45 protein-coding genes, 1 pseudogene and 1 riboswitch (1 of these 47 only partly in view) are annotated in these 57671 nt (G+C 64.7%); of the genes and pseudogenes, 27 read left to right on the top strand and 19 right to left on the bottom strand.

Annotated elements, in window-relative coordinates; all coding sequences use genetic code 11:
- Window positions 1-58: 58 nt before the first annotated feature.
- A pseudogene (locus Q7J58_RS16600) lies at window positions 59-589 on the bottom strand (transposase); the annotation flags it as partial.
- Window positions 590-664: 75 nt separating this feature from the next.
- On the opposite strand from Q7J58_RS16600, the gene Q7J58_RS16595 reads away from it, so the two are divergent.
- Together Q7J58_RS16595 and Q7J58_RS16590 are read left to right on the top strand one after the other, a co-directional pair.
- Window positions 665-1114 carry a hypothetical protein gene (locus tag Q7J58_RS16595; RefSeq protein WP_304830430.1) on the top strand — a complete coding sequence of 150 codons (450 nt, stop codon included), beginning with the start codon at window positions 665-667 and terminating at the stop codon, window positions 1112-1114.
- Window positions 1115-1334: 220 nt separating this feature from the next.
- Window positions 1335-1817 carry a GreA/GreB family elongation factor gene (locus Q7J58_RS16590; protein WP_304830428.1) on the top strand — a complete coding sequence of 161 codons (483 nt, stop codon included), beginning with the start codon at window positions 1335-1337 and terminating at the stop codon, window positions 1815-1817.
- Window positions 1818-1901: 84 nt separating this feature from the next.
- Here Q7J58_RS16590 and Q7J58_RS16585 read toward each other — a convergent pair whose 3' ends face one another.
- The 3 genes from Q7J58_RS16585 to Q7J58_RS16575 all read right to left on the bottom strand — a co-directional run bounded on the left by Q7J58_RS16585 (window position 1902) and on the right by Q7J58_RS16575 (window position 3203).
- Entirely contained in the window at window positions 1902-2381 is a 480-nt protein-coding gene (locus tag Q7J58_RS16585; RefSeq protein WP_304830426.1) for a hypothetical protein, read from the bottom strand.
- A gap of 35 nt (window positions 2382-2416) precedes the next feature.
- The gene (locus tag Q7J58_RS16580) at window positions 2417-2821 is read right to left on the bottom strand and encodes a DUF6152 family protein (protein WP_304830424.1); all 405 of its coding nucleotides are present in this window, start codon (window positions 2819-2821) and stop codon (window positions 2417-2419) included.
- 163 nt (window positions 2822-2984) lie between these two features.
- Window positions 2985-3203, bottom strand: coding sequence for a hypothetical protein (locus Q7J58_RS16575; protein ID WP_304830422.1), 219 nt, complete (start codon window positions 3201-3203; stop codon window positions 2985-2987).
- A 192-nt stretch (window positions 3204-3395) separates the two neighbouring features.
- On the opposite strand from Q7J58_RS16575, the gene Q7J58_RS16570 reads away from it, so the two are divergent.
- The gene (locus tag Q7J58_RS16570) at window positions 3396-3623 is read left to right on the top strand and encodes an addiction module protein (protein WP_304830420.1); all 228 of its coding nucleotides are present in this window, start codon (window positions 3396-3398) and stop codon (window positions 3621-3623) included.
- Window positions 3624-3977: 354 nt separating this feature from the next.
- Here the strand turns inward: Q7J58_RS16570 and Q7J58_RS16565 are convergent, their stop codons facing one another.
- Window positions 3978-5564, bottom strand: coding sequence for a sigma 54-interacting transcriptional regulator (locus tag Q7J58_RS16565; RefSeq protein WP_304830418.1), 1587 nt, complete (start codon window positions 5562-5564; stop codon window positions 3978-3980).
- An 82-nt stretch (window positions 5565-5646) separates the two neighbouring features.
- Window positions 5647-8718: an EAL domain-containing protein gene (locus Q7J58_RS16560; protein ID WP_304830416.1), complete on the bottom strand. Its 3072-nt coding sequence runs from the start codon at window positions 8716-8718 to the stop codon at window positions 5647-5649.
- 108 nt (window positions 8719-8826) lie between these two features.
- Window positions 8827-8936, top strand: a riboswitch (S-adenosyl-L-homocysteine riboswitch).
- Between the two features lie 85 nt (window positions 8937-9021).
- Here Q7J58_RS16560 and metH point away from each other — a divergent pair.
- Window positions 9022-11772 (top strand): methionine synthase, encoded by a 2751-nt coding sequence (gene metH / locus Q7J58_RS16555; protein ID WP_304830503.1) that lies wholly within the window; start codon window positions 9022-9024, stop codon window positions 11770-11772.
- Between the two features lie 159 nt (window positions 11773-11931).
- Here the strand turns inward: metH and Q7J58_RS16550 are convergent, their stop codons facing one another.
- Window positions 11932-12924 (bottom strand): LysR family transcriptional regulator, encoded by a 993-nt coding sequence (locus tag Q7J58_RS16550; RefSeq protein ID WP_304830414.1) that lies wholly within the window; start codon window positions 12922-12924, stop codon window positions 11932-11934.
- 104 nt (window positions 12925-13028) lie between these two features.
- Here Q7J58_RS16550 and Q7J58_RS16545 point away from each other — a divergent pair, with 104 nt between their 5' ends.
- Window positions 13029-13583, top strand: a complete 555-nt coding sequence (locus Q7J58_RS16545; RefSeq protein ID WP_304830412.1) for a hypothetical protein — start codon at window positions 13029-13031, stop codon at window positions 13581-13583.
- 157 nt (window positions 13584-13740) lie between these two features.
- Here Q7J58_RS16545 and Q7J58_RS16540 read toward each other — a convergent pair whose 3' ends face one another.
- From Q7J58_RS16540 to Q7J58_RS16520, 5 genes are all read right to left on the bottom strand, one after another.
- On the bottom strand, window positions 13741-15615 hold the full coding sequence (locus Q7J58_RS16540) for a phosphoenolpyruvate carboxykinase (GTP) (RefSeq protein ID WP_304830410.1): 1875 nt from the start codon (window positions 15613-15615) through the stop codon (window positions 13741-13743).
- 393 nt (window positions 15616-16008) lie between these two features.
- A complete protein-coding gene (locus Q7J58_RS16535) occupies window positions 16009-16152 on the bottom strand; it encodes a hypothetical protein (protein WP_304830409.1) in 144 nt (47 codons plus the stop codon).
- A gap of 75 nt (window positions 16153-16227) precedes the next feature.
- Window positions 16228-16677, bottom strand: a complete 450-nt coding sequence (locus tag Q7J58_RS16530) for a PaaI family thioesterase (RefSeq protein WP_304830407.1) — start codon at window positions 16675-16677, stop codon at window positions 16228-16230.
- 4 nt (window positions 16678-16681) lie between these two features.
- The gene (locus Q7J58_RS16525) at window positions 16682-18142 is read right to left on the bottom strand and encodes a mechanosensitive ion channel (RefSeq protein WP_304830406.1); all 1461 of its coding nucleotides are present in this window, start codon (window positions 18140-18142) and stop codon (window positions 16682-16684) included.
- Window positions 18143-18339: 197 nt separating this feature from the next.
- Window positions 18340-19539, bottom strand: coding sequence for a threonine ammonia-lyase (locus Q7J58_RS16520; protein ID WP_304830404.1), 1200 nt, complete (start codon window positions 19537-19539; stop codon window positions 18340-18342).
- A 377-nt stretch (window positions 19540-19916) separates the two neighbouring features.
- Between Q7J58_RS16520 and Q7J58_RS16515 the strand changes: the two genes are divergently transcribed.
- Window positions 19917-22340: an AAA family ATPase gene (locus tag Q7J58_RS16515; RefSeq protein WP_304830402.1), complete on the top strand. Its 2424-nt coding sequence runs from the start codon at window positions 19917-19919 to the stop codon at window positions 22338-22340.
- Window positions 22341-22460: 120 nt separating this feature from the next.
- Here the strand turns inward: Q7J58_RS16515 and Q7J58_RS16510 are convergent, their stop codons facing one another.
- Together Q7J58_RS16510 and Q7J58_RS16505 are read right to left on the bottom strand one after the other, a co-directional pair.
- Entirely contained in the window at window positions 22461-23057 is a 597-nt protein-coding gene (locus Q7J58_RS16510) for a hemerythrin domain-containing protein (protein WP_304830400.1), read from the bottom strand.
- Between the two features lie 136 nt (window positions 23058-23193).
- Window positions 23194-25509: a heavy metal translocating P-type ATPase gene (locus Q7J58_RS16505; RefSeq protein ID WP_304830501.1), complete on the bottom strand. Its 2316-nt coding sequence runs from the start codon at window positions 25507-25509 to the stop codon at window positions 23194-23196.
- Window positions 25510-25741: 232 nt separating this feature from the next.
- Here Q7J58_RS16505 and Q7J58_RS16500 point away from each other — a divergent pair, with 232 nt between their 5' ends.
- From Q7J58_RS16500 to Q7J58_RS16425, 16 genes are all read left to right on the top strand, one after another.
- The gene (locus tag Q7J58_RS16500) at window positions 25742-25939 is read left to right on the top strand and encodes a heavy-metal-associated domain-containing protein (RefSeq protein ID WP_304830398.1); all 198 of its coding nucleotides are present in this window, start codon (window positions 25742-25744) and stop codon (window positions 25937-25939) included.
- Window positions 25936-26394 (top strand): MerR family DNA-binding protein, encoded by a 459-nt coding sequence (locus Q7J58_RS16495; RefSeq protein ID WP_304830396.1) that lies wholly within the window; start codon window positions 25936-25938, stop codon window positions 26392-26394. The genes Q7J58_RS16500 and Q7J58_RS16495 overlap by 4 nt, the downstream gene beginning before the upstream one ends.
- A 174-nt stretch (window positions 26395-26568) precedes the next feature.
- A complete protein-coding gene (locus Q7J58_RS16490) occupies window positions 26569-27165 on the top strand; it encodes a Spy/CpxP family protein refolding chaperone (protein WP_304830394.1) in 597 nt (198 codons plus the stop codon).
- 118 nt (window positions 27166-27283) lie between these two features.
- Window positions 27284-28501, top strand: coding sequence for a 5-demethoxyubiquinol-8 5-hydroxylase UbiM (gene ubiM / locus Q7J58_RS16485; RefSeq protein WP_304830392.1), 1218 nt, complete (start codon window positions 27284-27286; stop codon window positions 28499-28501).
- 316 nt (window positions 28502-28817) lie between these two features.
- Window positions 28818-30350, top strand: a complete 1533-nt coding sequence (locus tag Q7J58_RS16480; RefSeq protein WP_304830390.1) for a biotin/lipoyl-binding protein — start codon at window positions 28818-28820, stop codon at window positions 30348-30350.
- Window positions 30347-31918, top strand: a complete 1572-nt coding sequence (locus Q7J58_RS16475; RefSeq protein WP_304830388.1) for a glycosyltransferase — start codon at window positions 30347-30349, stop codon at window positions 31916-31918. Before Q7J58_RS16480 ends, Q7J58_RS16475 begins: the two co-directional genes overlap by 4 nt.
- 246 nt (window positions 31919-32164) lie before the next feature.
- Window positions 32165-33091, top strand: a complete 927-nt coding sequence (locus tag Q7J58_RS16470; protein WP_304830386.1) for a histone deacetylase family protein — start codon at window positions 32165-32167, stop codon at window positions 33089-33091.
- A gap of 140 nt (window positions 33092-33231) precedes the next feature.
- Window positions 33232-35910 (top strand): bifunctional acetate--CoA ligase family protein/GNAT family N-acetyltransferase, encoded by a 2679-nt coding sequence (locus tag Q7J58_RS16465; protein ID WP_304830499.1) that lies wholly within the window; start codon window positions 33232-33234, stop codon window positions 35908-35910.
- 712 nt (window positions 35911-36622) lie between these two features.
- Window positions 36623-37384 (top strand): alpha/beta fold hydrolase, encoded by a 762-nt coding sequence (locus Q7J58_RS16460; protein ID WP_304830384.1) that lies wholly within the window; start codon window positions 36623-36625, stop codon window positions 37382-37384.
- 171 nt (window positions 37385-37555) lie between these two features.
- Window positions 37556-38485 (top strand): VOC family protein, encoded by a 930-nt coding sequence (locus Q7J58_RS16455; protein ID WP_304830382.1) that lies wholly within the window; start codon window positions 37556-37558, stop codon window positions 38483-38485.
- 64 nt (window positions 38486-38549) lie between these two features.
- Window positions 38550-41525 carry a molybdopterin-dependent oxidoreductase gene (locus tag Q7J58_RS16450; protein WP_304830380.1) on the top strand — a complete coding sequence of 992 codons (2976 nt, stop codon included), beginning with the start codon at window positions 38550-38552 and terminating at the stop codon, window positions 41523-41525.
- Window position 41526: 1 nt separating this feature from the next.
- On the top strand, window positions 41527-42390 hold the full coding sequence (locus tag Q7J58_RS16445) for a 4Fe-4S dicluster domain-containing protein (RefSeq protein WP_304830378.1): 864 nt from the start codon (window positions 41527-41529) through the stop codon (window positions 42388-42390).
- Between the two features lie 92 nt (window positions 42391-42482).
- Window positions 42483-43439 (top strand): tripartite tricarboxylate transporter substrate binding protein, encoded by a 957-nt coding sequence (locus tag Q7J58_RS16440; protein WP_304830376.1) that lies wholly within the window; start codon window positions 42483-42485, stop codon window positions 43437-43439.
- 47 nt (window positions 43440-43486) lie between these two features.
- The gene (locus Q7J58_RS16435) at window positions 43487-44611 is read left to right on the top strand and encodes an ABC transporter substrate-binding protein (protein ID WP_304830374.1); all 1125 of its coding nucleotides are present in this window, start codon (window positions 43487-43489) and stop codon (window positions 44609-44611) included.
- A 60-nt stretch (window positions 44612-44671) separates the two neighbouring features.
- Window positions 44672-45877, top strand: a complete 1206-nt coding sequence (pcaF, locus tag Q7J58_RS16430) for a 3-oxoadipyl-CoA thiolase (protein WP_304830372.1) — start codon at window positions 44672-44674, stop codon at window positions 45875-45877.
- Between the two features lie 75 nt (window positions 45878-45952).
- A complete protein-coding gene (locus tag Q7J58_RS16425) occupies window positions 45953-46924 on the top strand; it encodes a LysR family transcriptional regulator (protein WP_304830370.1) in 972 nt (323 codons plus the stop codon).
- On the opposite strand, the gene Q7J58_RS16420 is transcribed toward Q7J58_RS16425, so the two are convergent.
- Genes Q7J58_RS16420 through Q7J58_RS16410 form a run of 3 tightly spaced genes read right to left on the bottom strand, consistent with a single transcriptional unit; the run spans window position 46912 to window position 49239 of the window.
- Window positions 46912-47787 (bottom strand): amidohydrolase family protein, encoded by an 876-nt coding sequence (locus Q7J58_RS16420; protein WP_304830368.1) that lies wholly within the window; start codon window positions 47785-47787, stop codon window positions 46912-46914. The genes Q7J58_RS16425 and Q7J58_RS16420 overlap by 13 nt on opposite strands.
- Before the next feature lie 4 nt (window positions 47788-47791).
- A complete protein-coding gene (locus Q7J58_RS16415; protein ID WP_304830366.1) occupies window positions 47792-48364 on the bottom strand; it encodes a carboxymuconolactone decarboxylase family protein in 573 nt (190 codons plus the stop codon).
- Window positions 48361-49239 (bottom strand): 3-keto-5-aminohexanoate cleavage protein, encoded by an 879-nt coding sequence (locus Q7J58_RS16410; RefSeq protein WP_304830365.1) that lies wholly within the window; start codon window positions 49237-49239, stop codon window positions 48361-48363. Before Q7J58_RS16410 ends, Q7J58_RS16415 begins: the two co-directional genes overlap by 4 nt.
- A 183-nt stretch (window positions 49240-49422) precedes the next feature.
- Here Q7J58_RS16410 and Q7J58_RS16405 point away from each other — a divergent pair, with 183 nt between their 5' ends.
- The 4 genes from Q7J58_RS16405 to Q7J58_RS16390 are packed head-to-tail and all read left to right on the top strand — an operon-like array spanning window position 49423 to window position 53394.
- Window positions 49423-50121 carry a glutathione S-transferase gene (locus Q7J58_RS16405; RefSeq protein ID WP_336623505.1) on the top strand — a complete coding sequence of 233 codons (699 nt, stop codon included), beginning with the start codon at window positions 49423-49425 and terminating at the stop codon, window positions 50119-50121.
- Window positions 50122-50124: 3 nt separating this feature from the next.
- Window positions 50125-51744 carry a bifunctional 3-(3-hydroxy-phenyl)propionate/3-hydroxycinnamic acid hydroxylase gene (locus Q7J58_RS16400; protein ID WP_304830363.1) on the top strand — a complete coding sequence of 540 codons (1620 nt, stop codon included), beginning with the start codon at window positions 50125-50127 and terminating at the stop codon, window positions 51742-51744.
- A complete protein-coding gene (locus Q7J58_RS16395; protein WP_304830361.1) occupies window positions 51741-52604 on the top strand; it encodes a fumarylacetoacetate hydrolase family protein in 864 nt (287 codons plus the stop codon). The genes Q7J58_RS16400 and Q7J58_RS16395 overlap by 4 nt, the downstream gene beginning before the upstream one ends.
- Window positions 52605-52617: 13 nt before the next feature.
- Window positions 52618-53394, top strand: coding sequence for an enoyl-CoA hydratase/isomerase family protein (locus Q7J58_RS16390; RefSeq protein WP_304830359.1), 777 nt, complete (start codon window positions 52618-52620; stop codon window positions 53392-53394).
- Between the two features lie 105 nt (window positions 53395-53499).
- Here Q7J58_RS16390 and Q7J58_RS16385 read toward each other — a convergent pair whose 3' ends face one another.
- Together Q7J58_RS16385 and Q7J58_RS16380 are read right to left on the bottom strand one after the other, a co-directional pair.
- Complete coding sequence (locus Q7J58_RS16385; protein WP_304830357.1) at window positions 53500-54564, bottom strand: nucleotidyl transferase AbiEii/AbiGii toxin family protein; 1065 nt, start codon at window positions 54562-54564, stop codon at window positions 53500-53502.
- The gene (locus Q7J58_RS16380; RefSeq protein WP_304830355.1) at window positions 54495-55181 is read right to left on the bottom strand and encodes a DUF6088 family protein; all 687 of its coding nucleotides are present in this window, start codon (window positions 55179-55181) and stop codon (window positions 54495-54497) included. Before Q7J58_RS16380 ends, Q7J58_RS16385 begins: the two co-directional genes overlap by 70 nt.
- A gap of 363 nt (window positions 55182-55544) precedes the next feature.
- Here Q7J58_RS16380 and Q7J58_RS16375 point away from each other — a divergent pair, with 363 nt between their 5' ends.
- On the top strand, window positions 55545-57671 hold the 5' portion of the coding sequence (locus Q7J58_RS16375) for a DUF5691 domain-containing protein (protein ID WP_304830353.1). It continues 1101 nt past the right edge of the window; the window shows 2127 of its 3228 coding nt (coding positions 1-2127); its start codon is at window positions 55545-55547; its stop codon lies off the right edge, out of view.

Here is a 57671-nt window from a genome sequence, read left to right as displayed (position 1 = left end):
GCGGCGGACGGTTTGATCTGTGGTGACATCTCTTTCGGATTCCTGAAGTGGGCGCGGTTCAAGTCGGCATCTTGAACCCCTCCCCACGCTGCAGCACCGCCCAGCACAGGCGTGCGTTCTTGGCCGCCACGGCCACCACCGAGCGCCAATAACTGCGCCGCTCGGCCAGGCCACGCGCCCAGCGGCTCACAGGGACTTGCCGGGGGTTGGTCTTGTTCATGACCAGCAGGCTGCGCAGGTACGGGTCACCCGCCTTGGTGATGCGCCCCAGGCGCTGCTTGTCGCCGAGCTGTACTGCCCGGGCACCAGCCCGAGCCAGGCGCAGAACTGGCGGGCGCGGTGTACCAGCAGCTGGCCTTGTTGCTCGACCGACTTGATGGGCACAAAGCGCATGTTGGGCCGGGTAACGGCCATCGCAGATGGCGGCGGCATCGGCTGCATCATTTTTGCCGCGCTTGCCCGAGAGGCGGTAGGGGGTGACGAACTTGGGCGCCATCAGGCGCACGGTGTGGTCGAACTTCTGGAACTCGCGTGCCCAGTGGTGGGCACCGGAGCAAGCTTCCATGCCGATCAGGCAAGGCGAGATCGATTCCGATGGTGACAATGGTGGTCATGTACTTCCCCTTCCACAAAACGAGTGAGTTGATGCAAACGAAGTTTCGGCTTGCCAAAAGTTCAAGCTGCCCATCGTGGCACTCAGTTACCGTTAACCGCAAGCCTCAGGGTGCGCGGCTCGTTCGGGACGGGGAAGCCTCTTTCATTCGTTAAACATCATTGGGTATGCGCCGACTTGCACTTGCAGTCATTCGCTTTTATCAGCGATACGTTTCGCCTTACAAGGGTTTTCGCTGCGCCTACAGCATGCACACCGGGTGCGCAAGTTGCTCTGCGCTTGGTTATCGCGCAGTGCGTCGCCACGGTGTCATTGGCGGGCTTTTGTTATTGCGGGAGAGAACTTACAGATGCGGGGTGGCACATCGTCGATATTCAGATCGACCGCGTCGACCTTTCAGATCGCAGCGTGGAGATTGCGATTTGGGATGCGATGCGCCGGAGGGCTGTGGGTTTGATCTCTCCAGTGGGCGAAGCCTTTCTCGGTTTTTCGACTTTGTGAGCTGCTGCGACTGCGGTAGTTGTGATTGGCCTGATCGGAAGCGCAAGAAGTCGAATCAAGAAAAGTATGTGTACATTCCGCCGAGAGTCAAAAGTCGTGCTGAACCGAGCCATCAAGGTCAGCGAGGCAATACCGCCTAACCTTCTGGCCCAAACAGACACACAACTGAAGGTTGCCGCTTCGCGGCACGGGCGGGCCGATTACATCGCTACCTTTCACCATGGATAAATTCTCGCTGCAGCAGCAGGTGCTGGAACGGCTCGCCGAAGACCTGCTGCAAGCCGAGCAAGCGGTGCGGGCGGCCCATGAAACGGCGACGCACGAAGAGAACATCGCCGAAAACAAATACGACACCTTGGGGCTCGAAGCCGCCTACCTGGCCACCGGGCAAGCCCGTCGCGCCGAAGCCATCCGCCAGGCGATGGCCCATTGGCGCCAATTCCACCCGCGCCCTTATGACGCCAGCAAAGGCATACCGCTCGGCGCGCTGGTATGCCTGGTTGATGCCGACGATAAGCAGCAACAGCTCTTTCTCGGTCCCGGTGGGGGCAACATGCAGTTGGTCAGCGGCGCTCAGTCCGTTCAGGTCATCAGCAGTGAAGCCCCTTTGGGCAGGGCCATGCTGGGCAAATGCGAGGGTGATGAGGTGTCGATGCAGGTCGCTTCCATCCGACAGCAGTTTGAGGTGCTGCGGGTGGATTAAGCCTTGCAGGTGAATCTGCACCCCCCGCCCAAAAATAGGGTCCATCCTTGTGCCTCTTGGTGACCCATCGCCTCGACCATGGCCCTACCGGTACCCGATCAAGCGGCCCGCAGTGATCACCCCCAGCCAGAGCACGATGGACAGCAGCCCGTGCAGCCGCCAGGCCCGCGGCGGCGGCGCACCCGTCGCACCGCCCACCCACTTCCAGCTCGGTGAATACCGCAACACCAGCGCATTGACCACGCCCGCGCCCAGCAGCGCCAGCTTGATCCCAAACAGCGGTTCCCCCACATAGTCCAGCGGGCGGGTGGCGAAAAGCAGGGAGCCGGTGAACAGCGCCAGCACGAGCCCAGTGACGGCCACCGGGATCAGGGTGTTCAAAAGGTGTTCCAGCGGTGCGCGCTGGAAGAACCCCATCAACCGCAGGTCCAGCGGCACGATGGCGCCGAACAGCAGGGCGATGCCGACCACATGGCCGGTGTTGACCAGTGGGTACAGCCAGATGGACGAGCGCAGCAGTTGCGATAGCGCGCTGTCTTGCAGGGCGGCGGCCAGCGCGTCCATGGGGGTTTCAACGATCCGGCTGGGCGGTGCGCGGATCAGTTGCGGTCGGGGTACAGGTCGAAGGTCTTGCCGTCGATGAGCAGGCGTTCGGCCTTGAACACGCGCTTGTTGGGGTCGGTGTGTTTGTGGCCCGACACGGTGAGCTTCACGCCCTTGGCCAGCATCTCGTCTTTCAGCCCGGCGCGCTGGTTGCGCCACGGCTGGCCCACTTCCACGATCCACTGGGCGCCGTCGGCCGCCAAGGTGAGTTCGCCGTGGGGGTTGCCGAGCTTGGCGGCAACGATGGTGCCGGTGAGTTCGGCGTTCACGTCTTCGGCCCACGTCCAGCCGTGGTGGGCGGCGGCGGGCGCCACCGCCGTGGTGGCCGTGGCGAACACCAGGGCGGCGCCAGCCATGGACCAAAGGGCGCGCCGTTTGAGGGGCGTTTGTCGGGTGGGCATGGGTTCCTCGCTGAAGTCAGGGGGTGGTGGCACAGGCCGTGGATGGGATCGCTGTGCGGCTTCTGAGTTCAAGCAGTTTGCGTGCATGCGTCTGCCAGCGCAACCGTTGGCCCTGCGTGGGCGGGGTGCTTTGGCGAAGGCTGCAACCTGCTCGGGGCGCCGTCTACCGGCCAACCACGTCGTCGGCATCCAGCGCAGGCGGGCGCATCAGGTCTTCGTCGATGCCCATGACCGCGCTGGCCCGCTCAATGGCCCGCCACAGCGGCGGTGGCATTTTCAAAATGTCGTCGGGCGAGTCGGCCTGGGCGATCCAGCGGCTGATTTGCTGGTGCTGGTCGGGGGTCAGCAAGGCCAGGTTCAGCATTTCGTCTATGGTTTTCATGGCGGCTTGGTGTCAGTCTTGGGGAATGGCACCGATGCTGTCACAAATCGCGTGCGCTGGCGTTCACTTCAAAGCTTCACACCAGCGTTTCACGACAATCCCGCCTTCCCCAGGCGCAACCCAAACCGCCAGCCCTGGGCGCCAAGTGTGGCCAGCTACGGCTGGTTCAGCGCCATCACGTCGGAAATCACCATGTCCACCAGCCTTGAAGTCCTGGAAGCCGAAGTCCTGAAGCTTCCCCCTGCGGACCGTTCACACCTGCCTGAGCGTCTCATCGCGAGCCTCGACACCGACCCGGACGTTGAGCAAGCCTGGGCATTGGAAGCGGATCAAAGAGAGGCATCGTTGGCGTCGGGCCTGGTGGCCGAGGTCTCCGCTCAAGATGCCATAAACCGGCTGCGGCAAAGGCTGGTCAGGTGACGTATTCGCTTCACCCTGGCGCCGTGCAAGACATGGCGGATGCCTTGGATTTTTAGGCCTGCGGGTTGCCCAACGGTTTCTTGACGAGTTTGAGCGCGTTGCAAATCTCTTGGTGAAGCATCCGGGCCTGGGCACGCTGACCACAAAGGGCCGTCGTGTCTTTCCGATGCGTGTCTTTCCGTATTCGGTTGTCTATCGCAGCCTTGAGCCGGGTATCCGAATCATCGTGGTTCGCCATCAGCACAGAAAACCAGGCTTCGGCGGCGCCAGGCTGTAGCGCTGCGGTGGGCTTTCGCTGCGGGTCGTCGCATCCAGTGATTGCGCGAGTCTGATGACGCCCGGCCTTTTAATCCCTCACCGCAAGCCCGCCTTCCTCAACCGGTAGCCAAACTGCCGCAGCGTGAGCCCCAGGCTTTGCGCGGCCTGGCTTTGGTTGCCGTGGTGGCGCAGCAGGGCGTCTTGCAGGGTTTGGGTGCTGTGCGATCGGACGCTTTGGTATTCGCGCACCAGGCCTGCGGGCAGGGGCAACGTGGGCGGTGTTTCGGGCGCGGCCAGCGGCGCCCAGGCGGCCGGCATGAAGCGCTCCAGCGCGGCGGCGCTCACCAGCGTGTGGTCGGCCAGCAGCACGATGCGCTCGATCAGGTTGCCCAGCTCGCGGATGTTGCCGGGCCAGTCGTGCGCTTCCAGCCGGGCCAGTGCGTCGGGTGCCAGGTACACGTTGCGCTGGTGCGTCTGGTTGGCGCGGCTCACGAAGTGCAGCGCCAGGGCGCGCACGTCTTCGCGGCGCTCGCGCAGGCTGGGCAGGCGGATGGGGATGACGTTGAGGCGGTAATACAGGTCTTGCCGGAAGCGGCCGGCCTGCACCTCGCGGGCCAGATCGCGGTTGGTGGCGGCCACCAGCCGCACGTCGATGCGCAGCTCGCGCTGGCCGCCCAGGCGCACCAGCGTGCCCTCTTGCAGGGTGCGCAGCAGCTTGCTCTGCATGGCCAGCGGCAGTTCGCCGATTTCATCCAGAAAAATGGTGCCGCCGTTGGCCTGCTCGAACCAGCCGGGGCGGGCCGTGTTCGCGCCGGTGAAGGCACCGCGCTCGTGGCCGAAGAGTTCGCTTTCAAACAGCGTGTCGGGGATGGCCGAGCAGTTCACCTTGATGAAGGGCTGCGCGTGCCGGCCGCTGGCCAGGTGCACGGCGCGGGCAAACAGCTCTTTGCCGGTGCCCGACTCGCCCAGCAGCAGCACCGTGGCCTGCGACTGCGACACGCGTTCCAGCTCGCCCAGCGCCTGCAGCAGCGCGGGCGAGCGGCCAATGAGGCCGTAGCGCGCGGTGTGCGTGTCGAGCGCGCGGCTCAGCTGCTGGTTGCGGGTTTGCAGCTGGCGCGTCTGCTCGGCCACCAGTTGCTCCAGCTGCAACAGCTGCCCGGCCAGCGTGGCCAGCAGGCGCAGCACGGCCAGGTCGTCGTTCAGGTGGCGCTGGCGGCTGCGGATGCGGTGGCAGGCCAGCACGCCCACGGTGGCGCCGTTGATCTGGATCGGCAGCGCAATGAAGGCCACGGTTTGCGGCGGCAGGTCGGCGCGGGCCACGGTGCGGAACAGAAAATTCGGCTCGGCGTCCACGTCTTGCACGATGGCGGGCAGGCCGCTGGCCAGCACCCGCCCGGTGATGCCCTCGCCCCACTGGAACACGCCGCGCGCCACTTCTTTGGCCGTGAGGCCGTAGGCGTGGCGCACCGACGCCGTGCGCGGCGAGGCGTCGGTGTCGTCGGCCAGCACCATGCGGCCCCGGTTCAGGCCTAGCAGCTCGCTCATGAGGTGCAGCATTTCACGCAGCACAAAAGCCGGCGCCAGGCTGCGGCCCACCAGCTTCATGACCTCGCGCATGAGCAGCAGCTCCTGGGCGGGCCAGTCGGTGGCGGGCGTGTCAGGGTCGGTGCGGTGGGGCGGCATGGGGTGTCTGGTGTTGGGGTGATACACAAGCAAACATCGCACCAGTGGCGCTCAGCGTCCGTCCGGACGGGGATTGTGGGCTTCAGACGGCGGCGGTTTCTGCAACGTTTGAAGGCCGCAGCATGTCCAGGAGGTTCGAGAGCAAGCGATCCCGCAAGCGGTACAGTTCGGGCAGCTGTGCCACGGCAGCCTCTTGGTGCCCGTCCTGCTGCAAACGGATCAACTCGCCCGCCAGTGCATGGATTTCGAGGTGCAAAGGCTTCAAGGCCTCGATCGCCACGCAATGCACCTGTCGCACGTGGGCCTCGGCCTTCATCCATTGCCCAATGCGGCACCGCTCTGGTTCCAGAGACGGCCACGTACCGTTCTCACCCCGAACAAAGCCATCCACCTGTTTGATCCACACCCGGTGCTCGACCGAGGCAAACAGAATGGGCAGGTCGTCGCGGCTGATCGGTGCTTGGTTCCGCCATGATGGGTCGGGCCGCCAGGTTGCCAGCCAAACCGGAATGGATTCAGCGGGCATGGGTGGGGCGATGGCGTAGCCTTGGGCCAATTCGCAACCCAGGCGCAACAGCAGTTGCCCGTGTTCCAGGGTTTCCACGCCTTCGGCGATGACCCCGCGCTGGAATGCTTTGGACAGGCCCAGAATCCCCTCCAGAATGGCCAGATCGTCTGGGTCGTCCAGCATGTCGCGCACGAAGCTCTGGTCAATTTTCAGCAAGTCGGCCGGCAGACGTTTCAGATAGGTCAGCGACGAATAGCCGGTACCGAAATCGTCCAGCGCGAAACCGACCCCCATCTCGCCACAGGCCAAAATCACGCTGGATGCGTGGGCAATGTCATCCAGTGCGCTGGTTTCCAGCACTTCAAGTTCCAGGTCGCCAGCCACCAGCGCCGGGTGAGCTGCCATGAGCTGGCGCAAGCGGTCAACAAAATGGGGCTGCGCCAACTGGATCGCATCGACATTGACGCTGACCGGCAACGCCAGGTGGGCAGCCTTCCACGCCTCTATTTGCGACATGGCGGTGTCCAGCACCCAATCGCCCAATGCGATTGCCAGCGGATGGTCTGCAATCACCGGCAGAAACGCCGCAGGCGGCAGCAGGCCGCGCTCGGGGTGCTGCCAGCGGATCAAGGCCTCGGTGCCCATGACCTCGCCGGTGCGCATGTTCACCTTTGGCTGGTAGTAAAGAACAAACTCCCTGGCCTCCAGTGCCTGCTGGATGCGCTTCAGATGCTCGTGGTGACTGCGCACACTGCGGTCGTTTTCGGAATCAAAGAAGTGGTACCGGTTTTTCCCCATCTGCTTGGCCTGGTACATCGCCTGATCGGCTTGGCGCAGCAGTTGGTCGGCATCAATTTCCTCCGCCTGCGGATAAAAGGTCACGCCCAGACTGGCGGAAACGCGCAGCGCATGGCCGCTGTCGTAGACCACCTCCCCGGCCGCTGCGAGCAGGCGCGTCAGCAGGGGCACAGACGACTCGACGTTCGGGAGGTCCAGAAAAATCGCAACAAATTCGTCGCCACCCAGACGCGCCAGCGTGTCGCTCTCGCGCAAAGCGCGCTTCATGCGGCCCGACAACGCGGTCAACAGATGGTCGCCGGCCTCGTGGCCGTATTGGTCGTTGACCGATTTGAACCCGTCCAGATCGAGATACGCCACCACCAGCATCCGGTGGTGGCGCTGCGCCTGGGCCAGGGCCTGCTGCAGACGGTCGGCAAGCAAGGCACGGTTGGGCAGACCGGTCAGGATGTCGAAATGGGCGATGTGTTCGAGTTGCTTCTGATGCTCTGTGCGATCCGTGATGTCGTGGCCGATCCCGAGCACGCCCACCAAGCGGCCGTCCGTGGTCCGCATCGGTACCCTGGTGGTCTCCAGCAGGACGCGGCGGCCGTCACCGGCATAGGTGACCCATTCCTCGTTGCGGGTGGGTCCGTCGGCCGCTACCGCAGCGTGGTCGTATCGGCGAAAGGAATCGGCCAAATCCGCAGGCACAAAATCGTGGTCGGGTTTGCCAACGATCTCGCTTTCAGCCGCACCAAAGAAAAATTCGACGGCGGGATTGCACGAGAGATACCGGCCCTTCGTATCTTTCAACCAGATCAGATCGGGAATGGTGCTCACCAGGGTGTGCAAGTGCGCCCGCTCGGTTTCCAACGCCTGCTGTGCCCGATACCGCTCGCTGATGTCCTCCACCATAGAGACCACGTAATCGAGCTTGCCATCCGGTTTGCGCACATGGCTGACCGCCAGGCGTGTGTAAACAGCATGACCTTCCTTGTGGATGAAGCGCTTGTCCATGGTGTAGCCGTTGATCTCGCCGGCCAGCATGCGGTTGAACTCGGCCAGGTCTGGTCCCAGGTCCTCCGGGTGGGTCACGTCGGCCCAGGTCATGCGGGTCAGTTCGTCCCGTGTGTAGCCCAGCGTTGTGCACAGGGCGTCGTTGACGTCGATCCAACCCTTGTTCAGGCTGGTGATGGCCAGTCCCACGATGGACTGGTCGAAGTAGGCATGAAACCGCTGCAAGCTCGCGTGCTCTTCTGCCGTACGCGCGGCTTGCGCCGCTTGCAGGGTCTCTTTGTCGATCAGCTGCTGTTCGTAGTTCCGGAACATCATGCACAGCAGCATGGTGGCGAGCGGGTAAGACAGCAGCAGCATCCACCAGGCTTGCCGGATGAAGGGGTAACCCGCGTTGTTGGGAATTTGGGTGAACACAAGCAGCTGCATCAGTTGCACCACCACGCCGAGCGCAAAGTAGTCGGCTGCCTGCGGAGGATGCGTGCGCCGCTGCCACCATTGCCGCGCCAACACACCCAGCAAAGCCGACAACAACACCACCGCGATGCCAACCGCCGCTCCGCTGCCGCCCAACTGGTAACGGTAGACGGCCGCCACGCCCGCCGCGATCGCTGCGGGCAGACCGCCGCCCACCACGCCCGCCACCGCCAGCACAATGGAGCGGCCGTCAAAGAACACGCCGGGTGAAAGATTCACCGGGTTCGCCATCCCCAGCAACGCAACGGCCCCAAACAGCAGCCCCAGCACAATCTGGCCTTGCAACGGCTTCTTGTGGGCACGGGAAATCGCCATCTGCCCGGCTGCGACCAAGGCAACCAGGAAAGCAATGTTGTTGATGAGGTTGGCAAGCATGCAGCACAGATGGGCAAGAACAGCGATGGAGCTTAAGCTACGTCGGCACAAATTTGTTGTGTTTTAACGGCCGGGTCTCGTTGGGTCTGCACCGGCTAAAATCACGCTCCTCTCAAGGAGCGCTGCAGCGAGCCATCCACCGGATGGGCGTCAGGCTTGAGACACCGGGCGCACACGGCCCTGCCGGCTTGCCCGGCCCCCAACGGCGCTCACCAGTTTCCGTTCGCAACCCTGGTGAGCCCCATGCCCGTTGTTTCCGACTCCACCGTTTCCGTCCCTTCCCACGCCGCCGCCGTGCCGCCCATGCTGCTCTCGGGCCTGGAGCCGTTGCGCATCGGCGAAGGCAGCCTGTTCGTCAACGTGGGCGAACGCACCAACGTGACCGGCTCCAAGGCCTTCGCCCGCATGATCCTGAACGGTGAGTACGAGCAGGCGCTGGCCGTGGCGCGCCAGCAGGTGGAGAACGGCGCTCAGGTGATCGACATCAACATGGACGAGGCCATGCTCGACAGCAAGGCCGCGATGGTGAAGTTCCTCAACCTGATCGCCGGCGAGCCCGACATCGCGCGCGTGCCGGTGATGGTGGACAGCTCCAAGTGGGAGGTGATCGAGGCCGGCCTGCGCTGCGTGCAGGGCAAGGGCGTCGTCAACTCGATCAGCATGAAAGAGGGCGTGGCCGAGTTCAAGCGCCAGGCCGGTCTGGTCAAGCGCTACGGCGCCGCCGCCGTGGTGATGGCCTTCGACGAAAAAGGCCAGGCCGACACCTACGAGCGCAAGGTCGAGATCTGCGAGCGCGCCTACCGCATCCTGGTGGACGAGGTGGGTTTCCCGCCCGAAGACATCATCTTCGACCCCAACATCTTCGCGATTGCCACCGGCATCGAAGAGCACAACAACTACGCCGTCGATTTCATCAACGCCACGCGCTGGATCAAGCAGCACCTGCCGGGCGCCAAGGTGAGCGGCGGCGTGTCCAACGTGTCGTTCAGCTTCCGCGGCAACGACCCGGTGCGCGAAGCGATCCACACCGTGTTCCTGTACCACGCCATCCAGGCGGGCATGGACATGGGCATCGTCAACGCGGGCATGGTCGGCGTGTACGACGAGCTGGAGCCGGAGCTGCGTGAGCGGGTGGAGGACGTGGTGCTGAACCGCCGGCCCGACGCCGGCGAGCGGCTCGTGGAAGTGGCCGAAAACGCCAAGGGCGCTGCCAAGGACGACAGCAAGAAGAACGAGTGGCGCGCGCTGCCGATCCGCGAGCGCCTGAGCCACGCGCTGGTGCGCGGCATGAACGAGTTCATCAGCGAAGACACCGAAGAGATGTGGCGCGAGATCGAGCGCGACGGCGGCCGCCCGCTCAATGTGATCGAAGGCCCGTTGATGGACGGCATGAACGTGGTCGGCGACCTGTTCGGCCAGGGCAAGATGTTCCTGCCGCAGGTGGTGAAGAGCGCGCGCGTGATGAAGCAGGCCGTGGCCCACCTGCTGCCCTACATCGAAGCCGAAAAACTGGCCCAGGCCGCCGCCGGTGAAGACGTGAAAACCAAGGGCAAGATCGTGATCGCCACCGTGAAGGGCGACGTGCACGACATCGGCAAGAACATCGTCACCGTCGTGCTCCAGTGCAACAACTTCGAGGTGGTGAACATGGGCGTGATGGTGCCCTGCCACGAGATTTTGGCGATGGCGAAGAAAGAGGGCGCGCACATCGTGGGCCTGAGTGGCCTGATCACGCCGAGCCTGGAAGAAATGCAGTACGTGGCCGCCGAGATGGAGAAAGACGCGCACTTCCGCGACGCGCAGATTCCGCTGCTCATTGGCGGTGCCACCTGCAGCCGCGTGCACACCGCCGTCAAGATCGCGCCGCACTACAGCGGCCCGGTGGTCTACGTGCCCGACGCTTCCCGCAGCGTGAGCGTGGCGCAGGGCCTGCTCTCCGACCAGGCGGCCCAGTACATCGCCGACTTGAACGCCGACTACGACAAAGTGCGCACGCAACACGCCAACAAGAAGCAGGTGCCGCTGTGGTCGCTGGCCCAGGCGCGCGCCAACAAGTGGCTCCCCGCATCGCCCCCTCTCCCGCTGGGAGAGGGCAGGGGTGAGGGCTCTCCCGCATCCGCCTGGGCCAGCTTCAAACCCACCAAGCCGAAGTTCATCGGCAAGCGCCAGTTCAAGAACTTCGACCTCGCCGAGATCGCGAAGTACATCGACTGGGCGCCGTTCTTCCAGACCTGGGACCTGGCCGGCCCGTACCCCGCCATCCTGCAAGACGAGGTGGTGGGCGAGCAGGCGCGCAAGGTGTTTGCCGATGCGCAGGCCATGCTGAAGAAGATCATCGAAGGCCGCTGGCTCAGCGCCAATGGCGTGATCGGCCTCTACCCGGCGAACACGGTCAACGACGACGACATTCAGCTCTACACGGACGAGACCCGCAGCCAGGTGGCGCTCACCTGGCACGGCCTGCGCCAGCAGACCGAGAAGCAGGAAGTGGACGGCGTGATGCGCCCCAGCCGCTGCCTGGCCGACTTCGTGGCGCCCAAGGGTGTGGCCGACGACTACGTGGGCCTGTTCGCCGTCACCGCCGGCCTGGGCGCCGAGAAGAAAGAGCAGCAGTTCCTCGACGCGCACGACGACTACAACGCCATCCTGTTCAAGGCGCTGGCCGACCGCCTGGCCGAGTCCTTCGCCGAGTGCCTGCACCACCGCGTGCGCACCGACCTCTGGGGCTACGCGGCCGACGAAGCCTTGAGCAGCGAAGAGCTGATCAAGGAGCAGTACCAGGGCATCCGTCCCGCGCCGGGCTACCCGGCCTGCCCGGACCACTCGGTCAAGCGTGCCATGTTCGCGCTGCTGCAGGCCGACGAGATCGGCATGGCGCTGACCGAAAGCCTGGCCATGACGCCGGCCGCCAGCGTGAGCGGCTTCTACCTGGCACACCCCGACAGCACCTATTTCAATGTGGGCAAACTCGGCGAAGACCAGGTGCAGGACCTGGCCGCGCGCAGCGGCGTGGCGGCGGCCGAACTCAAGCGCTGGCTGGGCACCAACCTGTGAGGGTTGAACAGCCGCACGGGTGGGTCGCCGCTGGGGTATTGGCGGCTCTGGCGCTGGCTGTCTTCACTGGCCAGCGCATTGATCATGAAACGCATGCCCGCAACGCCGGGGCCGGCGGTGTTGACGTGTTTCATGCGTGTGGATTGTGGTGCGGGTGCCTCAACGCGCAGGCCCACTGGAGGTGGGCGTCTCATGAGACAAGAATCCGCTGACCGACGCCCGCTCCACCGTCTGGCGCAACCAGCGGTGGGCGCTGCTGTGCGAGGCCTGGCGGTGCCACAGCGCGTCCACATGCACCGGCGGTACGGGCAACGGCAACTCGCTCAGGGCCAGTTCGTGTTCGCGGCCCGTGGCTTCCACAAAGTGGCGCGGCAGCACGGTCAGCAAGTCGGTGGTGGCCACCACACGCCCGGCGGTGAAAAACTGGTTCACGGTCAGCACCACCCGGCGCTGGCGCGACAGCCCGGCCAGCGCTTCGTCCACAAAACCAAAGGCCCGCCCTGAAAAACTCACCAACAGGTGGCGGGCCGCGCAGTAACTGTCCAGCGTCAGCGGTTGGCCGGCCAACGGGTGGCCGCGCCGCATCACCACCACGTATTCGCCGTCGTACAGACGCTGGTACAGAAAACGGGGGCTGTTTTCTTGCAGGTGCAAGGCCCCCAGCTCGGCCAGCACGCCCGGGAAGTGGCCAATGGCCAGGTCGGCCGAGCCCGATTCCAACAAATCGCGCGGATCGCGGGTGGTCAGCGGCACCACCCGCAGGTTCACGCCCGGCGCTTCGTTTTCCAGAATGTCCATCAAGCCCGGCACAATTTTGGCGGCGGTGGCATCGGCCATGGCCAGCACAAAAGCATTGTGGGCACTGCCGGGTGTGAAATTGCCCGGGGCCAGGGCGTCGCGCAGTTGCTGCAAGGCGTCGCGCACGGTGGGCCACAGCACCAGCGCCACCGGTGTGGGCTCCACGCCGTAGCCCGATCGCCGCACCAGTTCGTCGCCCAGGGTCTCGCGCAGACGCTTCAGCGCATTGCTCACCGCCGGCTGCGTCATGGCCAGGTTGTGCGCAGCCCGGGTGAGGTTGCGTTCGGTCATCACCTCGTCAAACACCCGCAGCAGGTTCAGATCGAGGGTTCGAAAATTGCGTTCATTTATCATTTTCGTGAATGTAATTCATCACAAAAATAAATTGGCGTGACATGCGGGTTTACCCTAGTATTCACCTGTCCAAAAGACATTTGCCATTTTTTAAGGAGTTCGTCATGAGCACCGTTTTCTCTCCTACCCCCGAATCCCTGGGTCTGAACCCGTCCTCCCTGGCCAACAAGGCCGGGACTTACCGTGCCCGTCGCCATTTTGACGGTGCCCGTGGCCTTGCCGCGATGCTGCTCGCCGCCGTGGTGGCCGCGTTGGTGGTGGTGGCCGACCGCCTCATCAGCACCTGGGCCGATGGCCACCTGTTCCTGGCTTGGGTGTGCCTGTGGGTCGTGATCTTTGCCGGCTCGGCGCTGTTTGCCGGTGCTGCCCGCCGCTTGGCCCACAGCGCGATGCGTTCGCTCGATGGTTGGTCGCAAACCATCGCACAAGCGCGCGCCGAAGCCCGTCTGTGGGAGCTGGCCCACCGCGATCCCCGGCTGATGGCAGATCTGACGCAGGCACGTTTGCGTGCGCTTGAAGACCGCAACGACTTCAGCGACGCACTGGCACCGTTGGGCGTGGAAGTCGGCGTGGTGCCGGTCAAGTCTGCTGGTTGGGATGCGTTCATTGAGCGCATGGCCGCCAGCCGCACCCGCAACATGCATCTGCACTACATCTGAGCATGGTGTGAACCTGCGCTGAGCCGGTGGCCCACAAGGCACCGCCCAGCAAAAAAGCCACCGGGTTCCGCCGGTGGCTTTTTTTTCACCCGGACGGATGGTCCGGGGGCTCGGGTTTCAGGGCAGGTTGTGCCCTGAACCGTTTCTTCTTGTGTTTTTACAGCGCGGCGAGGCGCTTCTCCAGGTCTGCCTTGGTCTCCACCAGCGCTTGCGGCAGGTGGTAAGCCAGCTGCTCAAAGTGCGCTTCGTGCAGTTTGAACTCTTCTTCCCAGGCGGCTTTGTCGATGCTGGTCACGGTGTTGAACTGCTCGGCGGTGAAGTCCAGGCCGGTCCAGTTCAGTTCGCCGTAGGCCGGGGCCACGCCAAACATGGTTTCGGTGCCGGTGGCCTGGCCTTCCAGGCGGTCGATCATCCACTTCAGCACACGCATGTTGTCGCCATAGCCGGGCCAGACAAACTTGCCCGCCGCGTCCTTGCGGAACCAGTTCACGCAGAAGATGCTGGGCAGCGTGTGGCCCAGACTCTCCAGCTTGTGCTCCATGTCGAGCCAGTGCTGGAAGTAGTCGCTCATGTTGTAACCGCAGAACGGCAGCATGGCAAACGGGTCGCGGCGCACAACGCCCTGCGCACCAAAGGCGGCTGCGGTGGTCTCGGAACCCATGGTGGCGGCCATGTAGACGCCCTCCATCCAGGTGCGGGCTTCGGTCACCAGCGGCACGGTGGTCGAACGGCGGCCGCCGAAGATGAACGCGTCAATGACCACGCCATCGGCATCGTCCCACTGCGGGTCCAAGGCCGGGTTGTTTTGTGCGGCCACGGTGAAACGCGAGTTGGGATGGGCGGCTTTGGCGCCGGTTTCTTTGGCGATCTGGGGCGTCCAGTCCTTGCCTTGCCAGTCGATCAGGTGCTCGGGCACGGTGCCCGTGTCCTTCTCCATGCCTTCCCACCACACGTCGCCGTCATCGGTCAGCGCCACGTTGGTGAAGATCACATTTTTGTTCAGCGACAGCATGCAGTTCGGGTTGGTGTGCATGTTGGTGCCGGGGGCCACGCCGAAGTAGCCCGCTTCGGGGTTGATGGCCACCAGCTTGCCGTCGGCGCGGGGCTTGATCCAGGCGATGTCGTCACCGATGGTGGTGACTTTCCAGCCGGCAAAACCCGCTTCGGGCGGCACCAGCATGGAGAAGTTGGTCTTGCCACAGGCGCTGGGGAAAGCCGCTGCCACGTGGTACTTCTTGCCCTCGGGGTTGGTCACGCCCAAAATCAGCATGTGCTCGGCCAGCCAGCCTTGGTCACGGCCCATGCTCGAAGCAATGCGCAGCGCCAGGCACTTTTTGCCCAGCAATGCGTTGCCACCGTAACCCGAGCCGTAGCTCCAGATTTCACGGGTCTCGGGGTAGTGAACGATGTACTTCACCTTGGGGTTGCAAGGCCAGCTGGTGGTGTCCGTTTCGCCGGCGGCCAGCGGTGCGCCCACGGTGTGCATGCAGGGCACGAACTCGCCATCGGTGCCGAGCACGTCAAAGACGGCCTTGCCCATGCGGGTCATCAGCTTCTGGTTCACCGCCACGTAGGCGCTGTCGGTCAGCTCCACGCCGATGTGGGCAATGTGCGATCCCAGTGGGCCCATGCTGAACGGCACCACGTACATCGTGCGGCCTTGCATGCAGCCGTCAAACAGGGGCTGCAGCGTTTGGCGCATCTCGGCCGGGGCCATCCAGTTGTTGGTCGGGCCGGCGTCTTCTTTTTTCTCGGAACAGATGTAGGTGCGGTCTTCCACACGGGCCACGTCCGACGGGTCGGAGCAGGCCAGGAAGCTATTGGGGCGCTTGACCGGGTCAAGCCGTTTGAAGGTCCCCGCGTCCACCAGTTGCTGGCACAGGCGGTCGTACTCGGCGTCGCTGCCATCGCACCAGTAAACGGTCTCGGGCTTGCACAGGGCCACCATGTCGGCCACCCAGGCAACCAACTTGGCGTTTTTCACATAGGCGGGGGTATTGAGGTTGAGTCCCTGCATCACGGGTGAATTCATAGGAGAAGCTCCAAAGTTTGTAAAGCGGCAAGCCCAAGAGACACCAACAGCCGCAGGCCGGGAAAGGCGGCGGGCGGCTGTGGGGCACTCTTGTGCAAAAAAGACGGTCGGCGCTCGGGGCTGCTGTACGGGTTGCGGATGCAGCACGAAGGAAAAAAAGGGATGGGTGAACCCAAATTTTGATCCGCGTGTCGGCCTACACGCTTGATTTTATGAAAGCACCGGGTCAGTTACGGGCAAGTTACATGCAAAACCAGCATAACTTAATGCTTATGACGTATGAACTTTGGGCGCAGAACCCGGTGCGACCGGGTGCTTGCGCTCTGCGTCACGCCCATGAAAAAGGCCGAAGGCCCGGATGGGCGTTCGGCCTGGCGGGCTGACGCAGGACGCTCAAGCCATGAAGACAGCGATGAAGGCCAGCAGGAAGATCAGCACAGCGCCAGCCACCGGCAGGACGATGGGCATCAGGGGAACGATGGACTCCACCACATCTTGCGGCTGGTCTTTGTGGCTGTCGTGATCGTGGTGGGACATGGGTTCTCCAGAGGAATGAACAAAACTGCGCTGGATTTTAGGGCAGACACCGCCGTTGCGCGAAAAAAACCGGGGCTACAGCAGCGCATAGGTGGTGCTGGCGCGGCACACGCTCTGACCATCGCGCGCGCCACTGATGTCAATTTCGCCAAACACCAGGCTTTTGCCGGCCCGGATGATGCGCGCCGTGACGAGCGCGTCCTGGTTGGACAGGGGCTTGAGAAAGCTCGTGTTCAGTTGCACCGTGGTCATGGGTCGCTGGTTGCCCAGGCGGGTCACGATGGCCAGCACCATGGCGGTGTCGGCCGCCGACATGAGCGCCTGGCCGCACACCATGCCGCCCACACGGCTGAGCCGATCGCTGTGCGGCAAGCTCAGGGTCACCACGCCATCGGAAAACGACTCCACCGTCAACCCCAAGGCTTGTACCCAGGGCGCAAACCAGTCGGCCAGCGCTTGCTGCAGCGTGTGGGTTGTGACAGGAACCGGCGTGAGCGGAGCGATGGTGGTGGTGGATTCGGTCATCGGATCATTCCTTGCTGCGAAGTTGGGTCAGCCAATGGTCCATCATTTTGCCGGCGGCCTCGCGCCCGCCCAGCCCAAAAGCCAGCGCCACGGCCACGGCCACGGCGCCCAGGGTGAGACCAAACGCCAGGTTCACGATGTCGTCGGCAATGCCCATGGCGCGCAGGCCCATGGCGACCACCAGCGCCAGAATGGCGTAGCGCCCGATGCGGGCCAAGCCTTTGGTGCCGGGGCCGCTGGCACGGTCGATCGCGTCGTGGGCCACATTCGCCAACCAGAAGCCCATCACCAGAATCACCGAGCCCAGCAAGATGTCGCCACCAAAGCGGATGAAGGTGGCCACGATCTCGCTCACCTGCGCAAAGCCGAGCTGGCTGGCCGCTTCCACGCTGGCAAACAGCATGGCAAAAAACAGCGCCACCCGCCCCACGGCGGTGGACGCCGGGGTGCTCTCAAAGGCATGGCCCATGCCGATGCGGGCCGGCAAAGTGTCAAAACCCAGTGTGGCCAGCAGGCTGGCGAGCAGCTTGCTGGCAAACGAGCCCACCAGCCAGGTCACCACCAGAATGAGCGCAGCGGCAATCAGGTGTGGTACAGCTTGCAGCAGCAGGGCCAGCATGTCGGTGGCGGGGCGCGAGATGGCTTCGATCTTCAGGGCGTCCAGCGCCGCAATCAGCGACGGCAGAAACACCGCCACAAACACCAGCATGCCGATGGCGCTGGACAAGCGGACCGACGCCGTCAGTCCGGCTGGCCCGCCCAGCTTGTCCACACCCGCCGTGCGGCTCAGTTGGGTGGTGAGGTTGCGCAGCACGGTGGCCACGATCCAGCCCACGCCGCCGATGATGAAGGCGCCCAGGGCGTTGGGCAGCATGCTCAGCGTTTGGGTCACCATGGCGCGCAGCGGGTCGAGCAAACCGTCCATGTCCAGCGCACCCAAAACGGCCGGCACAAACAGCAAAACAACCAGCCAGAACAGGGCGCTGGCCAAGCCTTCGCTGATGGGCGCCATGCCAGCGTGCTCAGACAATTTCTCGTCCAGCGTGGTTTTGTCCAGCACCTTTTGCGTGAGGGCCCGCACCATGCTCGCCACCAACCAGCCCACCAACGCCAGCACCAAACCGCCCAGCACACGCGGCGCGTAGGCAAACAGTTCGGTGGCCAACGCCGAGAACGGGCCCGACACAATGGCCAGGTTCAGTGAGTTGAACACCGCCACCAGGGTGAGCAAAATCACCACCCAGAACAGGCCCAGCGCCAGCGCGCCTTCGATGTCGATTCCGGTGCCGGTGAGCTTGCCAAACCGGTGGTTCAAACCGGCGAAGCCCAGGCTTTTGCGCACGGCCGCGCGCACCACCACCGCGATCAGCCAGCCCAGCACAAAAATGGCCAGCGCCCCCAGCAGCTGCGGTATATGGCTGCCCAACGTACTTTGCAACGAGTCCCACAAGGCGTTTGTGTTCATGATGATTCCTCCAGGTTGGTGTTAGACACCGCCCCATGATGCAGAGCACAGGGGTGTGCGTCAACCCAGTGAAACGGGATAGTCGCTGATCGCGTTGGAAAAAAGGCGAAAACAGCCAAAGACGTCGAATTGCTGTCACATACGCCCAAGGCGCGCAACCAGGGGAGTGGCGGCGGGCAGCTCTGGCCGCGCAAGCCTTACGGCAGTACGGTATCGAAACCCGCCTCTTGCAGGCGCTTGATCACCAGCGCAATGTGCTCGCGCCCGCGCGTTTGCAGCACCAGTTCAATGGCCACGTTTTGCGCCGCCAGCAACGTGAAGGCGCGCTGGTGGTGCACCTCGTCGATGTTGGCACCCGCTTCGGCCACGATGCCGGTGATGCGGGCCAGGTTGCCCGGCACGTCGCGCGCGTTCACCTGAATGCGCGCCAGCCGCCCGGCACGCACCATGCCGCGTTCGATGATGGAGGCCAACAGCAGCGGGTCGATGTTGCCGCCGCACAGCACCAGGCCCACACGCTTGCCTGCGAAGCGCTCGGGATACTTCAACACCGCCGCCAAACCGGCGGCACCCGCACCTTCCACCAGCGTTTTTTCAATCTCCAACAGCATCACGATGGCCTGCTCAATGTCGCCCTCGTCCACCAGCACCAGGTCGTTCACTTTGTCCTGGATGATGGCCCGGGTGATGAGACCCGGCGTGCCCACGGCAATGCCCTCGGCAATGGTGCTGCTGCCCTGCGGCAGGTGCGTGCCCTTGATGGCGTTGTACATGGCCGGAAAACGCTCGGTCTGCACGCCGATGATTTCGATGTCGGGCCGCACCGCACGCGCCACCGTGGCCATGCCGGCGATCAGGCCGCCACCGCCCACCGCCACCACCAGCGTGTCCAGGTCGGGCTGCTGGCGCAACATTTCCAGCGCCACCGTGCCCTGGCCCGCCACAATGGCCGCATCGTCGTAGGGATGCACAAACACCAGGCCCTGCTGCTGTGCCAGCGTGTAGGCGTGGGCCCGCGCTTCGTCCAGCGTGTCGCCGTGCAGCACCACCTCGGCCCCAAAGCCCTGGGTGCGGTCAATCTTCACGCCCGGCGTGAAGCGCGGCATGACGATCACCGCGCGAATGCCCAGCCGCTGCGCGTGGTACGCCACGCCTTGCGCGTGGTTGCCCGCGCTCATGGCCACCACGCCCCGGGCACGCTCGTCGGCGCTCAACTGCGAGAGCTTGTTGCACGCGCCGCGCTCTTTGAACGATGCGGTGTACTGCAGGTTCTCAAACTTCAAGAACACCTGGCAGCCGGTGAGCTGAGAAATGGTGCGCGATTCCACAAAGGGCGTGTCCAGTACCTGGCCCCTCAGGCGTTGGGCGGCGGCTTCAATGTCGTGTCGTTCCAGCATGCCGCCATTGTGGCCCACCGTTGTCGCTCACCTGCATGGGGAAAAGCCCCACAAATGGCTCAAACACGCTCCATCACGCTCTTCCATGAAACATCAAGCTGGGTTATGTTCCGCTCAGAGGCTGAGCGTTTTTCGGGCGTGTCCGAGCAACGCCTCAAAATGTGCCCGATCAAGGCGCAAAGCACAGCCATAGCAGGGCTATGGCGCGCGTTTGCAGAGACCAGCGGGTGCGTTTTGGGGTGGCGAGCGGGTATGAACGAAAGACTCTCAGTCTCTCAGAGGTTGTGGGTTGCTCAGGCGCAAAAAGGCGAGCTCCACACAACCCCACGTTGACGGCCCACCCAGGGCCGTCAACATTCTTTTCTGGAGGTGTCTGGATGAGCAAACGCACGGTGCAGCCCGCAAGCCCTTGGCCCAGGGCGGTGCTGGAACCGCGAGAGCCCCGCGAAGGGCGCAGCCCCTGTGCGGCAGAAGGCCGGGTGTTTGTGCCCCACGGCCTGCGCCAGGCACCGGTGCTTGACCTCATGTGTTCGCACTTTGTGCTCACCCTCTCCGCGCGCCAGGGTCCCCGTTTCAATGTGCGGCGCGACCTGAACACCTTGCTGTCGCTCGCGGGCCGCCACTTGGTGTGGCCGCTGACCGTGCTGGGCCGCTTGCGTGAGTTTTTGCAACGGCGCTGCCAAGACAATGAACTCTGGCACGGCCACGACCACCTCGGCACGGCCGCCTTCATAGAACGCTACGGCATGTGGCGCGGTCCCTACGAAGAAGGCACGCTGTTTTTCTACCTCGACGAATACGCCAAAGAGTCACCCAAAGACCTGCTCTCGGTGCTCGCCGTCACCGGCGACTGGCTCGGCCAGACCCTGAAAAAACAGTCCACCCTGGTCGAGAAAAACATCGATGCCCTGGCCGGCCTGCTGCAGCTCAACCGCGCCGAGCGCGCCCTGCTGCTCTACGGCACGCTGGCGCGCTACCAGCGTGACCTGCGCTCCATCCTGGTCGAATTCAAAGTGAGCAATGCGCCCGAAGCCTACGCGGCCATCGCCGATGTGGCCGGCGTGAAAGCCAGCGAAGTGGGCGAGGCCTTGCGTGCCGGCTCGCGGCTGGAGCGCATCGGCATGGTCGAAAACCTCATTTCCGAGCACAACATCACCGACCTGGCCGACCTCATGAAGGTGAGCGAAAAACTGCCGCCGGTGCTCATGCGCGAATACCGCAGCCAGAGCGAGCTGATGGCCGTGTTCACCCGCCCCGCCGCCCGCACCAACCTCAGCCCCAAAGACTTCGCCTTTGTCGGCGACGACGTGCAACTGCTCAGCGCCCTGCTGCGCGAGGCCGTGGCGCGCCAGGAGCCGGGTGTCAACATCTTGCTCTACGGCCCGCCCGGCACCGGCAAAACCGAACTGGCCCGCGTGGTGGCCCAAGCCGCCGGGCTGGCGCTGTTTGAAGTGGAATACGCCGACCGCGACGGCAACGCCCTGAGCGGGCGCGACCGCTACCGCTCGCTGCAAATCGCCCAGGTGTTTTTGAAAGGCACGGCCCATTCGGTGCTGCTTTTCGACGAGGTGGAAGACGTGTTCCCACCCATCTCCAGCGAAGCCGCGCAACTCATGGCGCGCGCCGAGCACGTGGCCGCGCCGCACACCGGCAGCGTCAGCGGCAAAGCCTGGGTCAACCAGATTCTGGAAACCAACGCCGTGCCCACGCTGTGGGTGACCAACCGCATCGAGCAAATCGACCCCGCCTTTCGCAGGCGCTTTGCCTACCACCTGGAACTGAAAAGCCCACCGCCCGGCGCACGCGAACAACTGGTGCGCAAAACGCTGGAAGACGTGCCCGTGTCCGACGCGCTGGTGGCCCGCCTCACCGAGCGCAAAGGCCTCACGCCAGCGCAGATTCGCACCGCCGTGCGCTTTGCCCAGTTGGCCACGCCACCAGCCAAACCCGCCGCTCGCCGACCGGGCAAAACCGCCGCGCGCAGCACCCCGGCCCCGGTGCTGGACGCGCTGATCGAGCGCCAACTGCAACACGCCGACCTGGCGCTGGGCCGCCAACCCGATGCAGCGCAACGCCCCAGCGTCACGCAGTACAGCCTGGACATGCTCAACGTGGAATCGCGCTACGCGTTGCCGCGCATCGTCAGTGCACTCAAGGCGCGCGGCCACGGCTGCCTGTGTTTTCACGGCGCCCCCGGCACCGGCAAAACCGCGCTGGCCGAGCACATGGCTCAGCAGCTGGAGCGCCCGCTCATGGTGCGCCGCGCCAGCGACCTGGTGAGCAAGTTTGTGGGCGAAACCGAACAACACATGGCCGCCATGTTTCGCGAAGCCGAGGCCGAGAAAGCCGTGCTGCTGCTCGACGAAGCCGACAGCTTTTTGCAAGACCGCCGCGGTGCCCAGCGCACCTACGAGGTGACCGAGGTGAACGAAATGCTGCAGGGCATGGAACGCTACGCCGGCGTCTTCATTTGCACCACCAACCTCATGGACCGCATCGACCAGGCAGCGCTGCGGCGCTTCACCTTCAAAATCCAGTTCAAACCGCTCACCCGCGAGCAGCGCGAACGCATGTTTGTGGTGGAAGCCCTGGGCGGTGATGCGCCAGCGCTGACAGAGGCACAGCGTTCCCGACTGGCCCAGTTGGTCCAGTTGTGCCCGGGCGACTTCGCCGCCGTGAAGCGGCAGGTGGAGATACTGGCTGAGGCGCTGTCGGCCGACGAATTCCTGGCCCAGCTGGAAGCCGAACACCGCATCAAACCCGAGGTGCGCGAGTCGCGCAGCATGGGGTTTTTCGGGTAATGCCAGGACGCGAACGGCAACGGATGCCGTTCGCTGAGCAAGAAGCCTTGTTCCGGCTGACCGACGACCTCGCGAAGGGTCTGCTTGATCAGGTCACCCCTGGCCCAATCAAAATCAACGTCAGTCTTGCCCCAAACCCACGGGTGCAGGCGCCCGCATGACGATGCGGGTGAACAGGCGGTCAAATTGTGGGTCGCGCGGCACCCGGCTGTTCAACGGGTCCTGGTTGGTGGCGAAGGCGGCGTTGAGCGCGTGCCAGTCGGCGTCGGTCAGGTGCTTTTCGGCTTCGGGCAACACCACGGTTTCTTCCAGCCGCATGTGCTGCAGGTAAAAGTCCACGTACGACGTCACGCTGTCTTCAAATGCCTTGCGCCGCGTTTCGCCCAAATACTCCCAGGCCATCAGCAGGTGCATGAGTTCACGCACACGCAACTCGCCCGTCTCATGGTCACGCTCCAGTTGGTCAATGGCAGCCACTGTGTGGGGCGCTGAGCGGGCCACGCGGGGAAACAACAGGTCCGACTCTTTCGGGTGGTGCAGCTTTTCGGGGAACTCGTCGATGTAGAACAGCATGGCCCGCAGCACGTCAAAAAACAGTTCATGCTGGTCTTTGCCCTCGGGGCTGGGACCGCGTTTGACCATTTGCGTCAGCGACTGCAGCATGGCCGCCAGGGTGGCGTGTTCGTCGCGTATGACGCGCAGGGCTTCGTGGTTCATGGCGTTGTCTCCTGTGGGTTGTTTTGGGCTCAACACAAACCCTGTAAGCATCCTGCAAATCGCCGTTTGCGGTGTTGATGCAGGTCAAAAGCACCCTGCAGCGTTCGGCCTGCACCGGCTCAAGGGCTCCAGCCACTCAACCGTTTGATCCACCCGGCCTGTGCGCCGCGCCGCTCGGCTCTGCCACCGGCGGTTTCCAGCGCTTGAGCAACAGGGCGTTGCTCACCACGCTCACCGAACTCAGCGCCATGGCCGCGCCCGCCAGCACCGGGCTCAGGTAGCCCAGCGCGGCCAGCGGAATGCCGGCGGCGTTGTAGGCAAAGGCCCAAAACAGGTTCTGCCGGATCTTGGACACGGTGCGGCGCGAAATATCGAGCGCGGCGGCCACCAGCATCGGGTCGCCGCGCATGAGCGTGATGCCTGCGGCGTGCATCGCCACGTCCGAACCGCCGCCCTGGCTGTGGCTCATGGCCAGGCCCACATCGGCAGCCGCCAGTGCGGGCGCATCGTTCACGCCGTCGCCCACCATGGCGACGGTGTGCAGACCCCCGCGCTCCGCCGCTGCGCGGGTCGCTGCCCCCCGGGGGGGTTCGAATTCCCCTTTTCCGCCCTGCTTGAGCCAATGCACCACAGCCGCTTTGTCGCCGGGCAGCACCTCGGCAATCACCTCGCCCGCTTCGGCCCGCAGGCCCAGCTTTTTGGCCATGGCCAGGGCCGCGCCCTGGTTGTCACCCGACACCATGAACAACCGCAGGCCCTGCGCGCGCAGGCCGGCCAGGGCGGCGGCGGCACCGGGTTTGGCCTCGTCAGCAAACGCCAGCAGCGCCAGCGGTGACCAGGCGCCCGCGCCGCTCTGCGCGGCCAGCACCGACACCGTGGCACCTTCGTTTTGCAGCGCCTGTGCGCGCTCGGCCAGCGCGCCCAGCGGTGCGGCCAGTTCGTCCATCCAGCGCAGGCTGCCCAGCGCCAGCCGAACGCCCTGCACCGTGCCCCAGCCCCCGCGCCCGTCCACGGCTTGCACATCTTGCGCGGCATCGGGAGCCACCGCCAGACCGCGCGAAGCAGCAGCGTCCATCACTGCGCGGGCCAGTGGGTGGGCGCTTTGGGCTTGCAGCGCGCTGGCGGCCTGCAGCACCGCTTGTTCGTCCACGCCGGGCGCGGCTTCAATCGCTTGCAGCCGGGGGTGGCCCACGGTGAGCGTGCCGGTCTTGTCAAACGCCACCGTGTCCACGCGGTGCGCCACCTCCAGCGCCTGTGCGTCTTTGATCAAAATACCGTGCTGCGCGGCCACACCCGTGCCGGCCATGATGGCGGTGGGCGTGGCCAGGCCCAGGGCGCAGGGGCAGGCAATCACCAGCACCGCCACGGCGTGCAGCAGCGCTTCTTCCACCGGCGCACCGCTCCAGAGCCAGGCCGCCAGCGTTGCTGCTGCAATGACCAGAACCACCGGCACAAACACCGCCGCCACCTGGTCCACCAGACGTTGCACCGGCGCCTTGGCGGCCTGTGCGTCTTGCACCAGCGCAATGATCTGGGCCAGCACGCTCTGCGCGCCAATCGCGCGCACAGCCACCTCCACCGCGCCCCCGCCGTTGAGCGCGCCACCGGTCACAAAATCACCCGGCTGTTTGGCCACCGGCATGGCCTCGCCGGTGAGCATGGACTCATCGGCCTGCGTGTGGCCCAGCAGCACCTCGCCGTCGGCGGCAAAACGCTCGCCTGGCAGCACGCGGATGATGTCGCCCGGCAACAGCTCATCCACCGGCACGTCGGTGAGTTCGATGCGGCGAATGCCATCGGGCAGCAGGTGAGCGCGTTCGGGTCGCAGTGCGTGCAGCGCACGGATGGCGCTGGTGGTCTGGCGCTTGGCGCGGGTTTCCAGCCATTTGCCCAGCAGCACCAGCGTGATCACCACCGCCGAGCCCTCGTAATACAGGTGCACCATCTCGCCCGGCTCGGCCTTCCACCACAGCCAGGTGGACAGCGCCCAGCCCGCCGTGGTGCCAATGGCCACCAGCAATTCCATGTTGCCGGTGAGTGCCTTCAGCGCGTGCCAGCCGGCTTTGTAAAAGCGCGCACCCAGCACAAACTGCACCGGTGTGGCCAGCACAAACTGAATCCATGCGGGCAGCATCCAGTGTTTGCCCAACAGGTCGCCCACCATGGGCAGCGCCAGCGGCGCCGACAGCAACACACCCACCAGCACCGGCCACACATCCACCGGCAGGCCCATCCAGTGCGCGGGTGTGGCGTCGTCCATGGCATCTGTCATGCGTGGTTCGTAGCCGGCGTCTCGCACCGCACGCTTCAACCGCGCCAGGGTTTCGGCATCGTTGGGCCCTGCCAGCAGGATGCGAGCCGACTCGGTGGCCAGGTTCACCGTGGCCTCGCTCACGCCGGCCTGCTTCTTCAGCGTTTTTTCCACCCGCGACACACACGAGGCACAGGTCATGCCACCAATGCCCAGGTCAATCTGGCTCGCAGCAGCGGGGTCGGTCTGGCCGTGGGGTTCGGCCGGTGCGGTCAAGGTCTTCATGCGCACAGCATAAGCTTTCACCCCGTGGGAAGGTCAAGCCACAAGGTGTATCGGGTGTTCGCAACCCGGCTTGACCTTGACACCGTGTCAAGCCTGAACATAGGCTCACCCCAAATCAGCACCTCAACCAACACCACAGGAACCCACCATGAACCAGATTTTTTCCGTGCAAGGCATGACCTGCGGCCATTGCGAAAAGGCCGTCAGCACCGCCATCAAACTGCTCGACCCCCAAGCCGACATCCGCATCGACCGCAGCCAGAACCGGGTGGAGGTGAACACCGAACAGCCGCGCGAAGCGGTGGCCGAAGCGATCCGCGAAGAGGGCTACACCGTGGCCCCATGAAACCCTGCCACCACACGCCCACCCAGGACACCGACCCGGCGCTGGACGCGGTCAGCGCCTGGCCGGTCGCCATTGGCGCGGCGGCACGGCTCAGCGGCATTTCACCCAAAATGCTGCGCCACTACGAATCGCTCGGCCTGCTGGGTGCGGTGAACCGCACCGAGAGCAACTACCGCCAATACAGCCTGGCCGACGTGCACACGCTGCGCTTCATCCGCCGCTCGCGCGACATGGGCTTTGGCCTGGACGCCATTACCGAACTGGTGAGCCTGTGGCACAACCGCCGGCGCAGCAACGCCAGCGTCAAACGCATTGCCCAGAAACACCGCGACGAACTGAGCCAGCGCATTGAAGCGCTGCAAGCCATGCAGCGCAGCCTGGACGGTTTGCTCAACCTGTGTCCCGGCGACGGCCGCCCCGGCTGCCCCATCCTGGACGATCTGGCCCACCCTTGATATGGGTCAAAAGCGAGCCCGCTCTGCGCGCGCAAACGGAACAAATCTTTACAGAAGCGATTCAATAGGTCACCGAGCCGATACACAGGACTCGCACACTGAAGCCACTCCAGAAACACACATCCGCTGCGGTCTCTGGAACGTCTTTCAACCACCGACCCAGGAGAGAACACCATGAAACTGATTTCCAAAAAAGGCCTTGTTGCCGCCGCACTCGCCACCGCCTTTGTGGGCATCTCAGCCACCGCCATTGCACAGGGCATGGGCGGTATGCCGCACGGCATGCACGCACAGCACATGGCCCAGGCCAGCACCGAAGCCGGCAAGCCCGAGATGGCTCAACGCCGTGTCCAGCGCATGGAGCGCATGCAGCAACACCATGCCGAACGCCAGGCGCAGCTCAAAGCCGAACTCAAGCTCACCGCAGCGCAGGAACCCGCCTGGAATGCCTTTGTGGCCCGCACCGCCCAAGCGCCGCGCGCCATGCCAGCGGCTGCGCAGGAAGACTGGTCCAAGCTGACCACGCCCGAGCGCCTGGACAAAATGCAGGCCCTGAGGGCCGAACGCGACGCGCAGATGGCCCAGCGCATCGACGCGACCAAAAGCTTTTATGCCGCGCTCACGCCCGAGCAGCAAAAGGTGTTTGACACCCAGGCCCATGGCGGCATGCAGCGCGCCGGCATGAAAGGCGAACACCGCATGGGCGGCAAAGGCGGCCCCAAAGGCATGGGTGGCATGGGCTGTGAAGCCGGAATGCAGAAACAAAGCTGAGCCAGCGGGCACGTGTTGCCCTGCCCAAAGACGCCCCAACAGCCCCGGTCACCCCGGGGCTGTTTTGCTTGATGCACGTCAAGCCCCGCGCAGCGGCCTGCCGATAAGCTGCCCCGCCATGGACTTCGACCTCATCATCATCGGCGCCGGCCCCGCCGGACTGTGTCTGGCCCGCGCGCTGCGCGGCAGCGGTCTGCACATCGGGCTGGTCGAGCAACACCGCCTGGCATCGCTGCAAACACCGGCATTTGACGGCCGGGAAATCGCCCTCACCCAACACAGTGCGGCGCTGCTGCGCCAGCTCGGCGTGTGGCCCCGGCTGGGCGAAGCCCACATTGCTCCCCTGCGCGACGCCCTGGTGCTCGACGGCGGCGCCGGGCACAGCCAGGCGCGCATGCACATCAGCCACACGCTCAGCCCCAAGCCCGAGCTGGGCTATCTGGTGGCCAACCACCACATCCGCCGCGCCGCCTTTGACGCGGCCATGGCCACAGACCGTGACAGCCCCGGCACGCCACCCACCCTGCACAGCGAGCAACAGGTCACCCACATCCACACCGACGCCCACGGCGCCCACCTCACCCTGGCCAGCGGCACCACCCTGAGCGCCCGCCTGGCCGTGGCCGCCGACAGCCGCCATTCCAGCACCCGCCGCGCCATGGGCATACCGGCCGACCTGCACGACTACGGCCGCACCATGCTGGTGTGCAACATGACGCACGAACAGCCCCACCATGAAACCGCGTGGGAATGGTTCGACCACGGCCAGACATTGGCCCTGCTGCCCATGAACCCCTGCCCGCGCAGTGGGCTGCCGCGCTCGTCGGTGGTGCTCACCCTGCCCAGCCAAACACTGCAGCCCCTGGTGGACCTGCCCGAGGACGCCTTCAACGCCGCCATGGCCCAGCGCTTTGGCCACCAGCTCGGCACCATGCGGCTGTGCAGCACGCGCCACGCCTACCCGCTGGTGGCGGTGTGGGCGCGCCGCCTGGTGGCGCAGCGCTTTGCTGCCGTGGGCGACGCCGCCGTGGGCATGCACCCCGTCACCGCGCACGGCTTCAACCTCGGTCTGCGCAGCATCGACACCTTGGCGCAAGAAATCGTCCGCGCACACCAACGGGGCCAGGACATCGCCTCGCCTGCGCTGCTGGAGCGCTACCAACGCCAGCACCAACACGCCAGCCGCGGGCTGTACCTGGCCACCCACGCATTGGCGCAGCTCTATACCCGCGAAGAAGCGCCCGCTCGCTGGGTGCGCCAGACCCTGGTGGGCCTGGGTGAACGCTTCACCCCGTTCAAACGGGCGGTAGCGGCCAGCCTGACCGGACTGCATTGAACCCGGAAACGGCCGTTGACCGCGCTCTAGCCGCTGGAGAGGCCTTGTGGATGCTGAAAATTTGGCCCACGCGCAAGCTCACTGTTTGGGTGGGTGCGCTTGCGCCCCGATTGGGCGGCCAGGCCTCTCAGACCTGCCCAACTGCCGTTCCTAGGTTTTGAAACCGTGTTTGCGACCCGGCGGTTGCAAACACCTGGCCACAGCCGTCCCGCTGTGCCTTGGCGCCGTGCCTGACACCTGGGCAAACCCGCAGCAGCACACGTAAACTAATGCTGTCAACTTGCCTACCTGCCGTCTTCGCATTCGGCGCTGTCCCATGGCCTCAACCCACGCCAGCTACAAACACGATCAGCACCGTATGCACGAACGCCTCACCCTGGCAGCCACGGCCACTGTTCGCGATCGCGACTTTGCTGTGCGCGACTGGTCATTTGCGGGTTTCTCCATCAACCACAGCCCCGACCTCAACCTCCAGGAAGGTGAAATACACGATCTCGTTTTCTCGCTGCCTTTTGCCCACTACACCGCGCGCTGCCACCTGCGTGCCGAAGTTCGCCATATCGACGCCACGCAAGCGCGCTTCGAGTTCCACGAAGTAGAACCCAACGTGCGCATGCTCATGCGCGACTACGTTCGCCAGACGCTGCACCACGGCGGCAACACGACCACCCCGAGCACCACACAGTCGGCCGCCGAGATCGCCAGTTCAGGCCCACCACGGACACCGCATGCACGCGCCGGTTCCGCGCGCCGGGGTGGCTTGCTGCTTCTGACAGGCGTGGCCGTGGTCGCCGTAGGCGCTTGGGTGCTTCAGTCCCAGCGCAACCTGGTCAGCACGCAGGCAGAGCTGGTGGGCAATACCGTCGAGATTCGCGCCCGCATCGAAGGCTATCTTGACAAAGTCCACATCCACAGCGGGGACGAGGTGCACGTCGGTCAACTGCTGATGGAACTCGACGCCACCGAGGCCCGGCGCAACCTGGCCGCCGCGGGCTACCTGCACCGCCAGCTAGAACGCTCCGTGCAAGCCGCCGAACGGGTGGTGAAGGAAGAAGAACGGCGCAACACGCTCTACTCCCGTGTGGCACTGGGCCGCGAACGCGTGGAAGACGCGCGCACCCAGGAAGCTCAGGCCGCGCTGGTTCAGGCCGAAGGCGAGTTGCAGCGTGTGGAAACACTGCTGAAAAGCGGCTACGTATCCCCCTCCTGGGCCGAAACCCAGCGTGCCACGGCCTTGCAGCGCCGCGCCCAAGCCCTGCGCTCGCAAACCGAAGCGGTGTTGGCACGCGACATAGCCCAGGAAGCGGCAAAGGGACGGTTCTTTGGCGACAACCAGGTGTCCAACAAACTCGGTGAAGTCGTGCTCCACGCAGAACAGCGACGCACAGAACTGGCCCAGGCCTTGGCAGGCATGGGTCCCCTGCTCGCAGAGCTGGAAAACACCCGCCTGCCATCTCCCGAGGCGGGCAAGGTGCGCGTGATCAACCGCAGCCGTGGCGAGTTGGTCAGAAAGGGTGAACTCGTGGCGGTGATCGAAACCCAGGCCAAACCCAACATCCTCGCCAAGTTCACCCACACCGATGCCATTCGCCTGTCGCCCGGACAAGCCGCTGAAATCGAATTTCCCGCTTTGGGCATCCGTTTGACGGGCCGTGTCGAGGCCATCGGTTGGCAGGGCCTGGTCACACAGGGCGGGACGGCCGCCGTGGCAGAAACCGGTATCGGCGAAATCCCCGCCACCATCGCACTGCACGAGCCCATTCCCCAACTGCCCAGTGGTGTGCGCGCACGGGTGGTCATAGACACCGAGCAAGACCTGCTGACCATCCTGCGCCAACGCATGCCATGACCGCGCTCCTGCGCCCCGGTGCACGCCCAAGCGCCTTGGCGGCGGCCGTGCGCAGCCTGCCGGCCACGCTGGCTTATCTGTTGGCAGCGCTGGCCCTGCTGCAAACCCTGCCGCCAGGTTTCTTTCAGAGTCTGCATTCTGGCTGGCTGGCTTTTGGAGCCATCGGCATGGCACGCTACCTCTGGTTGCTGACCAACCAGATACGCGCAGCGATTTACCTGAACGGGGTCTTCCCCCGCCTTCGACGCACCGAGCGCGCGCACCCCACACCGTACCCTCAGCGCCTGTTTGTCGTCGTTCCGTCCTACAAAGAAGACACGGCCATCACCGAGCGCTGCGTGGCCGCACTGGCGCGTGAAATCAGCCTGTTGCCCTCATGGGTCTGCGTGGTGTTCAGTGTCTCCGGGCACAACGAGATCGACCTCATTCACCGCCTGATGCGGCGCCATGGCCGCCGCGAGCGCCTGGATCTGGTGTTCATGCAACAAGCCCACGGCAAACGTGTTGCACTGGGCCAGGCCTTGCGTACCGTCTCGCGCCGCTACCACGACGTTTACCACTGGCACGAACAGGCTCACAGCGATCTGGTGGTGCTGATGGACGGTGACACAGAAGTCACACCTGGCGTGTTTCGCCGCACCTTGGGCTTTTTCAAAACGCTGCCCGACCTCGGCGCACTCACCACCGACGAAATGGGCCACATGGTGACGCCCGAGGCCGCCCGCAGCGCGATAGGTCCCTGGTTCGATCTGAAGTTCGCCAAACGCCACCGCATGATGAGCTCGCATGCGCTGGCTGGCCGCGTGCTCACACTCACCGGCCGCTTCTCCATCTTTCGGGCTGACCCGATCTTGCAACCAGCGTTCATACGGCGCATTGAACACGATGTGCTGAACCACTGGCTGTTTGGCCGCGTGCGTTTTTTGATGGGCGACGACAAAAGCACGTGGTACGACCTGCTGTGCCAAGGCTGGCGCATGCTCTACGTCCCCGATGTGTCTGTGAATTGCCTCGAAGGGCGCGGTGGCAACTTCGTGCGCACCAGCTCGCAACTCATGTTCCGCTGGTACGGCAACATGGCGCGCAACAACGGCCGCGCACTGGGTCTGGGGCTTCAGCGCATGCCCCCCTTTATCTGGCTGAGCCTTTTAGACCAACGCATCTCGATGTGGACCAGCCTGCTGGGGCCGGTCACGGCACTGGTTGGAACCTACCACTACGGCAGCCACATTCTGGTGGCCTACATGGCGTGGGTCGTCATGACACGAACACTCTTTCTCTGGGTGCTGGTTCCCGACGGTTTCGTGGTGCGGCTGCTGCACCTGCCTTTGCAGCTCTACGACCAATGGATCGGCTCACTGCTCAAAATTGGTGCCAGTTTTTTCATCGATCGCCAGCACTGGGCCAAAGCCGGCCATGCCCAACGGCAAGCCGGTGCGCAAGGCTGGAGCCTGCGCACCATATTGGCCTGGTACCGACTGGTGCTTGCCGCATTGCTGTTCTTGTTTTTTTCGCTGTTGTTGACCGGTGTGTTGCAAACGCCCCGCTCTTGGCACTTCGTCCACTGAACCGCACCGGCCCCGCCATCGGCATCCATCCCACAGGGCAACACCACCGCGCTGGTGACCTGGCACCTGCGCGTCGCAGCGTCACCGTGAAAGAGGACGCTTGTGGGAGGGGAAACCGGTTGCGCTGCATCAAGGTGACCGTCAGCATTCGGGTCTAAATTGATGTGTTCGTCCTGAACAGGCACACCCGATGCCTGCGGATTCACCACCAGACCATCCCCCGAACCACAGCCGAGGAGACCCGACTTGCTGTCCGCCTACATCACCCATGCCGACTGCGCCCGCCACGACATGGGTCCGCACCACCCCGAATGCCCCGACCGCCTTGGCGCCATCAACGACCACCTGCTGGTCAAGGGCCTGCTCGACTACATGATCCCGTACGACGCGCCCCTGGCCACCAAAGAGCAGCTCGCCCAGGCCCATGCCTCCCTCTACGTGAGCGAAATTTTTGAAGCCTCGCCCAGCGAAGGCCTGCACGCGGTGGACCCCGACACCAACATGTGCCCGCACACCCTGAATGCCGCCCTGCGCGCCGCCGGTGCCGCCGTGCAAGCCACCGACCTGGTGCTGGCCGGCGACGCACCCACCGCCTTTTGCTGCGTGCGCCCGCCCGGCCACCACGCCGAACGCGCCGCCGCCATGGGGTTTTGCTTCTTCAACAACGTGGCCGTGGGCATCCGCCACGCACTCAACGCGCACGGCGTGCAGCGCGTGGCCCTGATCGACTTCGACGTGCACCACGGCAACGGCAGCGAAGACATCTTTCGCGGCGACGAGCGCGTGCTCATGTGCTCCATCTTTGAAAAAGGTCTCTACCCCTTCAACGGCGAAACCGCCACCGGCGAGAACATGGTCAACGTCGGCCTGCCCAGCCGCTCCGGCAGCGACGCCTTTCGCGAAGCCGTCACCCAACACTGGATACCCGCGCTCGACGCCTTCGCCCCCGAACTCATCTACATCTCGGCCGGCTTCGACGCACACCGCGAAGACGACATGGGCAACCTCGGCCTGGTCGAAGCCGACTACGCCTGGGTGACGCAGGAACTCATGAAAATGGCCCAAAAACACGGCAAAGGCCGCGTCATTTCGTGCCTGGAAGGTGGCTACGTGCTCAGCCCCCTGGCGCGCAGCGTGGCCGCCCATGTGCGCGTGCTCATTGGAGCCGACTGACATCCAGCCCACACCGCCGCCCCCGCTTGGTCGGAAATCCGGGGGCCGGTCTGCTGTCCAAAGACATGGGTTTTGGGCATGATGTTTCAGGCATGCACCAACGCGCCACCGCATCTTTTTTGCAGCAACCCGAGTCCCTCATGGACAAACACTACCTCACCCCCCTCTTCGAACCCGAAACCATTGCGGTCTTTGTCGGCAACACCGACACACCGGATCTACAAATCCCGCAAGCACGGGCCCTGGTGGCCGCGCTCACCGCCCAACGCTTCAGCGGCAACCTGGTGTTTCTGGACATTCACACGACCGGCACCCTGGCCGACCTGGCGCAAACCCGGGCCGACCTCGCCATCATCGTGCTGCCCCCGGCAGAAGCCATTGAAGCCCTGGAAGTGGCCGGGCGCATCAAGTGCCGCGCCGCATTGGTGGTGGGCAGCGGCATACCGGCCGATCGCGCCCTGGACATGCACCGCGTCGCACGCCGCCACGGCATGCACCTGCTGGGCCCCAACAGCATGGGCTTTCAACGCACCCGCAGCGGCCTCAACGCCAGCGTGGCGGGTCCACTGACCCAACCCGGCCCCCTGGCCCTGGTATCGCAGTCGGGCGCTCTCACCGCCTCCATCCTCGACTGGGCCAGCCTCAACGCCGTGGGCTTCTCCACCGTGGTGTCTCTGGGCCCCAACACCTGCGTGGACATTGCCCAGGTGCTCGACTACCTGGCGTCTGATGCACAAACCCACAGCATCGTGGTCTACATGGAAGGCATTTCCAACGCCCGGCGCTTCATGAGCGCGCTGCGCGCCGCCGCCAACGCCAAACCCGTGGTCGTGCTCAAAGCCGGCCGCAAAACCGCCGGCAACCAGGCCGCGCAAACCCACAGCGGCACCATCGTCGGCAGCGACGACGTGTTCGACGCCGCCCTGCGCCGCGCCGGCGCGGTGCGCGTGCGCTCCTTTGTCGAGCTGTTTTCAGCCGCCAAATGCCTGGCCTCGCGCTACCGCCCGGTCGGCAAGCGCCTGGCCATCGTCACCAACGGCGGCGGCCCCGGCGTGCTCGCGGCCGACTGGGTGAGCGAAATTCAGCTGGAACTCGGCCGCCTGGCGCCCGACACCGCCAAAGCCCTGCAACCCCAGCTCGCCCCCCTGGCCTCGTTGTGCGACCTGATCGACCTGTCTGAAGAAGCCACCCCAGCGCACTACCAGGCCGCCATCGACGCCGCCGGGCACGACCGCACCATCGACGGCGTGCTGGTGGTGCACTCCCCCAAAGCCGGCACCAACGCCGCCGACGTGGCGCGCGCCATGGCCAGCCTCAAAGGCCAGATGAGCAAACCGCTGCTGTGCTGCTGGATGGGCGACGCCTCGGTGGTCGAAGCCCGCGAAGTGCTGGCGGCGGCGGCCATTCCCAGCTTTCGAACGCCCGAGGCTGCCGTGGGCGCCTTCGGCAACATCGCCAGCTTTTATGAAAACCAGCAGCTGCTGCAGCAAACGCCGCCGCCGCTGTCCACCCTGGCCAAACCCGACATCGAAGGCGCCCGCCTGCTGATTGAAAACGTGCTCACCGAGCGGCGCAAAGTGCTCACCGAAATGGAGTCCAAGGCCCTGCTCTCGGCCTTTCACATCCCGGTGACGCAAACCATTCTGGCCCGCAGCGCCAACGAAGCCATGATGATCGCCACCCAGCTGGGCTACCCGGTGGCGCTCAAAATCGACTCGCCCGACATCAGCCACAAGAGCGATGTCAACGGCGTGGCGCTCAACGTGCTCAACGCCGTGGGCGTGCGCGACATTTACAACACCATGATCCAGGCCGTCACCAAGCTGCAGCCTGGTGCCCGCATCAACGGCGTCACCATCCAGAAAATGGCGCGCAACAAACGCGGGCGCGAACTCTACATCGGCCTCGTCACCGACGACCCCTTTGGCCCCGTCATCGCCTTCGGCGCCGGTGGCACCATGATCGAACTCATCAACGACCGCGCCATGGAACTGCCGCCGCTCAACCAGTTCCTGGCGCGCCGGCTCATCGACCGCTCCCGCGTGGCCGAAACCCTGGGCGACTGGCGCGGCGCCAGCGCGGTGGACCGCGACGCCCTCGAACACGTGCTGCTGCGCGTGTCCGAAATGGTGTGCGAACTGCCCCAGCTGCGCGAAATGGACATCAACCCCATCATCGTGGACGCCTCCGGCGCCGTGGCGGTGGACGCCCGCATCGTCATCGACAACGCACCCGCCACAGCCCGCAACTACGCCCACCTCGCCATCCTGCCCTACCCGGCGCGTTACGAGCAGGTGTGGCCGCTGCGCGGCGGTGGCGAATACACCATCCGCCCCATCCACCCCGACGACGCCCAGATGCTGCAAGACCTGGTGCAACACCTGTCGCCCGAAAGCCGGTATTTCCGCTTTGTGTCCTCGCTCAAAGAACTGCCGCCGTCCATGCTCTCGCGGCTCACCTTGATCGACTACGACCGCGAAATGGCCCTGGTCGCCATCCACCGCACCCGCAAAACCGGTGCCGACGGCGAACCGGTCGAAACCGAACGCATCGTCGGCGTGTCGCGCTACATCACCAACCCCGACAAATCCAGCTGCGAGTTCTCGCTGGTGGTGGCCGACGACTTCAACGGCAAAGGCCTGGGCTCGCGCCTCATGCTCAGCATCATGGAAGAAGCGCGCGACAAAGGCCTGACCGAAATTGAAGGCCTGGTGCTGGCCAACAACCCCGGCATGCTCAAACTCATGAAAGGTCTGGGCTACACCATCAAAACCTTTGCCGAAGACCCCGACTTCAAGTTGGTGACCCACCCCCTGTAAAACCGGGTTTTTGTACCCCTACCCCTTCCGAAACCGCCCGCCGAGGCGGTTTTTTTGCATCTGCGGTTTCCCGTTTGTTATCTCTCTATAGCTTTAATACAAATTAGTAGCAGTAGTAGAGGGGCCGATTTTTTGTGAACAACCCGGTTTTTTTCAATGCCGACAAACACTTAGGCCCTGCAAAAGCCTGTGCAGACGCCCCTGTTGCCCGATGACAGCAGCGGGGACAACTTGAGGTTGGGTGCCCACCCTGTGGATAACGTGGAAGTTGCTAAAAAGTTATCAACAGGGTTGTGGTCAAGCTGCCTGGAAGCGGCGGGATGGTGGTGGGGTGGCGTCAATGGGTTGGTGGCGAATCCCGCATCGACGCTCGCCGTATTGGCTTGAGCCATGGCCTCAGGACGTGCTCGGACCACCGCATCCTCGGCAACGAGATCAAAAAACTCGCCGTCTCTGAACCCTTGCGTTCTCTTTGTCCCGTGTCATATCTGGTATCACGCCAGTCCACTGGCTGCTGAGCAAACGAAAAACTACAGTGCTTCACCCATTCGCTTGAAGTCACAAACAGGAGACACACATGCCAGCCCTTCCATTGCCCATCCGCCGTCTGCTACCGAATCCCGTGAGAGGGTTTTTGTGCTGTACGGTGATCACCCTTTCAGGGTGTGCTGCGGTTTTCACGGCTGCGCACAGCCCGGTGGCGCACGAACAGGTGCGCTACGACAACGTGGCGATAGAAACCCTGGTTCAAGGGCGTGGGCCAGCCGTCGTCATGCTGCCGTCTCTGGGACGCGATGGCCTCGAAGATTTCGACACCGTTGCCGAGTCGCTCGCGGCTTCGGGTTTCAAGGTGCTGCGTCCGCAGCCCAGGGGCGTCGGGAAGTCCTCTGGGCCGATGGTCGGTCAGGACCTCAATCACTTTGCGCGCGATGTTGCCGAAGTGATCGACCGGTTGGGCGACGGGAAGGCGGTGATCGTCGGTCACGCGTTTGGCCATTTCATCGCTCGAATGACGGCCATGAAGTACCCGACCAAGGTCCGGGGTGTGGTGCTGGCGGCGGCATCGGCCAAAGACACGGCCGAACGAAATCCGAAAGTCTGGGCAACGCCCGTCATCGCCGGCGATCTGTCCTTGCCCGATGCGCAGCGCCTGGCCGCGCTGGAGTTGGGCTTCTTTGCGCCCGGAAACTCTCCAAAGTCCTGGCTCGGTGGCTGGCACCCGGCGGTCAGCAAGATGCAGCGGGAGAAGCGGGTGCCACTGTCCGAGTGGTGGTCCGCCGGCAGCGCACCATTGCTGGAACTGATTCCGGAAGACGACCCGTTTAAGCCGCGAGATCGCTGGGACGAGTTGAAGGTCGAGTATGGGCCACGGGTTACCGTGGTGACCATTCCCAAGTCGTCTCACGCCCTGTTCATTGAGCAGCCGGTGGTGGTGGCCAAAGCCATTGCGGACTGGTCCAAACGCCTCCCCTAACCGCATGGCAGGCGGATCGACGCATCGGCGGGGCGCGGGATGCGGCCACCACGTGCAACGTCGTGGCACACCTGATTTCACCGGGCGCCGGGTGCCTTTGCGCAAAGGCCGTGCCCACCTGCCGTTCTCCTCACACCCACCCATTACCCCATTCATCAGGAGGGGCCATCCATGCCCATCAAAGACATTGCTTTCGTACGCTACCAGGCCACCGACCTTGACCGGATGGAATCGTTCCTGGTCGATTTTGGTCTGCATCGAGCACACCGCACCCCAGAGGCCCTGTACATGCGCGCACACGATGCTTCGCCATTTGTCCACGTGACAGAACTGGGAAGCAACAACCAGACGCTGGGCTTCGGCTTGCAGACTTCCAGCGAATCGGACCTTCATGAGATCGCCGCCCATGTGGGCTCGGTGGTTTCTGACAACCCCGAGCCGGGTGGTGGGTTGCGGGTGCGTTTCCGTGACCCGAACGGGTTTCTGGTCGATGCGCTGTGGGGCCAGGCGCAGGGCACGGCGCTGCCCGCTCGGCAGCCTATTGCCATGAACCCAGCGGTGGGACGCCAGCGCATGGGGCGCACCGTGCGCCTGTCCGCCAAACCCTGCGAGGTCGCCCGCATTGGCCACGCTGCGTTGTTTGTCAGCGACTTTCGCCGTTCCTACGACTTCTACACCCGCGTGCTGGGGTTCAAGCCTTCAGACACCTACTGGGCGCAGGAGGAGTCCAACGTGGTGGCCGCATTCATGCACTGCGGACTCGGGCAACAGTGGACCGACCACCACACGATTGCCTTGATCACCGCCCGAGACGGACGGGCGCGCTTCGCCCACACGGCGTTTGAAGTGCTGGACCTCGATGACCTCGCCCAGGGCAGCAAGTACCTGACCTCCAAAGGCCACCGCCATTCCTGGGGCATTGGCCGGCACATACAAGGTAGCCAGTTGTTCGACTACTGGATCGATCCGTTCGGCAACAAGATCGAGCACTGGACCGACGGCGATCTGGTGAACGACGACACACCGGTCGGGCATGCAAAGGTGGGCGCCGATGAGCTGAGCCAGTGGTCACCCCCGATGCCCGAAGACTTTCTGAAGTGAGCGGAGTCCATCCACGGGTGCGATCCACGCCGTGTCGGCGCGAACAGTCTTTCCAACGGTACACATGAAACACAACCTGCTTCGCGCCATCCTGCTGGCTTTGGGCCCCTTGCTCAACCGCGCGGCCCGCACCAACCCGGCATACCGGGCCTTCCTGAAGCGGCACGACATCGTCGCGCAGATTCAGCTCAAGGATGGGCGTGTGGCGCGGCACTTCAGCATCCGCTCGGGGCGTGTGCGCTCCATGGCGGGGCTGCACCCGTCCCCCGATGTGGCGTTGGTGTTCAAGGACATCGCGACAGCGCTGACCATGATGCGGCCCCATCCCGACATGGGCGAGGTGGTGCATGCGGCCAAGAACTTCAGGGTTGTTGTCAAAGGCGACGATGCCCTGTGCGTGTGGTTCATGCAGGCCCTCAACCAGATGCAGATGGCGGGCCTGCGCATGGGGGTGCCTCAGGCCGACGGTTGCACCCGGTTTACCACGCTGACCAATGGCGGCCCGCTGTTCGTGCACGTCAAGAACGGGCGCATCGTCCGGCTCACCCCCGTCGTGTATGGCCGTGGGGATGCACCCGGCTGGTCGATCCAGGCCAGGAACCGAACCTTCAAGCCCGTGCACAGCGCCTCCGTGGCGCCGCATGCGCTGGCAATGAAGTCGGCCGTGTACTCCGAAAAACGCCTGCTTCAACCCCTGCGGCGGGTGGATTTTGACCCCCATGGTGAACGCAACCCGCAGAACCGCGGGAAGAGTGAATACGTTCCGATCTCGTGGGACGAAGCGCTCGACATCGTGTCCGGTGAAATCTTGCGGCAGCGTCAAGCCTACGGGCCGGGCGCCATGACCCTTCTGCACGGATCCCACCACCAGTGGGGCAATGTGGGCTACTACCTGTCTTCGATGCTGCGCTTCGGGAACCTGGTGGGCTTCACGCGAATGGCCGCCAACCCCGACAGCTGGGAAGGCTGGTACTGGGGCGCCACCCACCACTGGGGCCACTCGCAGCGGGTGGGGATTGCGGGCAACTACGGAACGATCGCAGACTGCCTGCAACACGCCGAACAGATTGTTTTCTGGTCCTCTGATCCGGAGTCGACCAACGGAGCGTACAAGGCCTTCGAGGGAACGCAGCGTCGGTTGTGGGCGAAATCCTTGGGCATCGAGTTCGTTCACATCGACCCCGTGCTCACACCCACAGCGCAGTTGCTGGGTGGCCGGTGGATTCCCATCAAGCCCACCACCGACCCCGCGCTGGCGCAGGCCATCATGCACGTGTGGATCGTCGAACGCCTGTACGACCAGGACTATGTGGCGAACCGAACGACCGGCTTTGACGAGTGGCGCGACCACATCCTGGGCCAGGACGATGGCGTGGAAAAGACGCCCGAATGGCAGGAGCCCGAAACCGGCGTGCCTGCCTACGTGGTGAGGGCACTGGCGCGGCAATGGGCCAGCAAGAAGACGTATCTGTCGGTGGGTGCGCAGGGCAGCGGCTTCGGGGGCGCAGGGCGCGGCGCCACGGGTGCGCAGTGGGCCCGCAGCATGGTGATGCTGATGGCGATGCAGGGGCTGGGCAAGCCCGGCATCAACTTCGGCTGCCTGGAGGGCGGCGCGCCGGTCGATCACGAGTTCTACTTTCCGGGGTATGCCGATGGCGGCATTTCAGGCGACCTGCAGTTCAACGGCAACTCGGTCAACAACTACCAGCGCATGCCGCATGTGCTCACAGTGAACCCCGTGCGGCAGATGATTCCCAAACAGCAGTTCCCTGAAGCCATCATCCAGGGGCAGGCCATGGGTTACCCCTGGGACGGCATGGCGCCCGAGTTCCAATTCGTGCCGATCCGCTATCCGACGCCCGGGCACGCGCGGGTGCACATGATCTACAAGTACGGCGGATCCTTCTTCAGCACGCTGACCGAGTCGGCGCGCATGGTCGAGGCCTACCGGCACGAGAGCATCGAGTTCGTCGTCAACCAGTCGATCTGGATGGAGGGTGAAGCGCAGTTCGCCGATGTGATTCTGCCCGCCTGCACCCAGTTCGAGCGCCACGACATTGGCGAATGGGCTTCCGGTGGCGGGCTGATGCAGCACGGGACCAACGGCCTGAACCACCGGCTGATTGCCATGCAGCACAAGTGCATTGAGCCACTGGGTGAGTCCAAGAGTGACTATGAAATCTTCAGCCTGATCCTGCAGCGGCTGGGGCTGGGCGCCTTGTTCACCGAAGGTTGCACCGAGCTGGACTGGTGCAAGCGCATCTTCGATTCCTCGGACGTGGCCCGGCACATTTCGTGGGCAGACTTCTGCAAGAAAGGCTACTTTGTCGTGCCTGCGGAGCAGCCGGGTCTGGAGCCTCCCGTGAATTTCCGCTGGTTTGCCGAAGGTCGGACCAAGGACATTCCAGAGGCGCAGCCACTGCCTTCCCAGTATGCGGGCGTGTACGGCAAGGGCTTGCAGACGCCCAGCGGGAAGATCGAGTTCATTCCTGAACGGCTCAAACGGGCCGACCCCGACAACCCCGAGCGGCCTGTGGTGAACAGGTATGTGCCGGCGTGGGAAGGGCCGCAAACCAACGAGCTGATCGAGCGCTTTCCGTTGCAGCTCATTGCCACCCATTCGCGCTACAGCTTCCACACCTCGGTGGACGGCAAGGGCAGCTTCACCAACGACATTGCCGACCACCGCATGTGCATCAACGGCCATTACCACTGGATCGTGAAGATGCACCCGGACGATGCCCAGGCGCGCGGCCTCACGCACCGCTCGCTGGTCAAGGTGTTCAACGATCGCGGGGCGGTGATCTGCGCCGTGGACGTGTCGCACCTGGTCCACCAAGGCACGGTCAAGTCGTTCGAAGCCAGTGCCGAGTACCAGCCGCGCTTCCTCAACGGGGAGTGGGTCGACATCGGTGGCTCGCTGAACATCCTCACCTCGGCCCGGCCCCAGCAGGTGCGCTCCAGCAGCATGAGCCCCAACTCGTGCCTGGTGCAGGTGGCGCCCTGGCGGGTGCACGTCTCAGAAACCGAAGGAGCCTGACATGACGGCACAGAAACGTTGGAACCTGGTCGTTGATGTGGCCTTGTGCGAGAACTGCAACAACTGCGTGTTGTCGGCAAAGGATGAGCTGGTGGGGAACCGCTTTGCCGGTTACTCGGAGCCCCATGCGCCGCAAGGGCGTGGCGTGATGTGGATCGAACGACGGGTTCGAGGCTCCGGGCACATGGTCGATGCGGCCCACGTTCCCATGACCTGCAACCACTGCGACGACGCACCTTGCGTGCGCGCCGGGCAGGGCGCTGTGATCCAGCGGCCAGATGGGGTGGTGTTGATTCACCCAGAGAAGGCGAAGGGGCGACGTGATCTGTTGGACACTTGCCCGTATGGGGCCATGGTCTGGAACGAAGACTTGAACCTGCCTCAGACATGGTTCTTTGATGCACACCTTCTCGACCAGGGCTGGGCGGCGCCTCGCTGCGTGGGCAGCTGCCCCACGGGGGCCATGCAGGTGTACAAGGTGACCGATGCCGACATGGCCCTGAAGGCCACCGAGCAGGACTTGCGTGTCCTGAGGCCCGAGCTGGGAACACGGCCACGTGTCCACTATCGGAACCTGCACCGTTGGGACCGCAGCTTTGTCGGCGGCACCGTGTTGAGCGACACCGGCCGCCTGGAAGCCCTCGCAGAGGCTGAGGTGGAGCTTCTCGTTGCGGGGTCACCGCTGGCGGCGAGCCGCACGAACGCGTTCGGCGACTTCAGGTTTGACAACCTGACCCCGGGCGACCGAGAACTCACCCTGCAGATCGCGCATCCCGGGTACCTCCCGGTGACCTGTGTCACCCCGGTGCATGCGGATGGCGTGAACCTGGGCGTCATCGTGTTGCGCCCTCCCGAAACTGCATAGCTGGTTTCATCGGTCAGCGGGTCACTTTTGGGCGGCAACTTCCTACCATGCCGCTGTTGCAAACGTTAAAACAATCCATTGGAGACACACTCATGCATCGCCGCACCTTCATTCTGGCCACTTCGTTGATCGCCCTGGCCTCCACGGCTTCGGCACAAGGCTGGCCGGAAAAAACCATCCGTTTCGTTGTGCCGTTTCCTGCGGGGGGGCCACTGGATTCTGTCGCCCGAACGCTGGCTGAGGCGGTTTCCGTCAAATTGGGCCAAGCCATCGTGGTTGAAAACAAGGCCGGTGCGGTTGGAAGCATCGGCACAGAAAACGTGGTGAGGTCGCCAGCAGACGGCTACAGCGTGCTCCTGGGCTTCTCGGGCGGGCATGCACTGACGCCATCCATCATGTCGCTTCGCTTCGACCCCCTGAAAGACGTTCCGCCGTTGCTCGGATTGGCCCGCAGCGAGCTGGTCCTTGTGTCGGGGAAAAGAGCCAAAGGACAGTCGATCACCGACTTCATCAAGGTGGCCAAGGACAAGGACAACCTGGTGGGGGGCATCGGTACCGGGTCCACAAACCACCTGGTCGGTGAGCTGTTCAAGCGCGCAACGGGCATCAAAGGGACCCATGTTCCCTATCAGGGTGCGGCACCTCTGTCCATTGCGGTAATGGTCGGCGAGGTTGACTTTGCGGTGCTGGATGTTGGCGCCGTGCTCCCGTACATCCAGGCCGGCAGCATGGTTCCCTTGGCGGTGGCCAGTGCAAAGAGGTCCTCTTTTCTTCCCGATGTGCCAACGTTCGTCGAGGCCGGCGTGGCCGGTGTGATGTTCGAGAACGTGTACGGTGCATTTCTCCCGGCAGGCGTTCTCCGTGAGGTTCAAAACAAACTGGGACAAGCGATTTCATTTGCACTTGACACGCCCGCGGTCAAAACACAGTTCGGCAGACTCGGTGTTGTTCCTCTGACCATGGGTGCGGATCAGCTTGACACGGTGATCCGACACCAGGCAGCAACACTGGTGCCCGTGGCACACGAGCTCAACATTTACCTCAAATGAGGTCATGTGACGAAGGCCGCCCGAGCCGGCGGTGGTTCTCCCTGGCTGTGCTCACCGGCTTGTTGGGGGCCGGCGTGGGCCGGGCGCAAGCGCTCAAGCCGATTGTGGTCGGACAGGTCGGGTCGTTGACACACCCTCAGGTGGCGGGCCCGACCACGCAGTACCGGGCGGGCATTGCACTGGCCATGGAATTTGTCAACGCCAGAGGCGGTGTTCACGGCCGACCGCTGAAACTGGTGTTTCGCGAGGATGATTTTGACCCGGTGAAGTCGCTCGATCTCGTCAAGCGGCTCGTTGCTGAGGACGATATCGTTGCCCTCGTGGGGAATGTGGGGACGCCATCGCTGCTGCACCTGGCGCAGCAGGGGACGCTGGAGTCGCTCAAGCTGGCCAGCTTCGCCCCCATTGCCGGTCTTCAATCGGCGCTGGATAAGCCGAATGTGTTTCCGGTTCGGGCCAGCTATGAGGACGAACTGCTGGCCATGTTTCAGCACGCTGCGCAGCTGATGCGTTCCCGCGTTGCGTTCCTGGCGATCGACAGCGGCGTAGGACGGTCGTTGTCGGTTGTCGCCGCCGAGCTGTCGCAACGTGCCGGCGTCGTTCTCGATCCGCCCTCGCTGTTCACTTTTGAACCCGATCCAGGGCAACAGACCCAGGCGATCGAGCAGGCGATTGATCGGTTTGCGCCAGGACGTCCCGACGCCGTCGTCCTGATCGCCGCGGGTCCCGGGTTCGCCGCGGCGGCGCGTTCACTCAAGGCCCGGTACGGACTCTCCTTGCCCATCTACTGTCTGGGTTGGGTCACGCCCACGAGCGTTGTGAAAGCGGTGGGGCTTCAGATGGCCAGAGGCATCATGCTGACCCAGGTCATGCCCTCCCCGAACACGAACGACGTTGCCATCGTCAGAGACTTCCAGACGCAGGTGCTTGCCCAGTCTCCAGCGCAAGAGGTCAGCTACACGCTGCTGGAGGGATTCGTTGCTGGGCGGATCGCCGCCGAGATCGTTCGCCGCAGCCCCAAGCCGAGTCGCGACGCCGTTCTTCAAACCGCACTGACCACCGGCGATTTGAGCGTCGCCGGGTTCCGGGTCGCGTACGCCCCCCGCCAACGGCGCAGTCTGCAAAAAGTCGACATCACCATCATTGGGGCGTCTGGCACGCTCCTGCGCTGAGAGGCTGAGACGGCCCGGTGCTTCTTCCCGTATCGAATCCCCTTTCTACCTTCTCGAACCATGCTTCCAAACGCCTTCATCTGCGATGCGCTGAGAACACCTTTTGGCCGTTACGGCGGCGCCCTGGCGTCGGTCCGTGCCGATGACCTGGGGGCGATGCCGATCGCTGCGATCATGGCGCGGCATCCCCGGACCGATTGGGCCGAAGTTGCTGACGTCATCTACGGGTGTGCCAACCAGGCGGGTGAGGACAACCGAAACGTGGCGCGGATGAGCGCGCTTCTCGCTGGCCTTCCCGTGGGGGTTCCGGGCTCGACGGTGAATCGGTTGTGCGGGTCGGGCCTGGATGCGATCGGTTCGGCAGCCCGAGCCATCCGGTGCGGCGAGGCGGAGTTGATGATGGCCGGCGGTGTCGAGAGCATGTCGCGGGCGCCCTTTGTGGTCGGCAAGGCACACGCGGCCTTCTCCCGCAGCGCCAGCATGGAAGACACCACCATCGGCTGGCGCTTTGTCAACAGGCTGATGAAGGAGCGCTACGGGGTTGACACGATGCCGGAAACGGCTGAGCACGTGGCCACAGCGTTCGGCATTGATCGGCCGTCCCAGGACCGCCTGGCGCTGGCATCCCAGACCAAGGCGCTCGCCGCACAGAAGAACGGCCTCTTCGACGTGGAAATCACACCGGTGGTGATCGCGCAGAAGCGCGGAGATCCCATCGTCGTGTCACAGGACGAACATCCGAGGGAAACCAGCCTGGATGCGCTGGCCAGACTCCGGGGGGTTGTGCGCACCGACGGCACGGTGACCGCAGGCAATGCGTCGGGCGTCAATGACGGCGCGTGTGCCCTCCTGCTGGCGAGCGAGTCTGCGGCGGCTCGGCAGGGCCTGACGCCGTTGGCGCGGGTGGTTGGCATGGCCACGGCGGGTGTGCTGCCGAGAATCATGGGAATGGGCCCCGTGCCAGCAACCCGGAGGGTTCTGGCCCTTTGTGGCCTGACCCTTGACCAGATGGATGTCATCGAGATCAATGAAGCCTTCGCGGCCCAGGCCATCGCCGTCCAGCGCGAGCTTCTGCTTGCCGAAGACGATCCCCGCGTCAACCCCAACGGCGGCGCCATCGCGTTGGGGCATCCTTTGGGTGCCAGCGGCGCTCGGCTGGCAATGACCGCCGTCCACCAGCTGCACCGCAGCCAGGGACGCCATGCGCTGGTGACCATGTGCGTGGGCGTGGGACAAGGCATCGCCGTTGTTCTGGAGAGGGTGTAGGTCGGGCGCTGATGGTTGGGCGCACCAGGCACACCCCATACAATCGCGCCGGCACCCACTTCACATCCGATCACCATGGATCTTGCGCGACTCAAACTCTTTGTGCAGGTCGCCGATGCGGGCAGCCTGAGCAAGGTGGCCGTGCTCCACGACGCCGTTCAGTCGGCCATCAGCCGGCAGATCTCGGCGCTTGAGCGCGAGTACGGGGCCCGGCTTTTTGACCGCACCGGGCGCGGCGTCATGCTCACCGACCGCGGCCGAAGTCTCTACCCTGAAATCAAGGCCTTGCTGGCAGAAGCCGACCGGGTCGAAGGGCTGCTGCGGCGCACGGATGAGCTGCCGGTGGGCGAGGTCCGGATCGGCCTGATGCCCTCGGTGGCCGAGCTGCTGGTCGCCCCGTTGTTCGGACGGGTGAAAGAACGCTTCCCCGAAGTTCGACTGCACCTGTTTGAGGGGTCCAACGGGCAGCTCGACGCCTGGATCGCGACGGGTCACCTCGATATTGCGGTGCTGTACCGGTACGGGCGACAGACCCGTGCGCTGGAAGAGCCGCTCTTTGATGTGGACACCTATGTGGTCGGCGCACCGGGGGATCCGCTCACCTGCGCTTCCTCGGTGCCGTTCTCCGCGCTGGATGGTTTGCCGCTGGTGCTGCCGGGTGAACCCAATGGCTTGCGTGCGGCCCTGAACCAGGTGGTGCGACGCCAGGCGGAGGGCTTTCGCCTCAATACGGTGCTGGAGGCCGACTCGCTGCCGATCCAGCGCAGCATGGCCAGCCACGGCCAGGCCTACGCCATTCACGGCGGCGTGGTCGTGCGGCGCGACGTTCAGGCGGGCGTGGTCAGTGCGGCACCGCTGGTGGAGCCGAGCATTCGCCGAACGGTGGTGGCGGCCACGTCCACACAGAAACCGCTGACGCGCGCCGCGCGCGAGGTGCTGCGCCTGGTGAGAACGCTCGCTGAGGAGCATGTGCGCGCCGGCACCTTCGAAGCACCGACGCTGGAGCCCGACGGCGGCGACGCCGCGACCCCGCCTCAGAACCCGTAGAGCGAGGCCGGATTCGTCACCAGAATGCGGTGCAGCAGATCGTCGCTGTCGGTCCACCGGTCCAGCAGGTCCAGCAGGGCCGCAGGCGTGGGCCGGTAGGTGGTCATGCCCAGGTACGGCCAGTCGCTGCCCCACAGCAGGCGCTCGGGGTTGGCGCGCAGCAGTGCTTCGTGGAACGGCTGGACGTCTTGGTGGGTTCCCGGCTCTTTGGAGTTGCGAAACACCGTGAGCTTCACCCAGGCGCTGCCGTCTTCGACCAGTTGCCGGACGGTCTGAAACCCTGGCGCCGCAACGCCGGCCGCGACGTCGAAGTAGCCCATGTGGTCGATCACGAGTGGCAAACCCCATGCGCGCAAGCTGCTGGCGTGCTCGGCCAGTGTCGCCGCGTTGGCCCAGATCACCGCGTGCCAGCCCAGCTGGCGCATCAGGGGCGCCAGACGGTGCAGGGCGTCGAACCCCACGCGACCGTCGAACTGTTGCGCCGCGGTCGGCCCGGCCACATCGGTGAAGCGAAGTCCGCGCACCCCGCCGGCGTGGAGTTTCTTCAGCTCATCGAGCGTGGTGTCGCCGGGCACCGTGCCGATGCCGCGCAGGCGATCCGGCGCATGGGCGATGGCATCGAGCATGGCCCGGTGGTCCCACCCATGGGCGCTGCCGTGAACGAGCACACCCCGGTCGAAGCCCACCCGGTCCAGCATGGCCAGGTGGTGGGCCTTGGGGGCAGGGGCGGGCGTGTAGGGGCGCGGATCGGCCAGGGGAAACGTGTCGTACGGACCGAACACGTGGGCGTGGGTGTCGCAGGCACCGCGGGGCAGCGCGCGGGCCGGAGTGGCACATGTGGGAAGGGTGCTGATATCGGACATGGTGTCAGCCCTTCGGTTGGGCCGGTCGTTCGGGCAGCGGCGTCCCCGCGTCGGGCGGCAGGGGCACTTCGTGTGCGTTGAGCGTCATGGCGATGAAGCTGTAGTAACCGATCACCGCCACCAGTTCCACCACCGCGCGGGTGCCGAACCGCTGCGTCGCCTGGCTGTAGGTTGCGTCACTCACGCGGTGGGTTTCCAGCAGCTCCACGGCGAACGCGTGGATGAGTTTCTCGTCGTTGTCGGCAAACGGCGGGGGCTCGAAGTTTGCAATGGCGTGGCACACCTCGGCAGAGAGGCCCTCGCGCTGTGCAATGCGGGCGTGCTGGAACCACTCGAACGGCGAATCCCAGTGGCGCGCGGTGCAGACGATGGCCAGCTCGTTGAGCTTGGGTGGCAGCACGGTCCGGTAGCGCACGTGTTCGCCAAAGGCCTGCGCCTTGTCGGCCAGCTCGGGGGACTGAAGCAAAGGCGCGTAAGGCCCATTGAGCCAGGTGCCGCGGTTGCGAACGATGTCGTCGTAGACGCGCCGTTGCTCCGCGCTCATCTCCTCGGGTTTCAGGAAGGGTGTGCGTGTCATGCGAGCTCCAGAATCTGGCGGGCTTCGGCCGGCGTGGCCACTTGCGATCCCAGCGATTCAACAATGCGGGCCGCGCGCTCCACCAGTTGCGCATTGCCCGTGGCCAACTGGCCTTTGGCGATGTAGAGGTTGTCCTCCAGACCCACCCGAACATGACCGCCCAGGATCGCTGCCTGGGCCACCATCGGAAACTCGTTGGACGAGATGCCGAATGCGGCCCAGAGGGCGCCGGAAGGCAGGGTGTTGCGCATGGCAATCATGTTTTCGGGGGTTCCTGGGGCCGCCCACGGCACCCCCATGCACAGCTGAAACAGGGCGCGCCCCCGAATGACGCCGCGCTCCACCAGGGAGCGCCCCAGCCAGGCGCCGCCGAGATCAAACACCTCCAGCTCCGGCTTCACGCCCGCCTCCTGAATCAGGTGCGCCATCTCTTCGATCTGCCTGGGCAGGTTGACGAAGGCGTAGCTCGGAAAGTTCATGGTGGCGATGTCCAGGCTGCAGATGTCCGGCTTCAGGCGGAGGATGTGTTCCACGCGCTTTTCGCTGGTGGTCATGGTGCTGTCGTGGCTGGCCCTGCGCGGGTCCTTCTCGTCGGGCCGGTAGCGGGCTCCGGGGCCGGTGGTGAGGTTGATGATGACATCGCTGCCGGAGTCCCGGATGCGCGCCACAACCTCCTCGTAAAGACCGAATGCCATGCTGGGCAGCCCGGTGTCGACATCGCGGACGTGGATGTGCACGATGGCGGCCCCCGCTGCGCGGGCTGCGATGGCTTCGTGGGCAATCTGTTCTGGCGTGACCGGGACGGCGGGGTTGATCTTGTGGGGTGTGGAAGCCGACCCGGTGAGTGCGGCGGCAATGATGACTTTTTCCTGCATGGGTACCTCGGTGGTTTTGCAGGCCAGTCTAGTGACGGGGTGGCCCGGTGACCACCGTGATGGAGCGAAACCAGATATGCGCTGAAGGCAGAGGAAACGCCCGGCCAGGCTTCACAAAAGTTGCATAGCTGATCTGCCTTTGTCGTGGGCGTTTTCGCGAAGGGGCACTCCTAGAATCGTTTCATGGCGGCATCGGTCGCTCTTGCAGCACTTTGTGTGGATAGGCATTTCATGAAACTTCATTGGGGTCCCGTGTCGCCTTTTGTGAGAAAGGTGATGATCACCGCTCACGAGGTGGGGGTGGTCGAGAGGATCGAGCTGGTCCGGTCTTTTGTGGCCATGAACCAGGCGAATCCGGCGGTGATGGCGCACAACCCCCTGAGCAAGATTCCCACGCTGGTGACCGATGACGGCGTGGCGCTGTTCGACTCCGATGTGATCTGTGAGTACCTCGACCAGCTGGGTGATCACCCGCGGCTGTTCCCTTCGGCCGGCGAACCGCGTTGGACCGCGCTGCGATGGAATGCCCTGGGCAGCGGGTTCATGGATGCGCTGGTGCTCTGGCGCAACGAGCGCATGAGGCCCGACGGTCACCAGTCCATGCCGACACTCCAGGCGTACTCGCAGAAGGTGGACGCCACCCTGGCCTGGATCGAGCAAGGTGTTGACGCTTTCGGCGCGCGTCCCTTCTCGATCGGTCATGTGGCGCTGGGTTGTGCGTTGGGCTATCTGGATCTGAGATTCGACGATCTGAACTGGCGCGAGGGAAGGCCCAGGACGGCCGCCTGGATGCGGGCGTTCATGCAGCGACCTTCAGCGCAATCGACGCACGCCGAGGTGGCGGACAAGCTGCTGCCTCCAACCGAACAAAAGACAGGATAAAAATTGAACCCGATATTGAAAGATGGGCCGCAATGCCGCCTCGAACCCGGCTCGCAACGGGCGTACGACGTGGCCATCGTGGGCTATGGCCCGGTCGGTCAGGCGCTGGCGGCGATGCTGGGGCAGGCCGGGCACCGTGTCGGTGTGTTTGAGCGCTGGCCCTCGCTGTATCCGCTGCCCAGAGCGTGTGTGGTGGACCACGAGGCCATGCGGATATTGCAATCCGTGTCGGTGGCCGAGCCGTTTTCGCGCCTGGCGGTGCCCACCGGCGGCGAATATGTCTGGTTGAACGCCGCAGGCCAGACGCTTTATCACTTCCGCTACCCGTGCGACGGGGTCAGTGGCTGGCCCTCCCGCAGCCTGATCTACCAGCCCGACCTCGAACGCCTCCTGGACCAGCGGGTCAAGTCGATTCCTCAGGTGGAGGTGCACCAGGGCTACGAAGTCACGGGTCTTCGGTCGGATGCCGACGGCGTGACCATCGAAGCGTCACGCTGTGAAGCGGATGAGAACGGCCGCCTCCAGCGCACGCAGGAGCGTTGCAACGCCACGGCGAGGTGGATCGTCGGGTGTGATGGCGCCAACAGCTGGGTGCGCCAGGCCTCGGGCATTGCCTGGGAAGACCTGGGCTTTCGGGCGGACTGGCTGGTGGTGGATGTCATTCCCAACGATCCGACCCGCGAGCTGGACATGCCGGAGGCGGCGCAGATTTGCGACCCTGCGCGTCCCGTCACGCTGATGCGGCGGATGGGCAAACGGCATGTTCGCTGGGAGATGATGCTGCTCCCCGGCGAAGACGCCGCCGAGATCACACAGCACCGCAACGTGTGGCCCATGATCGAGCAATGGATTCGGCCCGACCAAGGACGGATCGACCGCGCGGCCGTCTACACCTTCCAGTCCGGGGTGGCCGGCACCTGGCGACAGGGGCGGGTTCTGCTGGCCGGGGATGCGGCCCATTTGATGCCGCCCTTTCTGGGGCAGGGCCTGTGTTCCGGTTTGCGGGACGCGCGTGCGTTGTTCTGGCGCCTCGACGATGTGCTGGCCGGGCGCCATGAGGCGTCGGCGCTCGACCTCTACGAGCTGGAACGTGCGCCGCATGTGAAGACCGTCATCGAACGCGCGGTGGCGCTGGGAAAAGTGGTCTGCATCACCGACCCGGTGGAAGCGGCCCGGCGCGACGAAAGCATCTTGTCGGGCAACGCACCCACCCTGCCGCAGTTCCCGACCTTGACAAGCGGTCTGCTCCACAAGCCAGGCCGTGATTCGGTGGCGGGCGAACTCGGCCCCCAGCCCGTCGTGACCACGAGCGGGCAAACCGGCCTTCTGGACGATGTGATCGGTGCGGGCTGGCACCTGCTCGTCGACAACGACCAAGCCATTCCCGTTTGGGACGCCCGCCATGAGCGGTTCGCCGCGGCCATCGGACTGCAGACCGTCGTTCTTGGCGACCAGGCCCGTGGTGCGAGCGCCCTGCAGTGGTTGCGAAGCCGGGAACTGACCGCCGTCCTGGTGCGACCGGATTTCTACGTGTTCGGTGGGGCAGCCGCCCCAGCGGACGTTTCTCCGCTGCTGGACGACCTGCAGCGGCAACTGCGTTCAACCATGAAAGTAACCGCATGAAGCTCGTGACCTTCAACGCCGGCTCCGGCCCCACCATCGGCAAGGTGGTGGGCCAGACCGTCGTGGACTTGACCTCTGCCTGCGAAGGCGTTTGCGAGGCCTCGGTCCTCGGTGCCCTTCGCGCCGGTGACTCGGCGCTCAAGACCTTGGCCCAGGCCAGCGGCGGTGCGACGCACCCGCTGGACGGTGTGAAACTGCTGGCACCGGTGCAGCAGCCGCAAAAATTCCTGGCAATCGGCCTGAACTACCAGGACCATGTCGCCGAAATCCTGGCCCGCGGCGGCAAAGCCCCGGAGCATCAGATCTGGTTCAACAAGAACGTGTCGTGCCTGAACGGTCCGTTCGACCCGATCAACTTGCCCAGGGTGTCGAACGCCCTGGACTACGAGGGCGAACTCGGTGTGGTGATCGGGAAACGCGCTCGCCATGTGTCGCCAGAGAACGCCCTGGACTTCGTCGCAGGCTATCTGGTGATGAACGACGTGACCTGCCGCGACTGGCAGCGCCGGACGCCGCAATGGACGCTGGGCAAGTCGTTCGACACCCACGGACCCATGGGGCCGTGGCTGACCACCGCCGACGAAATTGCCGATCCCCACGACCTGCCGCTGCGCCTGTTCGTCAACGGCGAGCTGCGGCAGCAGCTCAACACCGGTGGCATGGTGTACGACATCCGCGCCCAGATCGCCGAGCTGTCGTCCGTCATGACGCTGGAGCCGGGGGACCTGATCGCCACGGGAACAAGCAGTGGGGCGGGCTTCGGCTTCACGCCGCCGAAGTTCCTGCAGCCCGGCGACGTTGTCCGGGTCGAGATCGATGGCCTGGGTGCCATTGAAAACCGTGTGATTTCCGAACCCTGACAGGAGCCGTGCCATGAATGACTTGACCCAACTGCAGGTGCAGATCGCCGACCACGTGGCCGTGCTCACCATGAATGCGCCGCCCGTCAACGCGCTGACGCGCACGCTCAACGACGAGCTCACCCTGGCGCTGGACCGCGTCTCCGAGATGGACGGCGTTCGTGTGGTCGTGCTGACGGCGGCGGGCAAGGTGTTCTGCGCCGGCGCCGACCTCAAAGGGCGCGCAGACGTCATCAAAGGGCCGGGGGATCTGATGGCCCATTCGCGCCGCACCCGCGAGTGCTTCCACGCCATCCGTGAATGCGCCAAGCCGGTGATCGTGGCGATCAACGGCGCAGCGCTTGGCTCGGGGCTGGCGATGTGTGCTTCGGCAGACATCCTGGTGGCGTCTGAAAAAGCATCGTTGGGCCTGCCGGAGGTGGATGTCGGGCTGCTGGGCGGGTGCCGCCATGCGATGCGCCTTTTCCAGCATTCGCGCCTGCGCCGGATGGCACTCACCGGCATGCGTGTCGATGGTGCGGAGCTGTACCGACTGGGCATCGTGGAAGCGTGCGTGGCGGCCGACGAACTGATGCCGACCGCCATGGCCATTGCCCACACCATCGCGGCAAAAAGCCCGGTGTCCACCAGGATGGGCAAACACACCTTGAATGTGATCGAAGACATGAGCCTGCGCGATGGCTACCGCTACGAGCAGGACATGACGGGGCAGATCGCCAAGACGGATGACGCCCGGGAAGCCCAAGCCGCCTTTCGGGAGAAACGCCCACCCGTGTTCACCGGGCGCTGAGTTCCGCTGTGTTCCGAAGCAGCGCCGCTTGAGAAAGCGATAGGTAGGCGATAAACGATGGATGGGAGCGACCCAACCCGACATCTGTCCATCGTTCTTCTGATGTCAAGTTCCACACTGAACGGCATAGAGCCCTCTGCCCGGGGCCGGTTTGGCGGCTGCGGTGTTGATCTCCTCCTGCAAAACCGCGACGCTGGCCAGCACCGTATCCAGGGGCGGGATCTCACCGAAGATCATCCCGGACATGGCTGCGTAATCACGCCCGAGTACGTCGTGCATTGCGGCGTTGGGGGTCAGCGTGAATGTGCCTGCAGCCGCCGAGTCCAATCCCAAGTCTGGGCTACCGAAGAACAGTCTGGCGTGTGTCGCACAGTCGGCAGCAAGTTCGTGATCAACCAGCCAGACTGGTGCTCCCTCCGCCTGCACCAGTCGATGGATGTCGTAATAGTGACGCGATACCCGTTGGCCTTGGTGTCGCAGTTCGTTGCGGCGGTCATACCACTGGCGCAGACCGTGCAAGATGATGACCTTGTCCCAGAACGTTCGCTCTGGCCGCACCGTCGTTACGTTCCCGACCGCGAGGTCCAGATCGGGCAAATCGGCCGCTACGTATGGGGTTACTGTCGCGGCGATGTGCGGGTCCAGCGCCGACTTGGCGCCAGCTTCGATTTTGACGGCGGCGCGAATGTAGTCGCCTTCGGCCGCCGTGACTGCGGGATACCAGAACAGCAGCGTTTGACCATCCTTGTCGTCGGGGTCTGCTTGCAGTCGGAAACGTCCTTCAGGAAGCGTGGCCGCAGCGATTTCGGTGAACTGAGTGGTCAACGGACCGGCGATATAGCTTTGGCAGGCATCGCGGATGGCGTCAAGGCGGGCGCGGCGCTTTTTGCCGCTGAGCGCATCCAGGTCTGCCGCTTCGACGCCCTGACCCAAGTCATCGAGGAAGACCGTGATGTCGATGTCCTCGGAGAACCGGGAGATAAGCCCGAAGGCCTTCGACAGGGATGTGCCGCCCTTGAACAGCCGCCGCGGGCCGCCAGCGGGTAGACCGTTGAACAGTGCGTCCAGGGTCCAGCAGACCCAGAAATCCTTCTCGGCGTTTATGCAGCTTCCCCGATCACGCTCTTCGGACGGGGACGCTTCGCATTGGCGCTCGCCGTGGGATTGCATCCCGGCAGTTCACGAACGAGGTTTTGCATCCAAGTGGGCAATGTACTGAAGCCTTCCAGCAAATCCTTGCGGACGACATCACCGTGAATCGGGTCTGCTAGCAAGGCGCTTAACTTGCTCAGAATTCGCGGTCGATCTGTGACGAAGGTGTCTTTCAACCAATACAGGGCCTGCACGACACGCATTGCAGGCCGGCCAGCCCAATACAGGCGGCTGGGGGCCGTCTGCTTGAACTCGATGATGAGGTTGTCCAGCTTGACCGCCCGGCGCCGTGCGTCGGTGTGAACCGTGACGCGAGCCGGTACCGCATCGGTGAAACCAAGGTCGTTCGCAGCCGTCATGCCGTCAACGAGCATCCGAAGTTGGTCCCGACGGGCAATGGCGTCGATGACGGCGCGATAGTCCGGACTGGTCGGCCGTTGGGTGAGACGGTTGATGGTCGGTCTGTCGTACAGGCCCCTGTCGATCCGCCGCAGTTCGCCATCGTGGACCAAGCGTTGCAGCGTCTTGTCAACCGCATCGCGGCTGCCGAAAGCAGAAAAGTCCGTCGGAACCCAGACATGGCTGGGTTCGCCTGTTTTGACGAGAGACACGACAGCGGACTTGAGATCGGACATGATTGTCCGATAATTGTGGGTGTTTTTCGGACTTTTGGCAAATAGGTTGTCCGGAATTTGTTGTGTGTGTGCTTTGACCAGCGGTTGGGGTAACGCTGGCGTGCGCGCTCATTGACCGCAGCAGCAGTTCTCAAATGGTTGCTGACGCAGGGTGCAAACCCAGGCCCAGTTACACGATGCGGCCCACGACCACAACGGTGTTGGAGCAGAAGAGCGTCCCATCGGCAGCAGGCCGCCTCCTAAAATGCCAGCCTTCAGCGGCACCCAAAGGACTCTGGCGATGAACGGCAGGCACAGGCACACAGCGAAGCGGTGGTATCTCGGGCATGCCAGCCCACAGCGGCAGCGCAACGGGTGCAGGGCATGAGCCGCACGCCGCTGACCACCGCGCAGGTGTTGACGCTGTCGCCCGACGAGGCCAGCAGCAAGGCAGCCAAAGGGTTGTTGTCTCCGGCCAAGTGGCCCACGCTGGGAGCCACGGACGATGCGGTGTGGGGCGAGTGCCAGGGCAGCGGCAGCAAGCCCTACCAGACGCAGGTGGATGTGTCGGGCGGCGGCACCAGCTTCAAATGCTCGTGCCCCAGCCGCAAGTTTCCGTGCAAACACGGTCTGGCGCTGCTGCTGTTGCAGGCGCAGGATGCCAGCCGCTTCACCGCGCCCCAGCCCGCCTGGGTGAGCGAGTGGCTGGCTTCGCGGCGCGAGCGCACCGAGAAAAAAGAGGCCAAGGCCGAAGCGGCGCAGGCGGCCAAGGCAACCCCGGTCGATCCGGCCACCGCCGCCAAGGCCGCCGAGCAGGCTGAAAAGCGCGAACTCAAACGCTGGCAGCGCATGCAGGCCGGGGCCGCCGAGCTGGGCCTGTGGCTCAACGATGTGCTGCGCCAGGGGCTGGCCAGCCTGTCGGCCGATGGCAGCAACCACCAGGCCATGGCCGCCCGCATGGTGGATGCCCAAGCCCCCGGCCTGGGCCAGCGCCTGACCGACGCGATGGCGCTGGTGGGCCAGGGCACCGACGGGCCCGAACGCCTGCTGGCCCAGCTGGGCAGCCTGCAACTGCTGGTGGATGCCGTGCAGCGCATCGACACCCTGCCCGAGGCGCTGCAAGCCGATGTGCGCCAGGCCGCTGGCTGGCCCATCGACAAGGAGACCGTGCTGGCCGACGGTGAGGCCGTGAGCGATGCCTGGCAGGTGTGCGGCGTGATGGCGCTGGAGCGCGAGTCCACCTCGTCCCAGCGCCTGACCGAGCGCCGCACCTGGTTCCACAGCCCACGCCTGCAACGCCATGCGCTGGTGCTGGATTTCGCCTTCGCCGGTCAGGGCTTTGCCCAGAGCTGGCACACCGGCCAGCAGGTCGCGGCCACGCTGCGCTTTTACCCCGGCACGGCCTCCACGCGGGCGCTGGTGGAGCCTGACAGCGGCACACCGGTCCCGGGGGCCGAAGCATTGCTCGCGCCCACACAGGCCGCGCCTGCCGCCTGGCATGCGCTGGCCCGCTGCATGGCGGCCAACCCGTGGTCGCCCACCTGGCCGCTGCAGCTGGCACACGCCCGGCTGTGTCCGCCCACGGGCGCCCACGCAGGCTGGTCGCTGCTGACCGCCGATGAGCGGGTGGTGCCACTGGCGGTGGCCGATGCCGATGCCTGGCTCTGGATGGCCCACGCGGGCGCAGACACCATGGCGGTGTTTGGCGAATGGGATGGCCATGCGCTGCACCCGCTGTCGGCCTGGTACGCCAACAATGGCCAGTGGATGGCCACCACCTGGGTCGATGCCGCCGCACCGCGGGACCCGGCCTCCACGGCCACCACCGCCGCCAACCAAGACGGGCCGCTGTTGCTGCAAGCCGCGCTGGTGGGCACCAGCCGCCCGTGGGGCCTGCCGCCGGTGCACACGCCCGATGCCGTGGCCCACTGGTTGCGCCAGGCACACGGGTCCGCCGACCCCGAAGCACCCGGCCAACTGCTGCGCCTGGCGGGCTCGCTGGCCTGGTGCCGACGGGCGGGCTGGGTGGCGCCTGCGCAGACCGAATCCACCCCGGCACCTAGCCAGCCCACGCCCGAAAGCCGTCGCCCGGCCAGCACCGACTGGGCGCGGCTGTGGAGCCAGGCCCAGGCGATGGAACTGCCCCGCTTGCAGGCCGAAGTGCTGCGCGGCATGAACCAGCAACAGCTGCACGCCAGCCCCGAAGCCCTGCCCGCCCTGCTGCAACTGGGCCGCCAGAGCGTGGCCCTGCGCGAATTCATCCAGCCGGTGCTGGGCGAGCGGGGCCGCTGGCTGGCCAGCTTCAACAACGACTGGGCCTGGGGCCGTGGCGTGCAGGAGCAGGCCGATGCCGACACCCAGTGGGAGCACGGCAGCATCGAGCAGCGCCGCGCCGTGCTGCTGGCCGAGCGCCAGACCGCCCCCGATGCCGCCCGCGAGCGGCTGCACAGCGTGTGGGGCCAGCTGCCCGCCCGCGACCGCCACAGCCTCATCACCACCCTGGCCGAGGGC

The sequence above is a fragment of the Hydrogenophaga sp. genome, assembly GCF_030656115.1.
Taxonomy (GTDB): Bacteria; Pseudomonadota; Gammaproteobacteria; order Burkholderiales; family Burkholderiaceae_C; genus Hydrogenophaga.
The sequence above is the reverse complement of the archived record's forward strand: the minus strand, read 5'-3'. Positions and strand labels throughout refer to the sequence as shown.

Bases quoted from the DNA above. Each gene is read 5' to 3' on its own strand.
- Q7J58_RS16590 (WP_304830428.1), top strand. From the start codon at position 1,335: ATGGATAAATTCTCGCTGCAGCAGCAGGTGCTGGAACGGCTCGCCGAA.
- Q7J58_RS16585 (WP_304830426.1), bottom strand. From the start codon at position 2,381: ATGGACGCGCTGGCCGCCGCCCTGCAAGACAGCGCGCTATCGCAACTG.
- Q7J58_RS16580 (WP_304830424.1), bottom strand. From the start codon at position 2,821: ATGCCCACCCGACAAACGCCCCTCAAACGGCGCGCCCTTTGGTCCATG.
- Q7J58_RS16575 (WP_304830422.1), bottom strand. From the start codon at position 3,203: ATGAAAACCATAGACGAAATGCTGAACCTGGCCTTGCTGACCCCCGAC.
- Q7J58_RS16570 (WP_304830420.1), top strand. From the start codon at position 3,396: ATGTCCACCAGCCTTGAAGTCCTGGAAGCCGAAGTCCTGAAGCTTCCC.
- Q7J58_RS16565 (WP_304830418.1), bottom strand. From the start codon at position 5,564: ATGCCGCCCCACCGCACCGACCCTGACACGCCCGCCACCGACTGGCCC.
- Q7J58_RS16560 (WP_304830416.1), bottom strand. From the start codon at position 8,718: ATGCTTGCCAACCTCATCAACAACATTGCTTTCCTGGTTGCCTTGGTC.
- metH (WP_304830503.1), top strand. From the start codon at position 9,022: ATGCTGCTCTCGGGCCTGGAGCCGTTGCGCATCGGCGAAGGCAGCCTG.
- Q7J58_RS16550 (WP_304830414.1), bottom strand. From the start codon at position 12,924: ATGATAAATGAACGCAATTTTCGAACCCTCGATCTGAACCTGCTGCGG.
- Q7J58_RS16545 (WP_304830412.1), top strand. From the start codon at position 13,029: ATGAGCACCGTTTTCTCTCCTACCCCCGAATCCCTGGGTCTGAACCCG.
- Q7J58_RS16540 (WP_304830410.1), bottom strand. From the start codon at position 15,615: ATGAATTCACCCGTGATGCAGGGACTCAACCTCAATACCCCCGCCTAT.
- Q7J58_RS16535 (WP_304830409.1), bottom strand. From the start codon at position 16,152: ATGTCCCACCACGATCACGACAGCCACAAAGACCAGCCGCAAGATGTG.
- Q7J58_RS16530 (WP_304830407.1), bottom strand. From the start codon at position 16,677: ATGACCGAATCCACCACCACCATCGCTCCGCTCACGCCGGTTCCTGTC.
- Q7J58_RS16525 (WP_304830406.1), bottom strand. From the start codon at position 18,142: ATGAACACAAACGCCTTGTGGGACTCGTTGCAAAGTACGTTGGGCAGC.
- Q7J58_RS16520 (WP_304830404.1), bottom strand. From the start codon at position 19,539: ATGCTGGAACGACACGACATTGAAGCCGCCGCCCAACGCCTGAGGGGC.
- Q7J58_RS16515 (WP_304830402.1), top strand. From the start codon at position 19,917: ATGAGCAAACGCACGGTGCAGCCCGCAAGCCCTTGGCCCAGGGCGGTG.
- Q7J58_RS16510 (WP_304830400.1), bottom strand. From the start codon at position 23,057: ATGAACCACGAAGCCCTGCGCGTCATACGCGACGAACACGCCACCCTG.
- Q7J58_RS16505 (WP_304830501.1), bottom strand. From the start codon at position 25,509: ATGACCTGTGCCTCGTGTGTGTCGCGGGTGGAAAAAACGCTGAAGAAG.
- Q7J58_RS16500 (WP_304830398.1), top strand. From the start codon at position 25,742: ATGAACCAGATTTTTTCCGTGCAAGGCATGACCTGCGGCCATTGCGAA.
- Q7J58_RS16495 (WP_304830396.1), top strand. From the start codon at position 25,936: ATGAAACCCTGCCACCACACGCCCACCCAGGACACCGACCCGGCGCTG.
- Q7J58_RS16490 (WP_304830394.1), top strand. From the start codon at position 26,569: ATGAAACTGATTTCCAAAAAAGGCCTTGTTGCCGCCGCACTCGCCACC.
- ubiM (WP_304830392.1), top strand. From the start codon at position 27,284: ATGGACTTCGACCTCATCATCATCGGCGCCGGCCCCGCCGGACTGTGT.
- Q7J58_RS16480 (WP_304830390.1), top strand. From the start codon at position 28,818: ATGGCCTCAACCCACGCCAGCTACAAACACGATCAGCACCGTATGCAC.
- Q7J58_RS16475 (WP_304830388.1), top strand. From the start codon at position 30,347: ATGACCGCGCTCCTGCGCCCCGGTGCACGCCCAAGCGCCTTGGCGGCG.
- Q7J58_RS16465 (WP_304830499.1), top strand. From the start codon at position 33,232: ATGGACAAACACTACCTCACCCCCCTCTTCGAACCCGAAACCATTGCG.
- Q7J58_RS16455 (WP_304830382.1), top strand. From the start codon at position 37,556: ATGCCCATCAAAGACATTGCTTTCGTACGCTACCAGGCCACCGACCTT.
- Q7J58_RS16450 (WP_304830380.1), top strand. From the start codon at position 38,550: ATGAAACACAACCTGCTTCGCGCCATCCTGCTGGCTTTGGGCCCCTTG.
- Q7J58_RS16445 (WP_304830378.1), top strand. From the start codon at position 41,527: ATGACGGCACAGAAACGTTGGAACCTGGTCGTTGATGTGGCCTTGTGC.
- Q7J58_RS16440 (WP_304830376.1), top strand. From the start codon at position 42,483: ATGCATCGCCGCACCTTCATTCTGGCCACTTCGTTGATCGCCCTGGCC.
- pcaF (WP_304830372.1), top strand. From the start codon at position 44,672: ATGCTTCCAAACGCCTTCATCTGCGATGCGCTGAGAACACCTTTTGGC.
- Q7J58_RS16425 (WP_304830370.1), top strand. From the start codon at position 45,953: ATGGATCTTGCGCGACTCAAACTCTTTGTGCAGGTCGCCGATGCGGGC.
- Q7J58_RS16420 (WP_304830368.1), bottom strand. From the start codon at position 47,787: ATGTCCGATATCAGCACCCTTCCCACATGTGCCACTCCGGCCCGCGCG.
- Q7J58_RS16415 (WP_304830366.1), bottom strand. From the start codon at position 48,364: ATGACACGCACACCCTTCCTGAAACCCGAGGAGATGAGCGCGGAGCAA.
- Q7J58_RS16410 (WP_304830365.1), bottom strand. From the start codon at position 49,239: ATGCAGGAAAAAGTCATCATTGCCGCCGCACTCACCGGGTCGGCTTCC.
- Q7J58_RS16405 (WP_336623505.1), top strand. From the start codon at position 49,423: ATGGCGGCATCGGTCGCTCTTGCAGCACTTTGTGTGGATAGGCATTTC.
- Q7J58_RS16395 (WP_304830361.1), top strand. From the start codon at position 51,741: ATGAAGCTCGTGACCTTCAACGCCGGCTCCGGCCCCACCATCGGCAAG.
- Q7J58_RS16390 (WP_304830359.1), top strand. From the start codon at position 52,618: ATGAATGACTTGACCCAACTGCAGGTGCAGATCGCCGACCACGTGGCC.
- Q7J58_RS16385 (WP_304830357.1), bottom strand. From the start codon at position 54,564: ATGCAATCCCACGGCGAGCGCCAATGCGAAGCGTCCCCGTCCGAAGAG.
- Q7J58_RS16380 (WP_304830355.1), bottom strand. From the start codon at position 55,181: ATGTCCGATCTCAAGTCCGCTGTCGTGTCTCTCGTCAAAACAGGCGAA.